Source organism: Marinomonas sp. A3A (genome assembly GCF_018336955.1).
Lineage (GTDB): Bacteria > Pseudomonadota > Gammaproteobacteria > Pseudomonadales > Marinomonadaceae > Marinomonas > Marinomonas lutimaris.
In genome coordinates this window covers 1164699-1222369 of sequence record NZ_CP025532.1, presented here as the reverse complement: position 1 = coordinate 1222369, position 57671 = coordinate 1164699, and the positions used below count along the sequence as shown (strand labels likewise).

Here is a 57671-nt window from a genome sequence, read left to right as displayed (position 1 = left end):
GTGTACACGAAGGCAAAAGAATTCCCGTTATTTTATTCACTAAAAATGGCGGTCAATGGCTAGAAAACATGGCCGCAACGGGACCTGACGCACTTGGTTTAGATTGGACAACAGATATTGCAGAAGCGCGTGCTCGCGTTGGGGATAAAGTAGCACTACAGGGAAATATTGACCCTTGCGTACTTTACGCTGGCAAAGATGTCATCGAACGTGAAGTCGAAAACGTATTGTCTGGCTTCGGCACAGGCAGCGGTCATGTATTTAACCTAGGTCACGGCATTCACCAGTTTGTAAATCCTGATCACCCTAAATACTTAATCGATGCGGTTCATGAGTTAGGACAAAAATACCACGAACCTAAGTATGACGACTTAGACGCATTAAATGGTCTTTAAGATCAGGTAACTGACAAGAAATAGTATTTTGTCGCAAAGACCTTTGCCTAAATCCCAAGCAAAGGTCTTTGTAAATTTACGCTACCAAGGTTTCAAAACCCTGTATACATAACACTTCAGCACTCTTCTTCTGTTTTTTCCAAATACCATCTGACGCCATCACTAAACTATCGAAAGCCTCGTTCACATAACAACATATATGATCGATACCACGCCAGTCGAGCCAAGACAACCTTCCTAATACCTCCCCACCAGTAAGTGGAATCAGCACTAACCTCAATTGCAGATTGCTACTCACACCTTTGACTTGATAGCAAGCCACGCTTTGAGGCGAAGACACACTGGATAATTGCACACCCGCTTGATGAGATAATAAAGCGTCTATGTGAGCAAAAAAAGACTCAGAGCCCGCTCTAAAATACTCGCTTGATGTTATTTTTTTCATTTCAAGCACTCCATTCCTGTGAAGATATGTTCACTAAATGTAGATCATAATCATCGAGCCTGTGGCGACTTTTACAATAGAGTGGTATTTTTAGACTAAATAATGCTTTGAAATCTTCACTCGATGTTACAAGCACAGTAGTCGTGCGAAGATTTCTCAATTTATATGGAGAAAAGAAATGAAATTAATTACGGCCATTGTTAAGCCTTTTAAACTTGATGAGGTGCGTGAAGCGCTTTCTGAAATTGGGATTAATGGCATTACCGTCACAGAAGTGAAAGGTTTTGGGCGTCAACGAGGACATACAGAACTTTATCGTGGCGCAGAATACGTTGTCGACTTCCTACCAAAAGTAAAACTAGAGCTTGCGGTCGAAACTGACCAAGTTGAGCGCGCTATTGAAGCTATCCAACACAGTGCAAACACTGGCAAAATTGGAGATGGAAAAATATTCGTTACAGCGCTAGAACAAATCATCCGTATTCGTACTGGTGAAACAGGTGCTGAAGCTATTTAAGCTATCATCAAGACAATAAAATAAAAAAAGAGGCTAATAAAAAGCCTCTTTTTTATTTAAGTACCAATGTCCCACAAAGCTAACCCTTGTCAGGAACCTTGATAGATAACGTGCCCAAATAGCGGTTTTGACGCTGCTCTATTTGGCGAAAAATAGCAATAATCACGATACTAATCACCAAATAAATAGCACCTGCCGCCAAGAAAATCTCCATCGGCGTATAGGTTCTTGCAATGATAGTTCGTGCCATGCCTGTTAAATCCAAAATGGTAATGGTACTGGCTAATGCACTGCCTTTTAGCATCAAGATAATCTCGTTGCCATAAGCTGGTAATACAATTCCAAACGCACGTGGTAACAAGACACGCCGGTACATCTGAAACTTCGTCATGCCAATTACTTTACATGCCTCAACTTCCCCTTGTGGAATTGCCTGAATCGCGCCACGGAAGATCTCAGCCGTATAAGCAGAGGTATTTAGCGTAAAGGCAATAATGGCACACCAAAACGGCTCTCTCAGTATTGGCCATAAGAAACTTTCTCGCACTGCATCAAATTGTGATGCGCCGTAATACACCAAAAAGATCTGCACTAGCAGGGGCGTTCCACGAAAGAAAAAGATATAAGCAAAAGGCACTGCCCTAATCCATGCAACCGGTGAAATCCTTGCTAACGCAATCGGCAAAGCAAAAACACCACCTAGTACAATAGAAATAAGCACTAACTGAAGACTGACCCAAGCCCCTTCAAGTAAACGGGGAAAATATTCAACAACAACTGAAAAATCCATACATTATCCCCTAGTCAAACCACGGCTCGCTCGTTTTTCCATATAGGAAACGAACACCATAGAGATAATGGTTAAAGCCAAATACATAAATGCTGCCACCAAATAAAACAGGAACGCTTGCTTGGTACTGCTTACAGCAATATTTGCCTTACGCATAATATCGTCTAGCCCGACAACAGATACCAAGGCGGTATCTTTTAGCAAAACCAGAAATAAATTCCCTAGCCCAGGCAGTGCAATTCGCCATACCTGCGGCAAAATAATACGGTAGAACTTTCGAATTGGCCCCATCCCTAAAGCGATTGCCGCTTCATGCTGCCCTTTCGGAATAGATTGTAAGGCGCCACGGAACACTTCTGTCGCATAGGCACCAAACGTCAAGCCAAGTGCGGTCACACCCGCTGCAAACGCGCCCACTTCAATATATTCGTCGTAACCAAATAAACCGGCTATCGCCATCAAAACACTGGTGGCACCAAAATAAATAATAAGCACGGTTAGGAGCTCAGGAATACCACGAATAATAGTGGTGTAACCATTAGCGATCCATCGGATAACTGCGATAGAGGATAATTTAGCAGAGGCGCCTAATAATCCCAGAATTAAACCAACAAACAGCGAAGCCAGCGCTAGCTCTAAGGTAACAACAGCACCTTGCAGCAGCTGATCACCGAATCCATGAAGATCAATCATAGTTTTTTCTCAGAGTAAGCTTAAAGTAGGTTTCTCAGCGCAATAGCGCCGAGAAACTCTAAGAAATATCTACACTTAGTAGATAGAGAACGGGAAGTATTTAGCATTGATTTTCTGGTAGGTACCGTCAGCCAAAATAGCATCAAGCGCTTTATTCAATTTCGCTTTTAGCTTGTCATCACCCTTACGAATAGCAATGGCAATGTTGTCAGTTTTCATGAAAGCATCACCTTTGAATTCAAATTTAGAACCGCTTTCTGATGTTTTCAACCAGTTATAAGTTGGCAACTCATCAGATAGAACGATGTCTAAGCGACCAGAAATAAGATCTAGATAAACGTTATCTTGGTTATCGTAGAATTTTAGGTTCGCTTTACCAGCAAAGTTATCTTCAAGATATTGAGCGCCTAGAGTCGCACGTTGCGCACCAATAGTTTTTCCGTCTAGTTTAGCAAGATCAAATGTTTCACCAACGCGACCCATGAAACGCAAACCGCCTGAGTAATATTTATTAGTGAAATCGACAACTTTCAAACGGTCTTCAGTAATAGACATAGACGCAATGATCGCATCAAATTTGCGAACTTTAAGCCCTGGAATCAAACCATCCCAATCCTGAGTTAAGATTTCGCAATCAGCTTCCATTTTTGCACACAATGCGCGAGCGATATCAACATCAAAACCTTGTGGCTTACCTGCTTCATCAATAAAGTTAAACGGTGCCCAAGCACCTTCCGTTACGAAACGAACTTTATCTGCCGCTTGTACAGAAACAGCTGACAATGCCGCTGTTAACAACAACGCTGATCCCAAAACCATTTTTTTCAATTTCATTGTAATCCCCTTAGTGTATTTGTTTATTTAATCATTTTGTCTTTTATAGTTTATTGCTTGAATAACGAAATAATACCTAAAAAACACTGGATAAAAACGCCTTACAGCGTTCTGACTTTGGTGCGCCAAACACTTGATCAGGCGTGCCTTTTTCTTCCACCACACCCTGATGCAGAAACACAACTTCACTAGATACTTCACGAGCAAAGTTCATTTCATGCGTCACAATAAGCATAGTACGCCCTTCTTCCGCTAAATTGCGCATAACAGTCAGCACTTCGCCAACCAACTCAGGATCTAACGCTGATGTTGGCTCATCAAACAGAATGACTTGTGGATCCATTGCTAATGTTCTGGCGATGGCAACACGTTGCTGTTGACCACCAGATAGTTGATTAGGATACATGTCCTTTTTCTCTGCAATACCGACTTTACGCAGCAAGTGTTCAGCGTATTCTGCAACTTCATGCTTAGGACGCTTTAAAACATGAAGAGGCCCCTCCATCACATTCTGTAAAATCGTCATGTGCGGCCATAAATTGAAGCTTTGAAAGACAAAACCAATTTGCTGGCGCATTTGAGTAAGTTGCTTCATATTATTGGCGACTAAGTCTGATTCACCTCGAATCAAATCAAGCTTATTACCATTAAAAAGAATATCGCCTCGAGTAGGATTTTCAAGCAGGTTAACACAGCGTAAAAAAGTACTTTTACCTGAGCCACTAGAACCAAGAATTGAAATGACGTCACCATCGTAAGCTTTTAGGGAAATTCCCTTTAACACCTCAATATCACCAAACGTTTTATGGATATCAATGAGCTCTAACGCCGGGACTTTCGACATGTTTTATACCTTCTTTTATTTTATGAGAAACCATTTCACGACTACTGTGCTTGCCAATACTTTGTTAAAAATAGACTCGAAATGCTCATTTATAACCCATAAACTCTGCTTTCTCGTCTATTTTTGTCTCGTCTTGGCTTCGCTCGTCACGTCGTGCAAAGGTCTCTATGAACTTATTATTTTTGCCGTAATAACAACGCAACTCTTAATTGGCGACTAACTAATCAAACAATCAGCTTACGCAATCAAGTAGAATACAAGAATCACGCCAAGAACAATGTAACCCGTATTTTAAGTTACTTTTTCCAAAGCCGCCTCTTTTTCTTGTCCATTTGGACAGGCGCAACGCTTTTATTATGGGTTTTATTACGTTCTTCTCTTGGCGTAATGCCAAAAAAACCTTTGTAGGTTGTACTAAAATGGGGCGCAGATCCAAATCCACACTCCACACCAACTTCTGTAATTGCTTTATCCGTTTGAGTGATCAATTGCTTAGCATGCTGTAAGCGTAATTCTAGATAATACCGCGAAGGCACGATATCTAAATTGCCTTTAAACAGCCGTTCCAAATGTCGCCGAGAAACACCAACATGATAAGCAATATCGTCAGATGATAATGGCTCCTGAATATTTGCTTCCATTAGCTGAACAGCTTCAACAAGCTTAGGTTGGCCTGAACCAATACGAGCCTGCAAAGGAATTCTTTGCGGATCTTCATGAGTGCGAATACGCTCACAAACAAATTGCTCAGAAATACTACTAGCGAGCGTCATACCATGCTGCTTGCCAATCAGAAAAAGCATCATATCCATCGCCGCTGTGCCACCACTGCAAGTATAACGGTCTCTGTCGACTTCAAAAAGGTGATTGGAAACAATCGTCTGTAAAAATTCATCACGCAAGTTGGCAAGACTACGCCAATGAATCGTAGCTCGGTAACCGTCTAACAACCCTGCTTTCGCTAATAAATAGCTTCCAGTGCAAACGCCACCAAGCCCAACCTGTTTTTTTGCCTGTTTTTTTATCCAATTTTCTAAAGTCTGACTTTCGTTTTTTATCACTGGCGATGCACCACACACAAAAATCGCATCTAAATCGCTTGGAGCATCACTTGTCAGATAGTCTGAAACCGTTGTAACCCCCGTGCTTGAAGGAATTTCTCTTTCTTCATGGCTAATAGTGCAAAAAGAATAAAGCTCTTTTCCTGTCACCCAGTTCGCCATATGCAATGTTTCAATAGCGGAAGAAAACCCCAGCATAGAATAATGAGGCAAAAGCAAAAAACCGTATTTTAATGGCTTTTTACTTGCCTGCATGATTTCTCTTGATGCGAATTCAGTCTTGTACAAAATATTATCCTGCGAACTATAGACAAAAAAGGAGTTTATTTCGTTTAAAATGGATAACAAAGGTTTTTTTCGTATTGAGCAAGGCTTTTTTAGTCCAATTAACCAGACATCGCAACAATATGTCGCAATTAGATAAGTTACCAACTATCAAAGGAGTGAAATTTTCATAATAATCATATCCAGAGTCCAAACCGAATACTTTCGTAAAATTGCATTAACAACTAGTTTTATTAAGAACACCACTCACGAGGGATGAGTTCTAATGACTGATTACAAAAAAAACGAATTAATCGAACGTGTTGAAGTAGAGATAAACGAAAACTTCAGCACTGCAGAAGCGAACAACTTGATTCAACTTACGCACCTCTACTTCCAGGACTCTTTAACGGAAGATTTGGTCAATGAATCTATCGAGAACCTATATGGCACAATTATCTGCCTATGGGATTTCTTACAACAACGCCCAGTCAACCAACCAAAAGTTCGTGTCTACAATCCGAACTACGAAGAACACAGCTGGCAATCTACCCATACCGTTATCGAAATTTTAACGGATGACATGCCGTTCCTTGTTTCGTCTTTCAATATGGCGTTGGTTCGTCTTGGCCACACCATTCACTTAACAGCACATCCAGTTGTTCCAGTTGACCGTAATAAAAAAGGCGAGCTACAAGGTATCAACCCGTCTTCAACATCACACGAAGCCATGATGCGTTTTGAAATCGATCGTTTGTCTGATATCAACTTGCTTGACGAAATTAAAGAAGAGTTACTTAAGAGCTTAGTCGATGTAAAGAAAACTGTCGCAGATTGGCCAACAATGAAAGCCAAACTAAGCGATATCATTAGTGAATCTGAACAACTTACGCATCTTAAAAAGAACGAAGAACATCAAGAAATCCTGGATTTCTTACGCTGGGTTGCTAATGATCATTTCACCTTTATTGGCTTCCGTGCTTACGACCTTTCAGTGGAAGGTGACGAAACACACCTTAAATTGGTAGAAGGCTCAGGTCTAGGGACCTTCCGCGACATCAACGATAAAAAAGTAAAACGCGATATCGTTTTACGAGATAATCTTGCCAAGCTAGCCATTGATAGCAGCAACATTCTAGTGCTAACCAAGTCCACTGCGGTTTCTACTGTTCATCGCCCAGTTCACCTTGATTACCTTGGCGTAAAACGCTTCGACAAAAAAGGCAATGTAATTGGCGAATGGCGCTTCTTTGGCTTGTACTCTTCTGCGGCTTATATTGCTCGCTTGCAAGACATTCCACTATTGCGCAAAAAGCTCAATATTATTGTCGAAAAAGCCAACGTGGACCCAAACAGCCACAAGGGCAAAAACCTTAAACACATTCTAAACAGCTACCCACGCGATGAAATGCTGCAAGCTCCTGTTGATGAGCTTTTTGGCACCATCGAAAGCATTCTTGCCATTCAAGAACGCCGTCAATTGCGTGTATTCCTTCGCAAAGACATTTACGGTCGTTTCCTGAACGCCTTAGTTTACGTGCCTCGCGATCGCTACAACACTGAATTGCGAATGAAGATGCAAGACATCTTGATGAGCGCGTGCAACGGCACCAGCTCTGAATTCAACGTACAATTCTCGCAGCTTGTTTTAGCTCGCGTTAACTTCACCATTCAAATTGCAGATCCTAAGCAAAGCCCAACCATCGATGCAGAAGACATTCAGCGTAAGATGCAAGATGCTATGAGCTCATGGGAAGATAAACTATTAATGGCACTACATAAGAGCCATGGCGAAGAAAACGGCAATATTCTTTTCAACGACTACGTGCCTTATTTACCAGCAGCTTACCGTGAAGATTTCTCGCCGAATGCAGCTGTTCTCGATATTGAACGACTAGGCCAATTGGCAGGTGAAGGTGACATTTCTACACACATTTACCGCCAAGTAGGCCAAACCAAAAACAATTACTTTTTCAAAGTATATGGCGCTGGTACAACGCTTATTCTATCTGACGTTTTGCCTATTTTGGAATGCATGGGCCTACGAGTACTAGAAGCTCGCCCATACGAATTAGACCAAAATGGTGACGGCACAGCGAACACTTGGGTGGTTGAATTTGCCATCAGTGTGGATGCGGATATCAACCTTGATAAAAACTCTCAGCGTGAAGCGTTCCAAGATGCATTCAACCAAGTCTTTAGCCGTCGTGTTGAAAACGACCGCTTTAACGCCTTAGTCCTAAGCGCCTCCTTAACATGGCGCCAAGTTACTATGCTTCGCGCGTTGACCAAGTACTTGATGCAACTTCAAGTGCCTTTCTCTTTGCAGTACATGCAGCAAACTCTAGAGAAAAACGCAGGCATCGCTCGCCTTTTGGTTCAACTATTCGAACAACGCTTCGACCCTAGCCAAGAAGCAAAGCGTGACGAAAAAGTACAAAAGCTACTTGAGAAGATCGAATTAGAATTGGATCAAGTTGCCAACTTGGATGAAGACCGCATTCTGAAACACTACCTCTCTGTGATTCAGGCAATGTTGCGCACTAACTTCTACCAAGCTGGTGCAGAAGGCGAAGTCAAAGATTACGTCTCTTTCAAACTAGACCCAACCTTGATTCCAGCGGTACCACTACCAAGACCGAAATTCGAAATTTTCGTTTATGCTCCATGGGTAGAAGGCATTCACATGCGCGGCGGCAAAGTCGCGCGTGGTGGTTTACGCTGGTCTGATCGTATGGAAGATTTCCGTACTGAAGTACTTGGCCTAGTAAAAGCGCAAATGGTCAAAAACGCCGTTATTGTTCCATCTGGAGCAAAGGGTGGTTTTGTTGCCAAACAATTGAAAAAGAATGCTTCTCGTGAAGAAGTTCAAGCAGAAGTCATTCACTGCTACACCACCTTCATTAGCGGTTTACTAGACATTACTGACAACCTAGTTCAAAACGAAGTAGTTCCTCCTCTGTCTGTACTTCGTTACGACGAAGACGACCCGTACTTGGTCGTAGCTGCAGACAAGGGCACAGCCACCTTCTCTGACTTGGCAAACAGTATTTCTGCGAAATATGGCTTCTGGTTAGGCGATGCTTTTGCTTCTGGTGGTTCCAATGGTTACGACCATAAGAAGATGGGTATCACAGCTCGTGGGGCTTGGGAATCTGTTAAACGTCAATTCAAAGAAATCGGTATTGATTGCCAAACAACTGATTTCACCACAGTTGGTATCGGCGACATGGCGGGCGACGTATTTGGTAACGGCATGTTGCTGTCTAAGCATACTTGTCTGATCGCTGCGTTTAACCACATGCATATCTTCATCGACCCAACACCTGATGCGGCGACGTCTTTTGTAGAGCGTGAGCGCATGTTTAAACTTCCTCGCTCTTCTTGGGAAGATTACAACAAAGAGCTTATTTCAAAAGGCGGCGGTATCTTTAATCGCTCTGCGAAATCCATTCCAATCAATGCGGATATTCGTAAAGCATTGGGTATCGAAGGCAACATCAAATCCATGGCACCAACGGATTTGATCAACGCTATTCTAAAAGCCCCCGTTGACCTACTTTGGAACGGCGGTATCGGAACGTACGTTAAATCGGAAGGCGAATCTCATGCAGATGCAGGCGACAGCGCTAACAACGGACTGCGCGTAAACGGTAAAGAACTACGTTGCAAAATTGTTGGCGAAGGCGGCAACCTAGGTTTAACACAGCTAGGTCGTATTGAATTCGCTCAAAAAGGCGGCTTAATCAGCACAGATGCGATTGATAACTCTGCAGGTGTAGATAGCTCGGATCACGAAGTAAATATCAAGATCCTACTAAACCGCGTGGTCGAGAACGGCGATTTGACAGAGAAGCAACGTAACAGCTTGCTTGCAGAAATGACCGACGAAGTGGGCAATTTAGTATTGCGCCATAACCGCGGCCAGAGTCATGTTTTGTCCTTGGCAAATGCGCAAGCTCCAGTACGTCTAGCAGATCATTGGCGTTTGATTCAATCTCTTGTCCGTGAAGGTCGTTTGAATCGTGAAATCGAGTACTTACCTAGTGATACGCAAATTAAAAAGCGCTTAAACAAAGGTCAAGGCTTAACACGCCCAGAGATTTCTGTACTACTGGCTTATTCAAAAATCAAATTGTCTGAGCAATTAGTAGAAGACGGTATTGGTGAAGACGTCGATTTGACAACTCAAATCAATGAGTACTTTCCAACTCAGCTAACCAAACACTTCGGCGGCCAAATGGCGTCACACCCGTTGATTCAAGAAATCATCGCTGGACATGTGACGAACAACCTAGGCAACCGTATGGGACCAACGTTCAGCACCTACATGCAAGAAGAGACTGGAGCGTCTTCTTTGAACGTGGTGCGTGCTTACATGGCGGCGGAAGACATCTTTGGTATCCCAGCACTTTGGGATGCGATTAACGGTCTAGACTTCACCGTTTCTAACCCTGTATTGAACAGCTTGCTGATCCGTATCCAAGGCCTTCTAGAGCGTGCGACACTTTGGCTATTGCGTAACACTCGCGAAAGCTTATCGATTCAGCGCTTGAAAGACACTTACAAACCAGGTGTTGAAGTAATTCGAGCCAACATGCAGGCGATTTTGACAGAATCTAGCCAAGCACATTTGGCCGATATTGCTGCAAGCCTTGTGGAACAAAACATCCCAGCTGAAGTAGCAGAAAGACTGTCGTCTCTTCACTACCTATTCTACGGATTAGATATCATTCGCGTCGCGGCAAATACCGAGACCGAAGTATTGGATGTCGCTCAAACCTACTTTGCTCTTGAAATGGACTTAGAGCTGCATTGGTTGCGTCATAAAGTTAGCGAGCTATCGGCTGACGATATGTGGCAACGTCGTGCAAAAGCAGGTCTAGGCGACGAAGTGGATAATAGTTTAAGAACCCTCACTCAAGAGGTCATTCAGTCCAGTGTCGATATCAAGAAACTGGAGCAACGTCTGACTCATTGGCGCGAATCAAATAATGACAGCATCAAGCATTACCGCGCGACTTTTAGTGAAATAAAAGCCGAAAGCGAATTAACACTTGCTATGGTAACTGTCGCTATTCGTGAGTTGAGAAATCTGATATAAACCAACTGGTGGCCGCCATTGCGGCCACCTATTTTTAAGAGGTATATAAAAGTGACACAACAAGTAACGAGAGCAACCTTTGATGAAGTAATGGTTCCTAACTACGCACCTTCTGCGATTATTCCAGTGCGTGGCGAAGGCTCTCGCGTATGGGACAAAGAAGGCAAAGAATACATCGATTTTGCAGGCGGCATTGCCGTTACTGCATTGGGTCATTCACACCCGACTCTAGTCAACGTCATGCGCGAGCAAGCTGGACAACTTTGGCATCTATCCAATGTTATGACCAATGAGCCAGCACTACGACTAGCTAAGAAGTTGACTGAAAAAACCTTTGCTGACCGAGTCTTCTTTGCAAACAGTGGCGCAGAAGCCAACGAAGCTGCTTTTAAACTAGCTCGTCGTTACGCGTTTGATAATTTTGGACCAGAAAAACACGAAATTATCGCCTTTTATAAATCTTTCCATGGTCGTACCTTGTTTACCGTTTCTGTAGGCGGACAAGCAAAATACAAAGAAGGTTTTGAGCCAACTCCAGGTGGCATAAAGCATTGCGACTACAACGACATAGAACAGCTTAAAGCTATCATTAGCGATAAAACTTGTGCCGTTGTCATGGAGCCAATTCAAGGCGAAGGCGGAATCATTCCTGCCGACATTGAATTTGCCAAGCAAGTTCGTGAATTGTGCGATCAATACAATGCGCTATTGGTTTATGACGAAGTTCAATCCGGTGTAGGCCGTACAGGTACGCTATACGCTTACGAGCAACTTGGCGTAAAACCTGATGTACTAACAACTGCAAAAGCATTAGGTAACGGCTTCCCTGTTGGTGCTATGCTAGCAACAGAAAAAGCGGCAAAAAGCCTAGCCTTTGGTACTCATGGTAGTACTTATGGTGGCAACCCAATGGCTTGCGCCATTGCCGAAGCAGTAATTGATATCGTCGATACTCCTGAAGTCTTAGGCGGTGTTGCAAAACGTCACGATTTATTTGTTGAAGGACTAAAAGCCTTAAATGAAAAATACCATATCTTTAAAGATATCCGTGGCATGGGTCTTTTAATCGGCGCTGAAGTGATTGACAGTCTTGCAGGCAAAGCGGGCGAAATTGTTAAAGCATCAGCTGCAGAAGGTTTATTTGTACTTGTTGCAGGTCCAAACGTTTTACGTTTAGCGCCATCTTTGATTATTCCTGAAAAAGACATCTCAGACGGCCTAGCTCGACTTGATAAAGCCATTGCGACAGTAATTGCTAACAATAAAGCTGCGTAAGCGAATTAGCACTAGGTAATATGTTTAAAAATCGGACTTCGGTCCGATTTTTTATTTAATCCACATCGATAGAAATAAGCTTACTGAACACCCCTTCCCCACCAACTTGAACCTGGGTTAACACGCCACTTTTTATTGTTAATTGAGTCACTAGACGCGATGGCATTTTCATTGCTCGACCTTGCTCAAAAACAGCCTGCTGATAACCAAAGTGTCGATTCAAATAACAGGCTAGCGCTCCGCTTGAGCTGCCTGTTGCAGACTCTTCTGGAATCCCTACAGCTGGTGCAAAATTTCGACAGCTTGCCGTATAAGGCGCCTCTGGCGGGTTCATTTCAAATACGTGAAATCCGACACATTGATACTGCTGACAAAAATGCGTTATCGCATCATTATCAATTTCAAGGCAATCCAATACACCGTAGGGAACAGGAATTAACACGTCAACCAACCCAGTAGATACGGCTTGAATAGGCAAACCTGATTGGGCGATAAGCTGAGGCTGAAGACCTAACATAGGGGCAATTTGTTCAGCATTAAATTCGGCCGACCAAATTGGTAAACTTTGACTCATCAAAACGTCGCCATTTAAGGCTACTTCAACTGGCAACACTCCAGCTTTGGTTTCCTGCTGATAACTCCCAGCAGAAATATGCTGCAAATAACGTAACAACCAAAATGCACTTAGGGTGGCATGACCGCAAAAATCAACCTCTACAGTTGGAGTAAAAAAAGATAACTGGAAATCCGCCTTATCACTTTGACTAACAAAAGCGGTTTCAGAGACCCCCACTTGCTTCGCAATAGATTGCTTCTGCAAATCCGTTAGTGCATCTGCATATAACACCACTCCTGCTAGATTCCCTCCTTGCCCAGAGATAGAAAAAGCTCGGACTAAATACACATCAACCTGTGCCATATAATTACCCTATACCCTGATTCCGTAACCTAACGCTCTATTATAGTTAAAATGACACTTTATTAATGGATTATCGTCTTTTTTGCTGATTCCTTAGGAGCTGTTTGATTGTGATTATCACTTGACTGGTTTAAGCTCCGATAAAGTGCCATTAAACAATTTAGCGTAAATCAATGGCTTATGAACCATTCAACCTATAGAGCAACCAAACTGTGTTTCAATCTTTCTTTCCTAAACCCAAGCTATTCTTTCTTAGTTTTGCCCTCTGGGCACTTATCTGTGTTATTGGCTGGTATGCAAAAGTCCAAGACTTAGGGAGCATCTTAAGCCTTGGCTCGCTATTTGGCGTTCATTTTCCAGCAGCGTTAGCCGAAGGCGCTGATGCCGCGGCACAAGCCGCCTTTAAGAGCGCACAAGATACAGCATTCGATATTTGGTTATATCAATATATGGCCGTTTGTTATGCCATATTTATTGGCAGCTGGGTCATTTATGGTGGTCAGAAATGGGCTAAATGGTCCGTGGTTGGCTCAGGGTTAATTGTGTTCATTACTTGGTTCCAAGTACAAGTTAGCGTCATGATTAACGAATGGTACGGTAGTTTTTACGACTTAATTCAAAAAGCACTAAGCGCGCCCAATAGCATCACCATAGATGAATATTTTGCTCAACTTTTCACTTTTGCGGGTATCGCATTTGTATTTATTACAGTCGCTGTATTAAATAGCTTTTTTGTTAGTCACTATGTCTTTAGATGGCGTACCGCCATGAATAATTACTACGCCTCTAAATGGCAGCAAGTACGCCACATAGAAGGTGCATCTCAGCGGATTCAAGAAGATACCATGCGCTTCGCTAGCATTGTTGAAACTCTAGGTGTTCGCTTTTTAGACTCTATGATGACACTACTGGCATTCCTACCTGTATTATGGGGACTGTCTTCATATGTGAAAGAATTACCATTCGTAGGCGAAGTGCCGCAAGCTTTGGTATTCATTGCGATTCTTTGGTCTATTGTTGGTACAACGCTTTTGGCTGTAGCTGGTATCAGACTTCCTGGACTAGAATTCAAAAACCAACGTGTCGAAGCGGCTTACAGGAAAGAATTAGTCTACGGTGAAGATCACGCAGACAGAGCTGAGCCAATTAAGCTAGCCGAACTATTCACCAACGTACGCAAAAACTACTTTAACCTTTATGCAAACTATTTGTATTTCAATATCGTTCGATATGGTTACTTACAAGCTGGTGTTTTGGTACCTCTAATCGCTCTCGGTCCATCTATTGTGGCTGGCGCACTTACTTTAGGTATCTTTCAACGTATCAGTAACGCCTTTAATCAAGTAGAAGGTTCTTTTCAATTTCTGGTCAATTCATGGACAACCATCGTAGAGTTATTATCTATCTACAAACGTCTAAAAGCCTTTGAAGCTGCAATCGATAATCAACCTTTACCAGATGAAGACCAGCATTTTATCGAAACAAATAATTAGAGTTTTATTTAAATAAAACTAAAAGGCCCCGCCAGATGCAATCTAACGGGGCCTTTGATTATGTAGCGTTTTTCAAATCAATTGGATAACTTATTAGCATCAAACATTAACGTTGATATTTTGCCCTAAGTTATCTGTCGTGGCATGTGATCCGCTGCTGGCTGCAGGCGTGACATTTTTTGCGGCTTCCGCCAGCAGATCAAGGTTTTGCTTGCCTTCTTGTACCTGAGCAGCCTTAGCTAAATTTGCGCTATAAACTTCGCTTGCATAGCTCATCGCAGGACTACTTACACCATTAATGCTTGGCATTCTTCCTCCTATCAATTGTGAATGGCGGATCGAAAAAACTGATCTATGGGTAAAGTATAGCGGGTGACTGGCTAATTTACGAACACCTTTTTGTAACAAGAAAGCAAAGACAAAGTTTAGATTTTGTCATCATTAACAAAACTTTCCCAATATTGGCTCACCAAATTCTGGTTATCAACCAGAGTATCCTTTTGAACCACTCGGCCTTGTTGCTGCAAGCTCAACCTGTGAGTTAGGGACCGATAAAGCGTATAGGTGTCGGTCATTTTTCCAGCCTGTTCAGCGCCAATCAAACCAACCAAAGCAGCGGCTTCTAGCTGACGAACATTATCTGAAAAACGCATCAGTTCTGGGTATTTACATGACCAAGCCAACACTAAATATTGCACCATAAATTCAATATCAATAATGCCACCAGCCCCTTGTTTCAGATCAAAACCTTTTTCTTTGCCACCAGTATCAAGATGAGCACGCATCTTCTCTCGCATCTTGATGACTTCAGCTTTTAGTAAATCTCGATCTCTAACTGTAGCAATAATCTCTTTACGACAATCTTCAAATTTAGCCAGCAATTTGGGCTCACCAGCCAAACCACGTGAACGAGTCAATGCTTGGTGCTCCCAAACCCAGGCTTCTTTTTGTTGATAATCTTTAAAAGCTTCTAAACTAGAAACCAACAAACCAGAGTTACCTGAAGGTCGTAAACGCATGTCGACTTCATACAAACGACCAGCAGCGGTAAAGCTGGTTATCATGTGAATTAAACGTTGGCCGAGACGCGTATAAAAAGTGAGATTGTCGATACTGCGATCGCCGTCTGTACTACCGTTTGCCTGTGCATCATGGATAAACACCAGATCTAGGTCTGAGTCGTAGCCAAGCTCCCAACCACCTGACTTACCATAACCAATAATCGCCAGTTGTGGAGTGAAAGCAACCTCGCCTTGGCTTACTGGGAAGCCGTGTTTCTTCGTCAAATATTGCCAAGATTGCTGCAACACCTGATCTAAAAGCACTTCTGCCAACCAAGTTAAGTGATCACTCACTTTCATCACAGGCAATATTTCGGTGATATCACAGGCAGCAATACGCAAGATAATAGAACGCCTAAACCGACGCATGGCGTCCATCTGAGCTTCTTCATCGTCTTCAGGTAAACGTAATAATATCTGCTGCAGCTCTTCTGCTAGCATGCTTTTATCTGGTGGTGAAAATAGTGTATTAGCGTCCAGCAGTTCGTCCAGCAATGCTGGCGTTGTCGAAATGGCTTCGGTAAACCACATACTTTCCCGACATAAACGAATAAGGTGTGTCAATGCGGTTTGGTTTTCACACAACAAGACAAGATAAGCAGTACGACGTAACACCGCTTCTAGAATAGGGAAAACGCGCTCTAACACCAAATCTGGATTGGCTTCGTCTGTTAACTTAGAAATCAGAGCTGCTAAAAATACAGCAAGTCGCTCATGACCAATCGGCTGCATAAACACCACAGTGCGCGAGCTAAGCAACTGCGAAATACGTGAAATACTCGCTTCTTGATCTTGCCAAGAGATCAGCTCAATTGCATCTTGTATGGCTTCTCGATCCTCTGGATGCTTAATCAGCAAGCGCCATGTTTCCTGACTTTTAACTTCCTCGCTGCTTTCATGGCCATCATCGATTAATGCAACAAAAGAACGATGTACATTTTTGCGCACCTCCCAAAGGCGTTTATCCAATGCTTCCCAAGAGGGAAAACCAACAATTAAAGCAATGCGAGTTCTCGCGCTTTCATTTTCAGGCAAGAGCTGTGTTTGCTCATCATTCACCGCTTGTAGCGCATGCTCGGTACGACGTAAAAGCAGATACGCCTCACGCAATTGATCCATTTCTTCGACGGGTAAATAATCCTGCTGAGCAAGGTAAGGTAAGACTTTTAACAAGGCTGGTGTTTGCAAGCCTTGATCACGGCCACCGTGTAAAATTTGTAAAGCTTGAGCAATAAACTCCACTTCACGAATACCACCTTCGCCTAATTTAATATTGTGCTCTATCCCTTTACGGCGCACTTCTTTGGCAATCATTTGCTTAAGATCGCGCAGCGCGCCTATCGCACCAAAATCAAGATATTTACGATAAACAAAGGGTTTTCGTAAGGCTTCAAATTCACGAACATCCAAAGCATCACCCGACATGACACGCGCCTTGATCATGGCGTAACGTTCCCAATCTCGGCCTTGGTCTTGGTAATAGTTCTCCAAGGAGTCCATATTGAGCACCAAAGCACCAGACTGACCAAACGGCCGCAAACGCATGTCGACTCGGAAAACAAAGCCATCAGCGTTGACCTGGTCTAGATGCTGAATCAGTTTTTGACCAAGCTTAGTAAAGTACTCTTGGTGAGATAGGCTTTTTTTGCCGCCTTGGGTGTCGCCATGTTCACGAAAGGCAAAAATTAGATCGATATCGGAAGACAGGTTTAGTTCGTTGCCACCCAATTTCCCCATACCAATGACAATCATCGATTGAGACTGACCGTTACTATCCAACGCCTGACCATACAGGGCAAGATAGTGCTGTGTTGTCCATTGCAGACTGGCATTAACACAAGCATCCGCTAAAGCGCTCAAGCGCGATGTTAGCTCGCTCAATGAAAGCCGCTGTTGAATATCAAAGGCAATCAGTCGCACCATCCACCACTGACGATACAAACGCAAACGTTTGATAAAACCGGCTTCATCTAATGGCTCTAGTGATTCTGTCTGGCAAGCACTCGCCTCGCATGAAAAAAATGCTTCGCCAGCCATCAAGGCTTCTTTGGACGGCTTTTCAGGTAGCTTTTTAAGCGCCAACAAATCATCTAACCAATGGGGAAAACGAGTAAATTGCTGATGTAAATAATCACTCAAGATCCACAAGGGTTCTAATATATCAATTTGCTCTTGGTTTAATGAATCAAGTCCGTGTCTTTCTCGAGCATCTTGGACATGCTCCAATAACAAGGCACGAGAAGAGGATTGTTCACAAAATATCGCGTAGTTAGGGTTCAAATGCGGAGGTGTCACTGGGCTTCCTTACAAAATCTTCTTTTTATTTTTTACACAGCTTGTTGGTTTAACCATTGCCCAACTGTCAGCATAGTTATACCAATTTGAGTCATGCCTGCTAGTTTTTTCAGCAACAAGTCTTCTTCCTCGACAAGTTGTTGTTCCAGTTCGCCATCTAGGCGCTCTAATCCTTGCGCTAATTCGTTGGGCAAACAGGCTTTTAATTGAGCCATAGAATGACGCAAAGGCTGCATGAGCGCTTCGTCTCTCATAAAATACATGGCTTCCCAATAAACCAACCACACCTCATACCAATATGCGGCTAATTCTAGAGAATTAGACGTATTTACAGGCTTGCTAGGAAATTCAATCTGTCCGTATTTTAAACGCACACCTTTTTGCGCCTTGGAAACAATACTGACTTGAACGGGTACTCGCTCTGCAAGTTGCAGTGCAAATTCATACAAACCCGCCTCGTTGCCCTCTTTCAGCTCCAGTTCTAACTCACAAATCGAGTCCTTACCATAAGGAGAGGTTACCAAACCTTGATCGCAAACCACTTCCATTTTTGTTTCTTGGGTTTTGATATTCCAAACCTGTCGCTCAAAGTCCGTACGATAAACTTCGATCAATTTGCTACACCAAGACATATCCTGCAGTGAATCGGGCAAAGGAACATCTTTTAATAAAGACAAATCCAATTGATCGCTGGGTACAAACCACTCCCATTCACCACGTGCATGCATGCCAATGCGGTTGCTGCCTCGCGTTTTTACGGTTTGAATAAACTTATTGTTAACAGCACGAATACGCAGCGCCATACCACCTTGCATCAGATCCGCGTCTTGCGTATCAAAATACGCATTCATCAAGGCCAATGTAGGCTGACGAGATTGTTCATCTGTTTTAGAAGATGCACAAAATTCATCAAGAAATTCACTCGCGGACTTGAGATACTCAGAGTGAAGCATTAACTTTAGCTCTAGCTCGGTAGCCATAATATACAAACCTCTAAAACCTTTGCTGTTGAGCAAACAACAAAGAAAAAATAATGTGCGAGCAAGTGTACCAGATGCCTAGCTTACCGTAGTAATATTCGAAAATAACTCGGATTCAAGGAATATCCTTTATGCCCGCACTTCCATCTCTTATTAGTATGATGTCTCAACTTATTGCTTCGCCCTCTATCAGTTGTAGTCAAGCCCATTGGGATCAGTCAAATAAAGGCGTGATTCAATTACTTGAAAGCTGGCTTAGCTCCCAAGGCTTTCAGTGCGAAGTCATGCCATTGCCAGACCAACCTAATAAGTTCAACTTAATTGCAACACTCGGAAGTGGCGATGGAGGCTTGGTGCTATCAGGCCACACAGATACGGTTCCTTACGATAAAGGACGCTGGAAATCAGACCCTTTTAAGTTGGAAGAAAGAGAGCAAAAACTTTACGGCCTTGGCAGCTGTGATATGAAAGGCTTCTTTGCCATTGTGCTCGATACCGTTCGTCAAATGCAGCTATCTAATTTAAAACAGCCGCTTATTATTTTGGCAACCGCTGACGAAGAAAGCTCAATGTCTGGAGCAAGAGCCTTGGTTGAGCGAGGTTCATTAAAGGCACGATACGCCTTAATCGGTGAACCCACCTCATTAACACCTATTTACGCACACAAAGGCATTATGATGGAGCGTATCCAAGTGACTGGGCAATCTGGACATTCTTCTAACCCTTCCTTGGGAAACAACGCGCTGGATGCCATGCATGATGTGATGTCCGAATTAATGATATTTCGTCAGCAACTTAAAACAAACTATCGCGATGCTAGCTTTGTCATTGACTATCCAACGATGAACTTCGGTTGCATTCATGGTGGCGACAACCCAAACCGTATTTGCGGACGCTGTGAACTAGAGTTTGACTTACGGGCGCTACCAGGTATGAGCAACCAAGCATTAATGGCGGAAATTGCTCAAATATTACCGCGTATCGAAGAAAAAACTGGCACAATAATACAACTAAATAGTTTATTTCCTGATGTTCCGTCTTTTTATACCTCAATCGAATCGGATATCATAAAAGCCTGTGAAGCCTTAACCAATCGTCAAGCAAGTACAGTGGCGTTTGCAACAGAAGGTTCCTTCCTGAATCAAATGGGAATGGAAACCTTAATTTTAGGCCCGGGCTCTATTGATCAAGCCCATCAGCCAAATGAATTTATGGCACTGGATCAGATCCAGCCTATGCAAAAGGTAATTCGCGGTCTAATCGAGCGTTTTTGCCTTCAATTAAACGAGCAGAAAAATGAGGAATAGCGTGCCTGAAGAATTCAATTATGTGGACTGGTTCCGCCATTCTTCCCCCTATATTAATGCCCATAGGGGAAAAACCTTTGTCATATTGATTCCAGGTGAGGCGGTAGAATGCGCTCACTTTTCAAGCATCATTCACGACCTTGCCTTGCTGGACTCACTGGGAATTCGCCTTGTCTTAGTACAAGGCGCTCGTCCACAGATAAGCCGAGCGCTATCTAATCGACATTTAGTCAGCCGTGTCGAAGATGACTATCGCGTCACGCCACAAGATCAGCTACTCGATATTATCCAAGCCTCTGCAGCGGTGCGCGTGCAACTCGAGGCTCAGCTTTCCATGGGGCTTTCAAACACCCCAATGGATGGCGCTAGACTAAAAGTGTGTAGTGGTAATTATGTTATCGCCAGACCGTTGGGCGTCGTGGATGGTATAGATTATGGACACACAGGTGAAGTTCGCCGAATCGATACCGAAGCCATTTTTCGCTTGCTTGAAGATGACAACATGGTGCTTTTGCCTCATCTTGGCTTTTCCCCAACAGGTGAAGTATTTAACCTAAAAAGCGAAGACGTTGCCATCCAAGCTGCGGTACAACTTAAAGCAGACAAGCTGGTTATTTTCTCTGAAGAAGAGGGCGTATTCAAAAGTGACGGCGAACTCTACTCAGAGCTATTAACCAAAGACGCCGAAGCGATTCTTAAGGAAAAAACGCTTTCTACCATCACCCACGCCGCATTGGACGCCTGCGTTCAAGCCGTGCGCCAAGGCGTACCAAGAGCACATTTAATTTCTTACAATGAAAATGGTGGCCTATTACAAGAACTCTTCACTCGTGAAGGCTCAGGCACCATGATTGATGAAGACAGCTATGAGCAATTGCGCCCTGCTCACATTGATGATGTTGGCGGCATGATGGCATTGTTAGCTCCGCTTGAAGAAAAAGGTGTCTTGGTAAGACGATCTCGCGAACTACTAGAAAACGAAATAGATCGCTTTATTGTTATAGAGCGCGATGGTGCAATTGTCGCCTGTGCAGCACTTTATCCGTTTGAGCAAGAGTATTCAGGTGAATTAGCTTGTTTGGCAGTATCGCCAGATTATCGTGGCTCTAACCGTGGTGAACGCTTACTAAAAGGCATAGAACAAGCCGCTAAGCGCCTTAACCTTTCAACCCTATTCTTGCTAACCACGCGAACTGCTCATTGGTTTATTGAGCGTGGCTTTAGTGAAACGACGTTGGCGAGTTTACCAACGCAAAAGCAAGCACTGTACAATTACCAACGAAATTCTAAAATCTTTTCAAAGGCACTTTAGATATTCGCTTGTGGTGTGAACCTGTCATTTTAAATACCCTATAAATTGAAATAAAAAGGCGACCGATTGGTCGCCTTTTTATTTTTTTACTACTTTAACTGATTATCTGTTAGTCCATTATTTTAAATGGAATAAACATTGGGTAACCCTGTCTGATAACTCGCATTGGCACAGAACGCCCACTTGGAATGTCTTTGGCTACTTCACCAAATTGCTCAACACTAGTAATACGCTCGCCGTTTAACATGGTGATCACATCACCTTGCTGCAAACCATTACGTGCCGCTGTACCACCAAGTACTTGCTCGATAACAACACCATTATCAATATCAAAGTTCTTCGCCATGTCTGCAGGCACTTCACCTACAATCATACCAAGACGGTTTTGATCTTGTTGAGATTGCGCCACCACTTTAGGGTCATTTGGTCGTGCCTCTAGCGTCACGGAAATAGTTTGCTCCTTACCATCTCGATAGACTCTGGCATCAACTTTTTCACCCGCTTTCATTTGCCCAACAATGTAAGGCAGCTCACCGGAATGCGCGATTGATTCACCATTGAATTTCAAGATGATATCACCAGATTTCAAACCAGCTTTTTCTGCTGGTGAGTCAGGCAATACTCGGCTTATCAGCGCTCCGTTTGATCTGTCTAAACCAAACGATTCTGCAAGCTCATTGTTTACATCCTGAATTAACACACCCAACCAAGCACGAGATACTTTACCGTCACTCTTCAGCTGATCCACAACAGACATGGCAACTTTAGAGGGAATCGCGAACGACACGCCCATAAAACCACCAGAACGAGTGTAAATTTGTGAGTTAATACCAACAACTTCACCGTCTAAATTAAACAAAGGACCACCAGAGTTACCTGGATTAATCGCTACATCCGTTTGAATAAATGGTACATAGTTATCAGATGGTAAGCTTCGCCCTGTTGCACTAACGATACCGGCGGTCACCGTGTAGTCAAAGCCGAATGGAGAACCAATCGCCAATACCCACTGACCAGCCTTAAGCTTATCTGAATCCCCCATTTTAACGATAGGTAAGTCATCAGCTTCGATTTTAAGTAGAGCCAAGTCGGTTCTAGGGTCTGTACCAACCAGTTTGGCGACATATTCACGTCGATCATTAAGACGCACATGAATTACATCCGCACCATCAATAACGTGATTATTGGTCAATACATAACCATCATGGGAAACGATAAAACCAGATCCCAATGAACTGCGCTGTCCCTGCTGTGGCGGTGCTTGTTGGCCAAAAGGCTGTTGACCAAAGAAGTGTTTGAAGAACTCATTAAGCTCTTCACTGTTAGGCCCTAATTGCTGACCTCCTTCGTTAGCCGTTTTTGTGGTTACAGTTTGTTCCGTACTGATATTCACAACAGCGGGAGAGGCTTTTTCCACTAACTCAGTAAAGTCAGGGAGTGAAGCCGCATGAGTCAACATCGACGCCATCATAAAACCACTGACGACAACCACGCTAACTTGTTTAAGCAATCTGTTCATTGATTGGTCTCCTTAAGACGTACCAAATTCATTACAGTGCCAGGTGAAGACATTTAGATACTTACGATGTCACGACCAAGGGAATATAACCATCGTTAAGCGATTCAATTCTTAAAATTTTGGGGTAATAATCAAGGTTATTCATTTCTTGTTTTGACTTATTTCTGGCTAATAACAAACCACCAGCAAAACCAATAATAGAGAAAATAACCGCGATGCCAGATTCACCGCCCCACAAGGACGGTATAACCGCTCCGCCAACCAAACCGAGCAATGGAATCAGATACATCCAAACAGAGGCCTGCAATAAAGTATCTTCTGGAATCCCAACGACAACACTCTGTCCGACCGCCACAGATAAAGGGTCAATTGCCCGCATACGCATCCGATTCGAAGAAGATACTTGAGCAATAGCGTGATGCCCACAACCATGACGAGCACGACAAGAAGTACAACTGCTAGTACGTATTGTTTCTACATCAGCAAAACCATCTTCTACAGATAATACTCTTCCCGTTTCTTCAATCATTACTCTTGCCTTGGCATAAATACGGTCATCAGTTTTTCAATGGTAGGTTCTGGAACTTCGCCAACCATAGTCAACAAATACAACTGATCTTTTACTTTAATACTACGTTCACCTGCGATGGTCGCGCCCATATTTAAAATGGACATTGCTTTGGGCTTCATCGTCGGCTCAACAAAAATAGATACTGTCGCCATTCCATCAGATAACAGCAACATACTGGTACCATGATTTAAAGATCTTGCTTCAGGCCAAACCAGAGAAAAACCTTCTGGTAACCAGTCAAATTGCCAAAGGTTTTTCACACGCCTTGGCTGAGTTTCTATAACGGGTTCAGTGTAACTACCCTCTTTTGGGACAAAGTCCTTATCTTTCAAGTCAGGGGCAAAATTAACAGAGGTAAATTGAATTCTTTCCAGCAATTTACCATCGGTTTTCATCATGTCATGCTTTAAAAGAAAGTGATTCTTTTCGTCTAACCAAAATTGGTGTCCATAACGATATTGATCCTTAGGAACAAGCTTTACAGCCACCACTTTACGGCCCGCAATTCGACTCGTATGGTCACCGACGATCATATCGTAGCCCTTAATAAGCCGATCACTTTCTACATCTTTAAAGCGTTTAAAAGGCGGCACTAAAGGAGCCCGCATATTCGCAACAAGTGCATTTGGATAGACAGAAATGATTTTGTCATTAATACGCAAGACTTCAATCTTGTCGCCGTCTAAATCCACCAAACTTTCATATTCCACTCCGCCCATCAAATCATGACGAACACGCATACTGTTCATATTCATTGCTTCAGAGTGCACAAACACGCCATCGTAACTCAGCGTAGAAAACGACTGCGTCATGCTTCTCAATAAATGCAATGCATCATCGGGCTTAGTATTACTTGCTAGGCTAACACCCGAAATAGTAAGGCATACTAGTGTGAAAAAAATATGTAATGGCGAAAATAATCTCATAACTTACTCTTTTACAGGGTAACTAACGACTCTAGCCATAGGGATCATCCCTTGACCTACCGTCATAGCGGCTTGTTCTGCATGTTGTCGAAGATAGTTCTGCAACCTCACATTATCTATCTGCAGAGTATCTTTATCCAACTCCTCTAATGGCGTTACCACCATATTGGCAGCGGGAGATCGTACTTCAGCCACTAAGTTAGAGGTTGTAGAGTCGGGTGTTAATAATTCGTTGCCACCCAGAATAATCATAAAAGCCACACTAGCAGCTACAGCAACACTAGAAAATGCAACACGCCAAGCCGATCGAACTGACTTTTTTTCGTTCGGCAACACAAATGGAAGTAGATTATTATCACTTCTCGGGTCTTGCATTTCAGGGAAGGATGCATCTACATTCATTCCTGCGCGAATGCGCAGCATCAAGCTATCTTCAAGACCAACCGCAACCGGTGAATCTTTATGTAGCGCCTGCTGTATTAAATGATAAGTTTCTAACTTACGACTTAACTCAGTACTATCGCTCTCTAATAGCTGCTCAATATCTTGCTCCGTCGCTTCACCATCAAACATAGCTGACAAGCTAGAAAGAACTTCTGGTGGGTTATCATTTTCTCGGGAGCAATCATTTTTTGGAAAACTGCCGTTTAAAGCTGTCATATTTACTCTCCTGCATCCATCAATGGACTTATGTGTTTTTCTACCGCCTCTCTAGCGCGAAAAATGCGTGATCGAACTGTTCCTACTGGGCAGTCCATGATCAATGAAATATCTTCATAACTCAGACCATCAAATTCACGTAATGTTAATGCACTACGCAATTCTTCAGGCAAATGTTGAATTGCATAATGAATCGCTTTTTCAAGGCGATCACTGTTTAACTTTGCTTCAGGCGTGTCTATATCCGCTAAGGACTCATACACGCTGAATACCTCTTCATTGTCCAACTCAACATCTGATTCTGGAGGGCGACGAGAACGGCTCACAAGATGATTTTTCGCTGTATTAACAGCAATACGATACAACCAAGTGTAAAAAGCACTTTCCCCACGAAAACTCCCTATCGCACGATACGCTTTAATAAAGCTATCTTGAGCTACATCCAGTACTTCACTTCTATCTTGTACATAACGTCCAATTAAACCGATGACCTTATATTGATATTTGATAACTAACAGATCAAACGCCCGCTTGTCACCCTGCTGTACTTTCTCAACTAACGCCTGATCAGAAGACGTTTCGTGCTGCATAGGCACCTCATATAAAAAACTACTCGTCTGCGCCCTTGCTTGTTACAAGAGAAGACAACGTTCAACCCAGCGAGTTCCCATTTCATATTATCAATATCATTATTTAAAGAAATACTAACCCACTCTAAATAATGAAGTATGATGAATATTCAAAATGTGATCTCAGAAAGTGTTCACTATTTGTTGGCAACAATAGTAACATTAATTTTTTAGCCATAATCAGATCAATAACATGAGCCGACATTATAAACACGACATCGTCATTATTGGTGCGGGAGCCGCGGGGCTAACGCTTGCTCTTGAGCTGGCCGATAGCTACCGCGTGGCCATTTTGACCAAAGCAGATATACGCGAAGGATCCACTTTATATGCTCAAGGTGGTGTCGCTGCTGTATTGTCGGATAAAGACACGATAGATTCACACATAAATGACACCATAGATGCGGGTGTTGAGCTTGGCGATCCGGAAGCCATTCGCTTTACCGTTGAACACTCTAAAGAAAGTATTGATTGGCTAATCGATCAAGGCGTTCCTTTCACCCGTTATGGGGAAAGCGAGGAATACCATCTAACAAAAGAAGGTGGTCATAGCCACAGACGCATTATTCATAGCGCCGATGCGACAGGGTTAGCGATTTCAAAAACGCTTATTAAAAATGCGAGCAATCACCCCAACATCGAATTTTTCCCTGATCGGGTGGCCATTGATGTGGTCACTACTAAAAAACTCGGCATCACCGGCCCAAATAGAGCGGTTGGTGTTTATGCTTTGAATCTAGACGATGATGTCATTGAAGTATTTCATGGCCGTTTCATCTCATTGGCATGCGGCGGTAGCAGCAAGGTTTACCTTTACACAAGTAACCCAGATACGGCTTCTGGCGATGGCATTGCCATGGCGTGGCGTGCAGGTTGTCGAGTCGCCAATATGGAATTCAATCAATTCCACCCTACTTGCCTTTACGATGCAAAAGCCAAAACTTTTTTGATCTCTGAAGCGGTTCGTGGCGAAGGCGGCAAACTCTTATTGCCGGATGGCACTCGCTTTATGGCGAAGTTTGATAAACGAGAGGAATTGGCACCGCGAGATATTGTTGCACGAGCAATTGACCACGAGATGAAACGTCTTGGGATTCACCATGTTTTATTGGATATTTCTCATAAAGATCCAGAGTTCATCAAAGAGCACTTCCCAACCATTTATAAACGCTGTTTAGAATATGGCCATGACATGACGAAAGGGCCAATCCCTGTCGTACCAGCTGCGCACTATACTTGTGGTGGCGTGGTTGTTAACCGTCACAGCGCAACCGATATAGACAACCTTTATGCTATTGGTGAAACCGCTTATACCGGTCTTCATGGAGCTAATCGTCTAGCAAGTAACTCTTTATTAGAATGTATTGTTTTTGCTCGCTCTGCCGCTCATCACATTTCTGAGAACCATTTACAAACCAATGATGTAACGATTCCAGATTGGGATGAAAGTAAGGTGACAAACTCTGATGAAGACGTAGTAATTACCCACAACTGGCAAGAATTACGACGTTTCATGTGGGATTATGTAGGGATAGTTAGAACGGATAAGCGCCTATTAAGAGCAAAGCACCGAGTTGATTTATTACTGTCAGAAATCCAAGAGTTTTACGCTAACTATAAGATTTCTAATGATTTACTCGAACTGCGAAATTTAGCAGTAGTAGCAGATTTAATCATACGCTCAGCCATGTCTCGAAAAGAAAGCCGAGGCTTGCACTTCACGTTAGATTATCCAAATAAGCTAACCACCAGTACACCGACGATACTGACACCAAAAAACACAGACTAAGCTGCGCTTTAATTTTTTAGAACACATAAATTTTTAGAGCTAAGCTTTTGAACTTAAACGTTTTTTAGCATCTTCACTGCGGCGCAGAAAAATTTGCTGTGCCGCATAAGAGCGCAGTATTTTGTACTGATCTCCCGACACACTATCTCGATATATCACTCGATATTTGGGAAAAATCAGCCCCCAGAATGTCTGCCCTTGATCCACTTTAGCAATCAGCTGAACGCCGTTGACACGGATAAAAAGCAGCCTTTCATAACACCCTCGATCTAATAGGAACGCGCCTTGTTCATCGATTCCTATCTGCTGGGAAGATTGAAAAAATATTCGAATGAGTAGTGCCAACCATCCTAAGCCAACACTCAGATAAAGCAATGCCCGCCAAAAGGCAGGCATCCAATAAACCTGTAACAGAGCAGCATAAGCCACGACTAACAATAGCCAAAGCCCTATACTGATCCATGAGCATTTAAGCTCGGTAGTTTTCAGGCTGAACACGAGACAAAATTATATTAACAATACGTGCGTGATCAGGATCTTCAGGCACAGAACTTTGCATAAACCAAGGGAAGAGATCCTGATCTTCGCAGGCAAGCAAATTAACAAAGCGCTGTTTATCTTCCTCTTCCAACGTCAAATACACATCCGCTAAAAAAGGCTCAAGCAGAACATCAAGTTCCAACATGCCACGACGACACTGCATTTTAAGACGTTTAAAACTAATCGAATCTGTGGTTTCACTCATGACATTACCCTTGAAATAGAATGTCGCCATTATAGCCATTTATACAAAAAAAACGAAAATGCCTTAGCATCATTCACTGATATTTATCACATAAAACCTTATTAGACATAGAGATAGAGTCAATTAAAGGACATCAAAAGAGTATTAAATTGACTCAATTTCTATCAATAACCCCAAAATGAAACAAAATAGTACAATTATTGGCTATTTATGTATTAACAGGTCAATTCTGACATAGCCTATATTAATGATCACTTGATGAGCAATTATCAAGAATTAGGTACGACTATAAAAACAAAGAGCTCCAAACTGGGGGAAACCTATGAAACGCCTTACCAAAAATACCCTAACTTATGCGGTATCTATCACGGCGGCTATGACAGCTGCTAGCGCCTTCTCAGCAACTCAAATCACAGTGGCTACTGTAAACAATGGCCACATGATCGAAATGCAGAAACTCACACCTGAATTTGAAAAAGCCAACCCAGACATCAAAGTTAAATGGGTAACTTTAGAAGAAGGTGTTTTACGTCAAAACGTTACACAAGACATCGCCAACAAAAGTGGTCTTTATGACGTCATGACTATTGGTATGTATGAAGCGCCTATCTGGGGTGAACGTGGCTGGCTACAAGCTGTCGACACCAGTGGAAGCTATGATGCAAAAGACATCCTGCCATCTATTCGTGGTGGCCTTTCTTATAAGGGCACAATGTATGCAGCGCCATTCTATGGCGAAAGCTCTATGGTCATGTACCGTAAGGACCTTGTGAAAGCCGCTGGCATGGAAATAAATGATCGTGACAGCTGGGAACATATTCGTGATGTAGCAGCAGCTGTAAATAATCCAGAAAAAGGCATTTATGGTATCTGCTTACGTGGCAAAGCTGGCTGGGGTGACAACATGGCATTCATGACCGCCATGGCGAACTCTTTCGGCGCTCGTTGGTTTGATGAAAACTGGAAACCTCAACTAGAAACAGCGGAATGGAAAAACGCCGTTAACTTCTATGTTGACCTGCTAAATAAATACGGACCTCCAGGCGCAAGCAGCAACAGTTTCAACGAAAACCTAGCGTTATTCAATGAAGGGAAATGCGGCATGTGGATTGACGCAACTATCGCGGCATCTTTCGTAACCGATCCTAAACAAAGTAAAGTCGCTGACAAAGTGGGCTTCGCTCAATCTCCTTATGCTGTGACAGAAAAAGGCGCGAACTGGCTTTGGTCATGGGCTCTTGGTATCCCAGCTGCGACTAAAAACGCCGACGCTGCGCAAAAATTCGTTCGTTGGGCGACGTCTAAAGAATACATCCAATTGGTTGGCGAAAAAAATGGCTGGGCTGCGGTACCAACAGGTACAAGAGCCAGCACTTATGCTAACCCTAAGTTCCAAAAAGCGGCAGTATTTGCTGATGCGGAATTAAAAGCCATCAATTCAGCTGATCCAACTGACAGTACGCTAAAACCGTCTCCTTATGTAGGTGTTCAGTTTGCTGCTATCCCTGAGTTCCAAGCAATTGGTACGACTACAGGGCAAATGATCTCAGGCGCATTGTCTGGCTCTATGACAGTCGATCAAGCTTTGAAATCTGCAAACACTTCTGCAGATCGTCAAATGCGTCAAGCGGGTTATTACTAACCATTCATTAAGCTCGACAAAGAAATAGGGCTAAGCCCTATTTCTTACTTTTGATTCGTTCTACTTAAGAACAGATTTCCCTGCTTATAATAAGAGAAACTCAACATGAAGCGCTCAATCACTCGCTTATTAATGGCACCATCAGTCATCATGCTTTTGGTTTGGATGATCATCCCGTTATCCATGACCATTTATTTTTCCACCATCCGCTACAACTTATTGTACCCAGGTCAGAATAACTTCGTCGGTTTGATGAATTTTGAATTCTTTATTACTGACCCTGGCTTTATTCCAGCGGTATCGAACACCTTAATTTTGCTACTGTCCGTCTTAATCATCACTGTGGTCTTAGGTGTGATGCTATCGGCTTTAATAGATAAACCTTTCTTTGGACAAGGCATTGTTCGTGTTTTGTTAATTTCCCCTTTCTTCATTATGCCAACAGTCAACGCATTGATTTGGAAAAACATGATGATGAACCCTGTTTACGGCATTTTTGCGTGGATATCAGAATCGCTAGGTTTTGAACCCATAGATTGGCTATCAAGTTACCCGTTAGTGTCAATCATTATCATGGTCAGTTGGCAATGGTTACCTTTCGCTATTTTGGTGTTTGTTACTGCTCTTCAATCGCAAGATACGGAACAAAAAGAAGCGGCACAAATGGACGGAGCAACGGGCTTACACATTTTCCGTTACCTAACCATTCCTCATCTTGCACGTCCAATAGCCGTGGTTGTGATGATAGAAACCATCTTCCTGCTAGCGGTGTTTGCTGAAATCTTCGTTTCCACTGGTGGTGGCCCAGGTTACGACAGTACTAACTTGGCGTATCTAATTTATAACCAAGCGCTTCTGCAATATGACGTTGGTGTGGCTTCTGCTGGTGGTTTGTTTGCCGTATTGCTTGCCAATATCGTGGCCTTTTTCTTAATTCGTGCCGTTGGCAAAAACTTAACGGTGTGAGGTGAATACGATGACTCTTAATCAACAACGCAAACTCAAAACCATTCTTACCGGACTATTCGCATGGTCGGTAGCATTGGTGTTATTTTTTCCAATTTTTTGGATGTTTATCACCTCGTTCAAAACCGAACTTCAGGCGATATCTGTGCCGCCATCGCTGTTTTTTGAACCGACACTAGATAACTTCAGAATCGTTCAAGAACGTAGTGACTACATCCATCACGCATGGAACTCTGTCGTCACGTCATTTGGCTCAACCATTATAGCTCTGGTGATTGCCATTCCTGCCGCCTACTCCATGGCGTTTTTCCCTGGAAAGCGTACGAAAGACATTTTGCTCTGGATGCTCTCTACAAAAATGCTGCCAGCGGTAGGTGTATTAGTTCCTATTTATATCCTGTGCAGAGACTATGGATTATTGGATTCAAAAACGGCTCTGGTGATCATTTTCACTCTGATGAATTTGCCTATTATCGTGTGGATGTTGTTTTCCTACTTCAAAGATTTACCAAAAGAAATCCTCGAGGCCGCGCGAATGGATGGTGCCACGCCTTGGGATGAAGTGGTGAAAGTTGTGCTACCTCTTTCTGTTGGTGCTATTTCGTCAACTGCTCTTTTATCTATCGTGCTTTGTTGGAATGAGGCTTTTTGGTCTCTCAACTTGACTGCATCCGATGCTGCTCCATTAACCGCGATGATTGCCTCTTACTCGAGCCCTGAGGGTCTGTTTTGGGCGAAATTATCAGCCGCATCCACACTTGCTTGCGCACCAATCGTTATTTTCGGTTGGTTCTGTCAAAAACAATTGGTCCAAGGCTTAACTTTCGGCGCCGTAAAATAATTATTAGGAAGTTTCTTTATGACTTACTTAGCGATCACAGATCTACAAAAACATTACGACAGCTACCACGCATTGCGCGGCATTAATCTAAGTATTACTGAAGGTGAATTCGTCGTATTCGTTGGGCCATCTGGCTGTGGTAAATCCACATTACTACGGACTATTGCAGGCTTAGAATCCAGCACTGGCGGAAGCATAGAACTAGACGGCAGAGACATTACCGAAGTGGCGTCGTCAAAACGCGACCTTGCTATGGTGTTCCAGTCTTATGCTTTATATCCACACATGACGGTGGCCGATAACCTTTCCTTCGCTCTTCGTCTTGCGAAAGTATCTGATGCTGAAATCAAAGAAAAAGTACGTTCAGTTTCGGCGTCTTTACAACTTGACGCCTTATTAGAACGTAAACCAAAAGAACTGTCTGGTGGTCAACGCCAGCGTGTTGCCATTGGTCGCGCCATTGTGCGTCAACCAAAAGTCTTCTTGTTCGATGAGCCGCTATCCAACCTAGACGCCGCGCTTCGTGTACAAATGCGTTTGGAATTAGCTCGTCTTCATAAAAAGCTTGGCACGACAATGATTTATGTAACCCATGACCAGGTTGAAGCCATGACCTTGGCTGACCGAGTGGTGATTTTAAATGCTGGACAAATTGAACAGGTTGGCACACCGCTCGAACTCTATCGCCAGCCAAATAGCCGCTTTGTGGCTGAGTTCATTGGCACACCAAAAATGAACTTAATCGCAGCAAACAAAATAGTTCGTCATGAAGATAATCTAGCGATTGAATTGCTTGGACAGCAAATTCTTTTTCCTGCTAAGCGCTTAAAAGGCCCACTGCCAGATTCGGTTGTTGTTGGTATTCGCCCAGAGCATATGTCGTTGGTAGAGGAAGGAGGCGATTTATCTGGTCGCATTGAATTGGTTGAACACCTCGGCTCCGAAGCCTACGCACACCTTCAATTATCTAGCGATCAAACCATTATTATCAAGGCACCAGCTCGAACTGAGCTAAAAGACGGACAAGAAGTCAGCCTCAAAATAGACATGTCAGAAATCATTTTGTTTAACGAAAATGATCGTGTCATCTCTGTTATTCCAGAGGAGGCTTAATATGGCTAATTATTTACAAGCTGCCTCAAATGTAGAACAGCTTTCTGTTCAGAATTATTCAAAAGAAGCAGTTCAAGCAGGCATAGTGCATTTGGGTGTTGGTGCGTTTCATCGTGCTCACCAAGCCGTGTACATCGACCGACTATTAGCTAATGACACACAACAAAACTGGGGCATTATTGGCGTTAATATTCGCCCACAAGACAGTCAAGCTTTTGCTCGCTTTATTAAGCAAGAAGGCGAGTATGTTTTAAAAACCATGGCGGCTGATGGCGAGACAAAGTACGAACATATCCGCTCTATTGTTCAGCAAATTGACGGTGCACAAGCGCCTGAAAAAGTTGACTCTGCACTTGCCGATGCTAAGACTCAGCTTGTCACATCAACGGTTACTGAAGGCGGTTACTACCTTGATGAAAATCGTCGTTTAATGCTGGAACATCCAGCGATTAAGGATGATATAGAAGGCGCTCGTAATACACTTTATGCTTTTCTGTATGCTGGACTTAAACTGCGTAGCGAAACATCCAAGGCAAAAATCACCCTATTATGCTGCGATAACCTTCGTCATAATGGTGAATTACTCGAAACTGGCCTAATGCAGTTTTTGGATGCTAAGCAAGATTCGGCGCTGTCGGAATGGGTAGAAGAAAATGTGTCTTTCCCTTGCTCTATGGTGGATAGAATTACACCTAAGCCAAGCCAGCAACATGTAGACGATGTCCGTTCGCGCTTCGGTGTTGATGACAACATGACAGTGATGGGCGAAGATTTCATTCAGTGGGTCGTTGAGGACAAGTTTGCTGGTAAAAAACCCGCTCTTGATCTCGTTGGCGTGCAATTTGTCAAAGACGTCGTGCCTTTTGAAGAAGCTAAAATTCGTATTTTAAACGCTGGCCATACTTGTGTGACTTATCAAGCCGCATTAAAAGGCCTCACCTACTTTGATGAAGCCATGCGTGACGATGAATTAAAGCAGTATTTTACGGACTTTATTCTGCAAGATTCAATTCCTGCAATTGGGAGTTCTGTGGTCGATCTACCAGCTTATTTCGGTATTATTGCGCAGCGTTTTAGCAACGCAAATATTGGCGATACTGTGGAACGTATCTGCACCGATGGCTATGCTAAATTTCCGATCTTTGTTTTCCCTACATTGGAAGGCGCTTATCGCAAAGGTCGAACTCCGGTTAAAACTATCCAGGGCATCGCCAGCTGGTTCACCTTTATTCAGCTATCTGCTCAAGGCAAGCTCAACACGCCTTATCATGAGCCAAATAAAGCTTCTCTAGCCGCTTTCAGCAATGACAAGGCTGGTATTCAGGCTTTTGTAACAGATCGCTTCTTATGGGGTAATATTCCAACACAGTTCCCAGACTTTGTTACGCAACTCACTGAAGCAATTCAGACAAGCATGGCAAAGTATGCTTAGATAGTTATCATCTAAATGAAAGTATCTAATTCAAGAGTCTAAGGCGAATAACGACAATCTTTTGCCTTAGTTTCTTGAGTGTATTTTTTATTAAAAATAAGAAAAAGCAGCGAGTAATTTAAGAGATAAAGAATTAAAGTCCTATATCAACTAGAAAGCTGCTGAGCGAGAAGATTATGTCTAATACCGCCAAACGCATAACGCCCGAATACGAAATTGTCGAAGATAACGAAACCATTCGCTATTTAGAACACGGTTATCCGTGTGACCTTATTCGATGGCACGCCCATGATGATTACGAGTTGCACTTTATCGTCGCGACATCGGGCAAAGTTTTTGTAGGTGATTACATTGGTAACTACTTGCCAGGACAACTCATTTTAACAGGCCCTCGGCTCCCTCATAACTGGATCTGCCAACACGATCAAGAAGACGTTCAACTTAGGGATATGGTAATTCGCTTTGACCATGAGTCTTTTTCAAATGGTATGAAAATCATCCCTGAGTTAGCCGAAATTTTGCCTATGTTAGCGAGAGCAAAATCAGGCATTGAATTTTTTGATCAAGACCACGAATACCTAAAAGATATTTTTCAAAAAGTACGTGACTCTAGTGGTTTGTCGAGATTAATCCTCGCGCTTCCTCTGCTTCAAAAATTGGCTCAAAGCCGAAGTTACCGCTTACTTTCCACAGTGCAGATTGACTTAAAATCTAATGAAACACTACAGCGTAAAATCAACACTGTGGTCGATTATGTCTCTCAAAACTATGGCCAAGACATTACACTTTCTAGCGTAGCCAATTTGATTGGTATGTCAGATAGCCATTTTTCGCGTTTCTTTAAAAAAGCCACTGGAAACCGCTTTATTGAATTCGTAAACCGCGTTCGAGTCAGTCGTGCTTGCAGTTTGCTAACCGAAACAGATCAGCAGATCGCAACGATTTGTTTTCAAGTTGGGTTTAATAATGTAGCTAACTTTAATCGCCGGTTTCATGAGTTAAAAGGCGTCACTCCTCGAGATTTCCGCACTCAAAGCAACATTCACATTGAAGGTATTGCACCCGTTTCATAGTTCAACAGAAGCCTTAATGCGATGAAAGAGACGCCGCTAATATATAATATTCGCGGCGCTTTTTATTAAAACAAAGATGACGACTAAGACGACAATAGCATCAGCTTTTCATTTAGGTCTTTTGTCGATTGATAAAGGGATTGGTACAAAGCATACTTCTCTTGATAGTAAGACCCCAAAGCCTCTTCAGGCTCATGCACTGCCAATACATCCGGCATGATGCAATATTCAGCAATCAGTGACTCAATATCTTTACCTTGGCTTTGCTTCTCGCCCAAAAGAGCCAAACGAGCTGCGCCCAAGCCCGGCCCTACGTCACCACCATCACGATAAATAAGACGCTTATTTAACACATTGGCGATAATTTGGCGCCACATTACAGAACGCGCACCGCCGCCGATTAAAGACAACTCATCAACAGCACTTCCTGCACTGCTCAAGGCGTTTTGGCAATCCAATAGAGAGAACGCCACACCTTCCAATATCGCCAAGGTCATAGCTTCGACATTGGTTGTATTGCTTAAACCAACGAATTGCCCATTCGCTAACGAATCATTATGCGGAGTTCGCTCACCGCTTAGATAAGGCAAAAACAACACATTAGTGCGCTCGATATGACTGTCTTCAAGGGCATCCAGTAATTCTGCAACGGACTTATCCACCAGCTTAGCGAACCAGGCTAAAGAATTTGCAGCGCTAAGGGTAACGCCCATTTGGTGCCAACGGTTAGGCAAGGCATGACAAAAAGCATGCACGGTATTTTGTGGGTTGGCTTTATGGGACTCACTCACGGTGAAATATACGCCAGACGTCCCTAATGAAATAAAGCCTTGACCAGGATTAGTCACGCCCATGCCAACGGCCCCTGCAGCATTATCACCAGCGCCAGCCACGACAAGTAATTGTGGAAGTCCTAGTTCATGAGCAACTGCTTCAGACAAGGTACCGACGACATCACAACCTTCATGCACGTTTGGCATATTGGCTTGAGTCAAGCCAGTTGCAGCCAATAGAGCATCATCCCATTTGCGTGTTTCAGGGTTTAACCAAAGCGTACCTGCAGCATCAGAACAGTCAGATGACATCCCCCCTGTCAATCGATAAGCCAAATAGTCTTTCGGCAGCAATACATGAGCCAACTTGGTAAATACCTCTGGTTCATTTTCTTGTACCCAACGTATTTTAGGTGCAGTAAAGCCCGGCATATAAAGGTTTCCAGAACGCTCGATCAAGTCAGGAAATTGCGTCATCAAGGCTTCACATTGCGCTTGGCTACGACCATCGTTCCATAAAATACAAGGTCGCAATACATTACCTTCTGCATCAAGCAAGGTAGCGCCATGCATTTGACCTGACAATCCTAACGCCTTCAATTTGCTCAAATCCAAACGCTGCTGCAATTGAGCAACAACATCTTTACAAGCTTGCCACCACGTCAATGGATCTTGCTCTGACCATGTGGCGTGCGGACTATCGACAGCTAAAGGCACGGACTCCTGTGCCAAAACATTACCTTTATCGTCGATAACGACGCCTTTCAAACCTGAAGTTCCAAGATCAAGACCTAAATACATTTCGTTACTCTTCTTCATCAAAAGTAGTATTTTGTTTTAATTTTTGTATGGCATGCTACACCACTATGACCATAGCGTTTCATACTCGAAATAATAGAGAAAAGAGTCAATAGAATTCTATAAATTGGCCTTTTAAGTACAACTAAATAATAAAAATCGTTAGTTTTCATATCTAATCAACAAAATAAATAACATTAAGTGAATTAACGATCCGTCATCTAATGCAGGAAAGAAGTAGAATTAATGCATTTACTAAATAGTTTCTTTGTCACTCAAGTAGATAACATTCATCTGGCTATGGGCGACTATAACTACCTACTTGTTGCCCTTTCTATTGTACTCGCTTCAGGCGCCTCTTTTTTTGCGCTGCATTTCGCTTCCATTGCCAAACACATTGTTATCGAAAGATATAAAAAAATTGCGCTAGTTTCTGGATCTTTCATCATGGCTGGCGGTATTTGGAGTATGCATTTTGTCGGTATGCTGGCGTTTAACATGGGACATGGAATCTCTTATGACCCACTGTTAACAGCTATCTCTCTAATACCCGCTATTTTGGCCTCCTATATAACATTGAAACGATTAACCAGAAGTGATCTTACCATCTGGCAGCTACTCGTTAATGGTGTATTTGTAGGTAGTGGTATTGGTGCTATGCATTATATCGGCATGGCAGCAATGAAAATGGACGTTAAACTGAAATATGATCCAGTGTGGTTTTTAGCATCACTGATTATTGCTGTGGTTCTTGCTTTTATTGCCTTATCAACCCATTACTATGTTAGAAAAGTTTGGACCAATTTAAGCTCCAAGTGGGTCAGCTGCATCAGTGCAATTATTATGGGAGCCGCTATTTCTGGTATGCATTATGCTGGCATGGCAGGAGCAAGGTTCATTTCATCCGGTGATGCTGGAATGCCTCACATGCAAGAAAGCTCTAATAATGAACTTTCGTTCGTTGTTGCTATCATTACATTATTGCTCTCTATTCTGGCAGCAAACATCGCATCACAATTACGTTACCGTCAACTATTATTGGAAAAAACGGCCAGTGAAGTTCGGCTAAAAACAACTTTAGACACCGCTGTAGATGGCATTATATCCATAGACAGCTACGGCACTATTAAAGAATTTAATAAAGCTGCCTCAGTCATTTTTGGTTGGCAAGAAGATGAAATAATCAATCAGCACTTTGGCATTCTATTCCCTCAAAAATACACCGATGAATTCAATCATTTTCTAGCCTCATTTCGTGATACTGGCGAAATAAACATAGCAGGCACTGAACGAGAAATTTATGCAACCAACAGAAATGGGCATGTTTTTCCTATTAGACTGGGTGTTGGAAAAGTTGATATCCCTGACGGTGATACATTATTTGTTGGCTTTATTACCGATATTTCGACTCGAAAATCGTTGGAAGAAACCATCAAAAAAAGTGAGAAGCGATACAGCTCCTTAATAAAAAATATACCTGGCGCCTCTTTTCGCTGCTTAATGGATGAACATTGGAGCACTCTTTTTGTAAGTGATGCTATCTATGATATTACTGGATGGAAAACATCTGATTTCTACGATAAAACAACCTCCTTCGCCAAGCTCGTTCACCCTGATGATGAAAAAAATATCTCTCTTGTTATGGACGAGGCTATTAGAGAACGTAAAACACATAAATTAGAATACCGATTAAGGCACAAAAAAGGTCACTATGTTTGGGTGCTCGAAAATGGCTCAATCATCTATAACGAAGATAGCAAACCCGAATGGATTGATGGTGTCATTTTAGACATATCACAACGTGTTGTGATGGAAGATGAACTTCGTCAAGCAAAAGCAAAAGCCGAAGCATCAGCAGAAAGCAAAGCGTCTTTCTTAGCAAACATGAGCCACGAAATCCGCACGCCAATGAATGCTATTATTGGCTTTTCTGACATTTTATTGGAATCAGAAATATCGGGAGAAAATAAAAAACACCTTTCAATTATCAGTAAATCTGCTCGATCTCTACTACACCTTCTCAACGATATACTCGACAGTGCTAAATTAGAAAAAAACAAACTTGAATTAGACATACAACCTTTTGTACTTGCCAATTCAGTAGACACTGTAATTTCAACTCTATGGCTACAAGCCAGAAATAAAGGTCTAGAACTAAATTTTCATATAGAAACAGATGTTGCCGATGCCTATTGGGGGGCTGAAGATCGCATCCGCCAAGTACTCATGAATATCCTGGGCAATGCGATCAAGTTCACTGAAAAAGGGTATGTGACCTTAACAATATCGAAACTACAAGATGATAAAATACGCTTTTCAGTTGCAGACTCTGGTATAGGAATACCAGCAGAACGCTTAACGCACATTTTTGACCCATTTACACAAGCTGATGCGTCTATGAGCCGTCGTTTTGGTGGCACAGGCTTAGGTACTAGCATATCTAAGCAATTAGTAACCCTCATGGGTGGTCAAATTCATGTAACAAGTGAAGTCGGAATAGGGAGTTGCTTCTCTTTTGATTTACCACTTACAGAAACGGATATGCCAGCGAGTTCAGAAACAACTCCACAGTCTGTTATCACACCTAAAAGAATACTATTGGCTGATGACGTAGAACAAAACCTAACGCTGCTGACTATTTTACTTAAACGACATGGCCATGCCATATTTTTTGCAAAAGACGGTATTGATGCTGTTGACCAATTTAAAATGATCAAACCTGACATCATTCTAATGGATATTCAGATGCCGAAAATGGATGGCTTAACCGCCACTCAAATTATCCGCAGCTATGAAAAAGAAAATCAGCTTATTCACACTCCGATCATTGCCTTAACAGCCAATGTCCTAATAGAAGATAAATTAGATGCTCAACAAGCGGGAATGGATGGCTTTGCCAATAAACCCATTGATATTCAGGCTTTAATAATTGAAATGGCGAGAGTCTTAAATGAAACGCCCACATTGATTCATCAGCAGGATAGTAATCACGAAAAAGTTAATCATAAAAATCCGCAAATCCATATGGACAAAGGTCTATCGCTGTGGAGCGACCTTCCAGTATACATCACAGAGCTATCTAGGTTTGCAGAAACTAACGCAAATTTGGTCAATAGACTAACAACTCATGTAGACAATCAAGAATACCAAGAGGCTTACGCTTTAGCGCATGCGATAAAAGGCTCTTCAGGTAATCTTGCATTGTTAAATATTTCTAATTGTATGGCAAATATAGAGCGAGCAGCACAGACAGAAGACTATGATCAATTTCTCAAAAGCGTCCAATATTTAACGGCTTTATTGGCTCACTTCTTTGAAGAGCTACAGCTATTAATTAATAAACATTGTATCCATTCTGAGATACCAGAGATAGACATTCAGAATGAACTTTCTACCACACAATTAATAGCACTTATCGATGCACTTATTTTCTCCGCAGACTCAGGCGAAGTAGATGACGACAACATAGCTTTGCTTATTAACAGCGTCTCAAAAAACATGAAAATACAAGCCATCGAAGCAAGTAAAGCTCTCTCTAACTTTGAATTTGATAGTGCTATTAACAGCCTTACCAGCTTAAAAGAATTAATTGCACAGGAGACAGCCACCAAATGAGAATCGGAAGTAAACCCGCACCTCGCATCCTATTAGTTGATGATGAGCCATCAAACTTACGAGTTTTAAAGCAAGTATTGCAAGCGGCTCGATACCGTTTATCTTTTGCTCGATCAGGGCAAGACGCATTAAAACTGGTAGAAAAAGAGCCGGCAGACCTCATACTACTCGATATCATGATGCCAGATATGACAGGCTTAGAAGTCTGCGAACGCTTAAAACAAAATCCCACAACAGCTAATATTCCAGTGATTTTTGTCACAGCATTGAAAGACAGTATAGATGAAGCAAAAGGCTTTGAAATTGGTGCCGTTGATTACATCGTCAAACCCATCGTACCTGCTATTGTCTTAGCTCGTGTCAAAACACACCTGTCTTTAATTAGAGCGGATGAGCTGCTAAATACCCATATTGATTTAATCCAAAGACTTGGACGAGCTGCCGAATACAAAGACAACGAAACAGGCATGCATGTACAACGCATGAGCCGATATGCAAAAATTATTGCTTTAGCATACGGTTTTTACGAAGAATCAGCGGATGATTTAATGATGGCGGCACCTATGCATGACATAGGAAAAATAGGCATAGCGGACAATATACTACTAAAACCGGGCAAGCTTACAGAAGAAGAGTATGAAGTCATGAAGACACATGCTCAAATAGGTGGTGAAATTCTTTCTAACCCAAGTTCTTATCTTATCGAACTTGCCCACTCTGTTGCCATGACACATCATGAAAAATGGGACGGCTCTGGTTATCCGAATGGCTTATCCGGCGAAGAAATTCCTATTGAAGGTCGTATCATTGCATTAGTTGATGTATTTGATGCACTTACCAGTGCGCGCCCTTATAAAAAAGCTTGGTCTACTGAAGAAGCAATTCATTACATCACTGAGCAAAGTGGAAAACACTTTGATCCAACGCTAATTCCATTACTCCAACAAGAGTTACCCAAACTACTTGAAATACAAAAACAATTTGCCGAATAGTCTTAGGTGTATAAAAAATCATTATCGATCTGCCCATTGAAAAGTAAAATTTAGGCATTACTGATAGGCTATTCACGCAGAGCAACTGCAACCTATTTTATGCCCGATCTATTTTATGGAACGTTTTATGACTTCTCTTCACGATATTATTGACTCAACACTGCAAAACAAAGACGTCATCATGAAACAGCAGGATATCGGCGTTTTGCGAGTATCTGGTTTAGATTCAAAGAAATTCCTGCAAGGTCAGACAACCTGCGACATGAACAAACTGTCCCAAGATAATGGTCTATACGGTGCTATATGTAGCATTAAAGGACGTATTATCAGCAGCTTTTATATCGTTCAACGCAATGACGATGTGTTGATGATCATGGCAAAAGATTTAGTCGAGAAAACCTTATTACATCTAAAAAAGTACGCAGTGTTTTTCAAAACAACATTGACGGATGAACAAGATCATTTTGCGGTTTATACAAGGCTAGTGAACCAAAAAATAGAAGATGATTCCAATGTAGCATCGAGTATTTTTACAACAACTCAAGATAACGACATCATTACATTGACGATTAGCCAGGAGCCATTAGAAATTCAGTTTCTGATTACCTCAGCCAAAGCAGAAATTGAGGAGAAGAATTCAGAATTGGCTGCATTAGCAATACTTGCAGCCCGTCCACTTATTAATCTAGAGCAAAGTGAAACTATTTTGCCTCAATGGCTTAACATGCAAAGTACGGGCGGCATCAGCTTCACAAAAGGCTGCTACACAGGACAAGAAATCGTTGCTCGCATGCAATATAAAGGCAAGTCGAAAAAACAGCTAGCATTAGTAACTTGGCAAGGAAATCTCGATACGACAAAAGACATTGTAGATGAACAAGGCAAAAACATAGGGCAAATCTTTGATTTCACTTATATTCAAGACACACACTACGCACAAGTTATTTTGAATATTGATCCAAGTGACGCAGAAAAAATCCTTTTGGATAACCAAGAAATCATCTTACTTCCACTTCCCTACTCGCTAGATAGCAAGAAATAGAGGCTATATTCGAGGTATTTTATAGCGCCAGATAGGCGCTATAAAATTAATTTAGAATGGCAAACCAATCTGCGTATTACAATCTACTTTGTTCGTACTTTCTATTGGTTCTAATGCCCATTTTATCGGCTCTTTTCCAAGACCAACTAAGTAATTATTCGCTTTAGAAAAATGCTGACAACCTAAAAAACCACGATAAGCCGATAAAGGCGATGGATGAACACTTTCCAACACACAGTGTTTATCACGATCAATATGACGGCCTTTTTTCTGTGCATAGGATCCCCACAGCATAAAAACAACACCTTGATGCTTATTGTTAATAAGCTCGATGATTTTATCAGTAAATATCTCCCAACCTTTATTCTGATGAGAACCTGCCTTGCTCGCTTCGACGGTCAACACACTATTTAGCAATAAGACGCCTTGCTCTGCCCATTGTAGTAAAAAACCATGCTGGGCTGGTGTGATACCCAAATCCATCTCAAGCTCTTTGTAGATATTCACCAATGAAGGAGGAACTTTTATACCAGGCTTTACCGAAAAGGATAAACCATGAGCTTGGCCTTCTCCGTGATAGGGATCTTGGCCAAGAATCACCACTTTTAGCTTACTGAAAGGCGTCACATTTAACGCTGTAAAATATTCTGTTTCTGCAGGATAAAGTGTTTTATTTTGTTTCTCTGTTTGTAAGAATTTTAGCAAAGCCAACATGTAGTCTTTCTCAAACTCATCAGCTAAATATTCTTGCCAATCACCCGTTAAATTCATCATTAGCTCACTTTATTCTCTGCACTGCTTTTGGTTTCATAAAAAGGGTTTAATGCTGGCGTCGCTTTAAATTCATAATAATATTGCAGCGACAGCTTATCCTCAGGTGTGACTAAGTGCTTCAATAACAACCAAGCCATTTCCCTTAATCCGTAGGCTTTCACATACTCTTGGATCGTATTTAAAGCCTTTTCTTTCGGAAGATCTGATCGGTAAGAACGTAGTAATAATGCAGTTTGTCTTGCGTCTAAATTGTGAGACTTAACCACTACAGCAAGGTCAAATAATGGATCTCCAACTCCACAATATTCCCAATCAATAAGCCAGAGCTTATCGCTGTCCATTAAAACGTTCTTAGGGTTTAAATCGTTATGGCAGAGTGCTGGCGATAAAATCATCTCTGGTGGCGTTAACTGCTTCAAAAGAGAAGTAAGGTAATCATATTCCACCATCAAACTAGGTGTTTCACAGCCATAACGTTGAATGCCATTCAAATAGTGTTTAATCACCTCAAACACATCATAGTGATGATAGCCCATTGGCAAACTATGCGCTGCCATCAAGGCTTGAGCAATTCTCGGTATATCTTTATCTTGATGGCACACAGTCCATTCAAGAGATGGCTGAGAGACAAATTGACAAGCAAAGCTACCGTCATCGTCGTGCCAAGCAACAGCAGGAGAAAGCCCTATAGATGCAGCATGTTTTAAGGTATTAATTTCTTCCGTACGATTAATATAAAAAGCTTTAGTATCAATATAGGGAATTCGCAATACAAAACGAGAAACTTGCTCCCAATGAATCAAATACACCTTGTTTGAAAAGCCTTCCTCAAATAAAGTAGTTTCAACCTCCATGGTGGCTGGTAATATGTCAGCCATTTTTACGAAATACTCAGATAGTACGGTCATTTTTAATCATTTTATTGCCAGAATTGTAAGTGGCTGTCAGAATGAACAACTGAACCATCCGAGTCAATAGTCAACTTTGAAGCAGATCAATGATTAAACACGAAGACATTATTCGTAAGATACAAGAACGACTGAGCACGTTAAGCAAATCCGAGCGAAAAGTAGCGGAAGCGATTCTTGCCGATCCCAAAACAACCATTCACTCCAGTATTGCGAAACTTGCCGCGAGAGCGGAAGTGAGTGAGCCTACGGTCAACCGTTTCTGTCGTAGTCTAATAGGTAGTGGCTTTCCTGATTTTAAAGTATCACTTGCCCAAAGCCTTGCGACAGGTACTCCTTACGTTAACTTAAACGTAGAGCCTGACGACGCACCAGGAGCGGTTACGGCGAAAATTTTTGAAGCCGCCAAAAACAACCTAACGAGGGCTCAGGATATTTTACCCGAGTCATTGATAAGCAGAGCGGTTGATGTGTTAGCACAAGCTCGCCGAATCGAGTTTTATGGTTTAGGTGCATCTGGCCCCGTTGCCAAAGACGCTCACCATAAATTTTTCCGTTTAAATATGCCGGTTGTTGCTTACACGGATATTTTAGTACAACGCATGGCTGCTGCTGGCGCCCATTCTGGCGATGCTATCGTCATCATTTCCTATACAGGCCGCACCTTGCCGTTAATAGAAACAGCTCGTGTCGCTCGTGAAGCTGGGGCTACCGTTATTGGTATCACTAATCCAGATTCTCCTCTCACAGAGCACTGCTCTATCGTCTTACCGATTGAAGAAACTGAAGATACCGATATCTATACGCCAATGAGCTCACGTATTGTTTATCTTACGTTAATCGATGCATTGGCTACTGGCGTGTTGTTAAAACGCGGCCCAGAATTCAACGCCCATCTAAAAAAACTGAAACAAAGCGTACAAGACACTCGATTACCAAAAGTTGAAAAGAAATAACTACACAATATAAGGCACATTTCATGTGCCTTTATTTTTTTACGTTAGCTTTGCGAAATCACCTCAGATCACAAGATATTTACCCAAACCAATCAGTTTGCCAAGCGCATCAGATTTTTTCGTAATTTTGTCAGAGAAATTTGAAAGATTATCCGATCTCAGCCACTTAGAATCGGCGCAGGTCTTGAAATATGTCAAAAATGCGATCCATTCTCTTTACGATCAGGTGATTATTTTTACATTTGATATCAACGGCTATCACAATAACGATTTAACAATTATAACTCTTTCGGGTGTGATCTAGACGAAGCTTTTTTAAGCGCAATCTTTCAATCAGTAGATATTGCTGAACAGCGCAATATAAGGATAAAGACTATCCATACTGATAAATAACCTTATCCATCAAAGGTTATTTCACCCGTAATAATTTCATTAGGGGACAACAATAATGATAGAAAGCAGCTATGCGATCAGCTTTACATTCCTAGCCTATCTAGTAGTTATGCTAGGAATTGGGTTGTACGCTTACAAACGCACTTCCAGCTCTGAAGATTACTTTCTTGGCGGACGCTCTTTAGGACCTTGGCCTACCGCACTATCAGCAGGCGCCTCGGACATGAGCGGCTGGTTATTACTTGGCTTACCAGGCTACGCTTTTGCAGCAGGCTTAGAATCGTTCTGGATTGCAGGTGGCCTTTTTGTTGGTACCTGGCTTAACTGGCTAATCTGTGCAAAACGCCTAAGAACGTACAGCATCAAAGCAAACAACGCACTAACACTTCCAGACTTTTTGTCTACACGCTTCAATGATAAATCGAAGCTTATTCAAACCATTTCAGCTCTGTTCATTTTGCTGTTCTTCTTGTTCTATACAAGTTCCGGTTTGGTTGCAGGCGGCAAATTGTTTGAAACAGTATTTGGCTTAGATTACACCTATGCAGTAATTATCGGCACAGTATGTGTGGTTTCCTACACACTATTTGGTGGCTTTCTTGCGGTAGCATGGACAGACCTTGTACAAGGCCTAATGATGAGCGCGGCACTAGTCATCGTCCCTCTTGTTGCCATCGATGGCGGCTGGTCTGATCTTTCTAACACGTTAATGACAAAAAATCCTGAATTACTAGATATCTGGACTAATGTCAGTGGCGAACCTTTGACAGCAATAGGGATTATCTCTCTCGTCGCTTGGGGTCTAGGTTACTTTGGTCAACCGCATATCCTAGCGCGTTTTAAAGCCTCTCGCTCTAACAAAGACATTAAAACAGCTCGTCGTATCGCAGTTATCTGGACATTGATTTCCATGGCTGGCGCACTACTTATCGGCCTAGTCGGCATAACCTTTGTCGATAGTAATCTAGCCGGTGACTTAGCTGACCCAGAAAAAATCTTCATGATTCTAGTGAATGCGGTCTTCCACCCTGTGGTTGCCGGTATCCTTCTTGCTGCAATCTTAGCGGCTATCATGAGTACAGCAGATTCTCAACTTCTGGTATCTTCTTCTGCGCTAGCCGAAGATTTTTACAAGCAACTATTCAATAAAGAAGCAACACAAAAACAAATCGTCAACGTTGGACGTTTTGCGGTTGTGGCTATTTCTATTATTGCACTAGTGCTTGCATTGAACCCAGAAAGCTCAGTACTTGGCCTAGTGTCTTATGCTTGGGCTGGTTTTGGCGCTGCATTTGGCCCAGCTATCCTTCTAAGCTTGTTCTGGCGTAACATGAACCGTAACGGAGCTCTAGCGGGTATTGTTATTGGTGGCATTACCGTTGTGGTATGGAAACAATTAACTGGTGGCATTTTCGATCTTTATGAAATCGTTCCAGGCTTCTTGTTCTCGACTATTGCTATTTTTGTAGTAAGCCTAGCAACAGGCGCTCCAGAAGAGTCTGTAACAGATTCTTTTGATGAATACGAAAAAGCACTAGATACAATGGACTAAATAGCCTGCTCTTTTGAGCTAGTTACTTAAGAAGGCCCGAATCCACACTCAGATTCGGGCCTTTTTTTATCTTTAAAATATAGAGACTTGATTTGAATTAAGATGATATTCGGTTAATGATTCATCGATATACTATGGGTGAAATAAAGAACAAAGGATTTGAAACGATAAACAAGAATGGCAAATTACAGGCAAAAAAATGGGGCTTGAAACAAGCCCCTAAACACCATTTACTAACAAATGTTAGTAGTCAGAGGAAAGGTTTAATCATTAAACAAGCTGCAAGCACCTTGCTCTGCGCCACTCACCAAAATACGTTGCGCACTAAATAATTCACGCCCCATGCCCTGATGAGAGTCAGTTAAATCTTGGTGAGCCGCTTCACGCTTACTCAGCTCTTCTTCAGAAATCAGTACAGACAAAGTACCTTCGACTGCGTCTAAGCGAATCATGTCACCATCATGAATCTTAGCGATCAAACCGCCAGCTAACGCTTCTGGCGTCAAATGAATCGCAGCAGGTACTTTACCGGATGCACCCGACATGCGGCCGTCTGTCACTAAGGCCACTCGGTAACCTTGATCCTGTAAATTACCAAGGTATGGCGTTAATTTATGCAATTCAGGCATACCCAATGCTTTCGGTCCTTGAAAACGTACAACCGCCACACAATCGCGTTTCAATGCACCACTTGCAATCGCATCAGCCAAAGCATTTTGACTATGAAACACTGCTGCAGGCGCTTCGATAATTCGATTTTCATCTTTTACTGCTGATACCTTAATCACAGAGCGACCAAGGTTGCCTTTCAATAAAGCCAATCCGCCTTCTTTGCTAAACGGATTATCAATAGGCCGGACAACATTCAGATCCAAGCTTTCATCCGTACCATCACGCCAAACAAGATTATCGCCTTCCAAGAAAGGCTCTTTGGTGTAGTGAGTTAAGCCTTTACCTACGATGGTGTTTACATCTTCATGCACTAGGCCACCTTTCAGTAATTGCTTAACCAAAAACGCCATACCGCCAGCCGCGTGAAAATGGTTAATATCAGCTTGGCCATTCGGGTAAATTTTAGTCAATGATGGCACAACTTTAGAAAGAGCTGAAAAATCATCCCATGTAACAATAATGCCTGCAGCACGAGCATAAGCGACAATATGCATGGTGTGGTTAGTGGAACCACCCGTCGCTAACAAGCCAACAATCGAGTTAACAATGCTGCGCTCGTCAACTATTTCATATAAAGGTCGGTAATCTCGGCCAAGTGCAGTGATCTTCGTGGACAACTGAGAGGCATAATTAGTTAAAGCGCCTCGCAATGGATCATCTGGGTTAACAAAAGAAGAACCTGGAAGCTGAAGCCCCATAATTTCGACTAATAACTGATTCGAGTTAGCAGTACCATAAAAGGTACAAGTACCCGCACTGTGATAAGAAGCCGATTCCGCCTCAAGCAATTCTTCACGAGTTGCTTGGCCTTGAGCATAGCGCTGGCGAACAGCCGCTTTAGCCGCGTTAGTAATGCCTGAACGCATTGGGCCCGCAGGAATAAACAAGGCAGGCAAATGACCAAAACGTAGCGCAGCAATCAACAGGCCAGGAACTATCTTGTCACAAATACCTAAGTAGATAGCGGCATCAAACATATTATGAGAAAGCGCTATTGCCGCACCTTGTGCTATGTTGTCACGGCTAAATAGACTCAACTCCATGCCGTCTTGCCCTTGAGTGACACCATCACACATAGCAGGAACACCGCCAGCGAACTGAGCAACAGAACCCATTTCTTTAATCGCTGCACGAATTTGATCTGGGTAATTTTCGTAAGGCTGATGAGCCGACAACATATCGTTGTAAGAAGATATGATGCCTATGTTCGCTTCCTCCATGAGAGTCAGCTTTTGTTTATCTTGAGGTTGGCATGCCGCGAAGCCATGAGCCAAATTACCACAGGACAATGTTCCTCTGTGCGGCCCTTGCTCTTGCGCTTTCTTCATATCTTTAAGGTATTGCTCACGTAGCGCTTTGCTTCGTTCAATGATGTCGTTCGTTACCTTAGCAACAATCGGATTCATGCTTCTCTCCGTTTTTAGTTCAGTTATCTCAGCACACGGCCTGACACTATAATATTATGTAATATTACTACATTTTTAATTTATTTCACGCCTAAAACAGATAAAAAACTAATAAAACCGCATTATTATGTAATTTTTTTACAAAAAGAATTCGAAAAAGGCGCTTCTTCAGCTAATATACCCGAACTTCTGTAACATAATTCTGTACAATGTTAGTCTTAGATCAATAGATGATCAAAAAACATCCATATTGACAGGAATTTGTTACTAATCCTTGCTTAAAAAATTACTTATGTAGTATTTTTACGTAAAGAACAAAATTGAACGCATGTTGTTCGAATTCGAACATCAAGCAACTTTTGCACTATGTTAGAGGTGAGTATGACGATTAAGGTAGCTATCAACGGTTATGGACGCATTGGACGCAATACGCTTAGAGCTTTGTATGAATCAGGCAAGCGTGATCAAATCCAAATCGTAGCGATTAATGATCTTGGTGATTCAAAAACCAACGCTCATTTGACGAAATACGATACTGTCCACGGTCGCTTCAACGAAGAAGTCACCTTTGATGAAGAAGCGCTTTATATCAACAAAGATAAAATTCGCACTTTCTCTGAACGCAATCCAGCAGACCTTCCTTGGGCTGAGCTAGATATTGATGTCGTTTATGAATGCACAGGCTTCTTCACAACAAAAGAAAAGGCAAGTGCTCACATCACTGCTGGCGCGAAGAAAGTTATTATTTCAGCACCTGGTAAAGAAGTGGATGCCACTGTTGTATACGGTGTTAACCAAGATGTACTGACATCTAAAATGACGGTCATTTCAAATGCTTCTTGTACTACTAACTGCCTAGCACCATTTGCCAAACCACTAAGCGAAAAGCTTGGCATTGAAAGTGGTTTGATGACGACAATTCATGCTTATACAAATGATCAGCGTCTTTCAGACGTTTATCATGAAGATCTTTACCGTGCACGTGCAGCTGCAATGAACATGATTCCAAGTAAAACTGGTGCAGCAGCTGCGGTTGGCCTTGTCATCCCAGCACTTGTTGGTAAATTTGATGGTCTTTCCGTTCGCGTACCTACTATCAACGTTTCGCTAGTAGATTTAACTTTCTTAGCACCTAGAGAAACGACAGTGGAAGAAATTAACAAAATCATTGAAGACGCTATCAAAGCGGATCCAATTCTTGCGCAAGTATTGCATGTCAATTATGAACCACTTGTCTCTTCTGACTTCAATCACAATGCCTACACTTCTAATTTCGATGCGACACAAACTCGTGTACAAGGCAAATTAGTCAAAGTCATGGCTTGGTATGACAACGAATGGGGCTTCTCAAACCGAATGCTTGATAATACTATCGCATTAATGGCTGCGAAATAGTCAAAATACACGAAGGCTGCTGACGCAGCCTTCGTCGTCTCTTATACTTCTCTTCACGCTTTCTAATCTTTGGTATTTAAAATGACTCGTAGAACTAAAATTGTTGCCACTTTAGGCCCTGCTTCCAGCTCCCCAGAAATGATTGAGAAATTGATCCTTGCTGGTGCCAACGTTTTCCGTCTAAATTTTTCTCATGGCCAACCTGAAGATCACATCGAACGAGCTAAAGTAGTTCGTGAAATGGCTCAAAAAAATGGTCGTCACGTGGCGATTCTGGGTGATTTACAAGGCCCTAAAATCCGTATCGCTCGCTTTAAAAACACCAAGGTCGAGCTAAAAGACGGTGCAACGTTTGTTCTTGATGTTGGTTTTGACAAAAACAATGGCGACGAAACTCGCGTTGGTATCGACTACCCACAACTAGCAAAAGACTCACAGCCCGGTAACGTTTTGCTACTTGATGATGGACGAGTCGTTCTTGAAGTACTAGAAGTAAAAGGCCAAGAAGTTATTACTAAAGTCATCGTTGGTGGAGCTTTGTCTAATAACAAAGGCATCAACCGTCAAGGGGGTGGACTTTCAGCAGCGGCACTTACCGATAAAGATCGCGAAGATATTATAACTGCTGCTGCATTAAAAGCCGATTACTTAGCTGTTTCTTTCCCTCGCTGCGCAGACGACCTTCACGAAGCTCGCGCACTAGCTGAAGCTGCTGGCCTTAAAGCAGGTATTGTTTCTAAAGTAGAACGTGCGGAAGCTGTAGCTGACAACGAAACATTGGATGCTATTATTCTAGCCTCTGATGCCGTCATGGTTGCTCGCGGTGACCTAGGTGTTGAAATTGGTGATGCAGAATTGATCGGTGTACAAAAACACATGATCAAACGCTGCCGTCAGTTGAACCGCCCTGTCATTACAGCAACTCAAATGATGGAAACCATGATCACCAGTGCAATGCCAACTCGCGCTGAAGTATTTGATGTAGCTAACGCTGTTCTAGATGGCACAGATGCTGTCATGCTTTCAGCCGAAACAGCCGCTGGCGCATACCCTGAAGAAGTTATTAAAACCATGAACCGCGTTTGCTTGGGTGCTGAAAAGCAACCTGCAATCAATCGCTCTAAACACCGTATCGATGTGACCTTTACCAGCATTGATGAAACGATCGCGATGTCAGCAATGTACGCTGCCAATCACTTGGAAGGCGTAAAAGCGATCATCAGCTTGACTGATTCAGGTACAACACCACTACTGATGTCTCGCATTAGCTCTGGTTTGCCAATCTACGCATTGTCTCCAAACCAAGCAACACTGAATAAAGTAAATCTTTATCGTGGTGTAACGCCGGTGGCTTTCTCTTCACAAGAGTTCAACGTAGAGACTATCGTTGCGGGCTTAGTTAATCATGTTAAATCTCTTGGCCTAATCAAAGATGGAGATCTGGTTATTGTAACAAAAGGCGATCACTTGGTGAGCTACGGCACAACCAATATGATGAAAGTCGTAAAAGTCGGCGCTGTTGAGGAATAATCCACAGTGAAGAGCAAAACGTTGCAACAAAAAACGATCACGACACCAGAGCGTAAAAACGTCGCTCTGGTTGCTCATGACAATATGAAACCCGCTCTTATTGAGTGGGCAGAAAAGCATAAAGAAAAATTGATAAAACACAATTTGATGGCTACAGGTACGACTGGGAACTTAATGCAAAAGCAACTAAACGTTCCAGTTCACTCTCTGATTAGCGGCCCTCTCGGTGGAGACCAACAACTTGGGGGACTCATTGCCGAAGGTAAGATTGATGTGCTGATTTTTTTCTGGGATCCTTTTGAGCCAATGCCCCATGATCCTGACATTAAGGCCCTGCTTCGAGTCGCTGCTGTTTGGAATATCCCAATTGCTTGTAGCGTTTCTTCTGCTAATTTTCTGGTTACGTCTCCCTTATTCGAAAACGAATTTGAGCGGCAAATTCCAGATTATGAAAAATACCTTCAAGAGCGACTCTAGTCGCTCTTTTCTTTTGCCTCTATCTATCTCCAACTTACGTATTTCAACGACCTTCAAAGCTCGCGGTTTTCTTCAAAATCGGCTATATTAGCCGCCATTATTGTCATGCAAAAATGTGTTAGGCCACGTTTAGACAAGACAAACTTACTAATTAGGTTCAACGTACAACCCCCTCAGCACCCCGTTGAACACCACTTATAGGAGAAGAGTTTTGCAAGCAGATGTAGCCCTAATAATGGGATCAAAAAGTGACTGGGCGACAATGGAAGGTGCCGCAGAAATAATGGACGCTCTTGGCGTAAGTTACCACGTCGAAGTTGTCTCCGCTCACCGGACACCAGTCAAACTTGCAGAATTTTCAGAAAGCGCTGCAGATAAAGGCTTTAAGGTAATTATTGGTGGCGCTGGCGGCGCAGCTCATTTGCCTGGCATGGTTGCTGCTCATACACGCTTACCTGTTCTAGGCGTACCAGTGCAAAGCAAAGCATTAAACGGCATGGACAGTTTATTGTCTATCGCTCAAATGCCAAAAGGCGTTGCGGTTGGAACACTTGCCATTGGTAGTGCTGGGGCTTTTAATGCCGGCCTATTGGCTTGTCAAATTCTAGCCATTTCCAATCCAGAACTTGCTAAAAAAATTGAAGCGTTCAGAACCAATCAGACTGAAACTGTATTGGCTAATCCAGACCCAAGAGAGGCTTAATCTATGTCAGTTCTATGGGTATTAGGAGCCGGTCAATTAGGAGCCATGCTAAAACAAGCCGGAACACCACTTGGTATTGATGTCCGTCCAGTTGATATAGAGTCAACTGAAACCTTAGCATTAGCACCAACCGACATTGTTACAGCAGAAAGAGAAGAATGGCCTGATACTGTCGCCACCAAACAACTTGCTACACACAGTAACTTTGTCAACTTAGCTACTTTTCCACAACTTGCAGATCGTCTAACACAGAAACAATGGTTAGATCGCCTTGAGCTAGCAACAGCACCATGGTTTTCTGTTGAAGCAGACTCCACAGCCGCAAAAGCCCACGAGACATTAGGTGAGCGTGTTTTGATGAAACGCCGTCGGGGTGGTTACGATGGCAAAGGTCAATATTGGCTGAAACAGTCTGAGAGCATTGAGATACCTGAAGATTGGAAAGGCCAAGCGATTGCAGAGCAGGCTATTAATTTTGATGAAGAGGTTTCATTAGTCGGTGTTCGAGGCAAAAATGGTGAAACACATTTTTACCCTTTAACGCTCAACCTCCATATTAATGGAATTTTATACGCATCCATCTCTCCCTTAGAACGCCTAAAACCTTTGCAAAGTAAAGCAGAAGCAATGCTTAGCAAGCTTATGGACGCTTTAGACTACGTTGGTGTGATGGCAATGGAGTGTTTTCGCATAGGTGATGAGCTACTCATTAATGAGCTAGCTCCAAGGGTCCACAATAGCGGCCATTGGACGCAAGCTGGCGCTAGCATATGTCAGTTTGAAAACCACGTACGCGCAGTCACAGGACTTCCATTAGCGCCAGCTGAAGTGAAGAACCAAAATATGATGGTCAACTTAATTGGTGTTGATCTAGACTATGATTGGCTTAATATCAAAGGCTTAGAGCTTTATTGGTACAAAAAGGAAGTTCGTCCAGGTAGAAAAGTGGGCCACCTAAACTTCTGCTCAGGTAGTCACGCTGTATTACAAACAGCACTAGCGCAACTAGATCTTCCACAACCTTATCCAGAAGCATTACAGTGGTTATCTAAAAACATACCTAAATAAAAAAGTATCTACTTCAAAGACTAGATACCTTGCAGACTAAATTAACCAAGTGTCGCGACCCATCATGGTGAGCGGCATTTTTTTTGTCATTCAGACTTCAATTTGAGTTATTTTCACAACGGTCAATAAAAAACAAAAAACATGCAAAAAAATTTCTAAAAAACATGAAATTTAATGTTTTTGAACTTGTTTACTTTACAAAACTCCTTATTCTAATTGATCTAGCTGAAATAGCTTGTCCAATATAAAAATAACAGCACACTTTAGTAGATGCTGATAAGGAACCTTGAATGAATCACCTTGAACTAGACAGTTATGACTGGCGCTTGCTTCGAGCACTACAAACTAACGCAAGACTCACCAATGTAGCGCTATCAGAACAAGTTAATCTATCTCCTTCACAATGCTCAAGACGACTTCAAAGGCTTGAACAAAATAATTTAATTGAAGCTTACTTTACCCAGCTTAATGCAAGTGAATTAGGGTACCAAGTAACCGCTTTTGTTAACATCACTCTGGATAAAAGCGTAAAAAACTCAGATAAAGAATTCAAAAAAGCAATTGAAGCTATTCCTCAAATATTGGAATGCTACTCGGTCAGCGGAGAAGCCGATTATTGGCTACGGGTAATTAGCGTAAATCTTCCCACCCTATCAACTTTTCTAAGCGAGTCACTTGCTGGCCTACCTTGTGTAAGAGATTTAACCTCTACAGTTGTTCTAAATCGTGTAAAACATGCACCTTCAATTCCACTCCCGAATTAACTGAGAAAATTGAGAAGCGACAGAGCCCAAATGTCATAAGGGTGTCGCTTTTTAGATTTCAGGTAAACGTATGACCACAAAAACTCCCGCCAAAGTAATTACCGAAAAAACTAAAACGAGAGATGCTAAAGAGATAGAATAAGTCAGTAGACTAACACTACTCATCGCTAATAAAATAAAACCAATAATAGTATTACTCACCGATACATAACTAGTTCGCTTATTTCCCTCACCTAAATTCACTAAATACGTTTTACGACCAATTCTGACACCTTGATGTGCAATACTTAAAACAAAGTAAAGAATAACAACGATCCAAGTAACGAACATTTCCTCTGAAAACAACTTAACAGTAAAAAATAGAACTACACCCGTGAACGCACTCAAGAAAGAAGAAACCACCATCACTTTTCGACTAGAATAATCTGAAAATAAGCCCCAAAAAGGAGATGATAGCAGAGAAGCCAAACCACTAGCTAAGATAAATAAACCTAAGATCAACACCCCATTTTCAGACCTTTGCTGAGCAATCAATACGTAATAGGGAGCACTCAACGCCGCACACAGAAAAAACGAACGGGCAATAACGAATTCACGAAATACTGAATCCGTTCTTAATAGACTAAGCTCGCCAAATACATCGGTAAAATTCCTGCCCTTATCCTCAACGTCACTTAAAGGCTCTTGCACAAATGAATAAATTAGAGCAGCAACTACCCAAACTAGCGTAGCAGCAACAATTCCCCAAATATAAAAACTCACATTATCTTGAAAACTTTCGAAGAAAAATAATGTACAAACCGCAATACCTATTGTTATAAAACCTGAAGCACTAGAAGACCATCCAGAGACTCTTCCACGTTTATTTTTTGCAACAGTCTTACCAAGTACATCTTTCGACGCTACAGAATTAAGCCCCCTTGCTACACTAAATACGATTAATGCAGCAATAATGACCCAACCTGCACTTGCTCCATCTAACAATAAAGCAGCACACCCTATCACTACTACACATAGAGATTGAATAAGACTTCCCAATACCCAAACCCACTTTCGAACTTTCACTTTATAAATAAAGTGAGCTATAACTAACTGCGGCAATAAAGATCCAGATTCACGTATTGGTACCAGCCAGCCCAATAGGTATAAAGGAGCACCTAAGCTTTGTAACAGCCACGGCAAGGTAACTTTTGGGTTAATCAAGACATCACCAAAGTTAATTAAAAACTGAGAAAAAATCTGCTTAAAAATATTCGCCCTATCGACCTTCTTTTCCTCTTCTTTATCTAACATCACAACACTCTATTAATAGTTTTAGTCACGGTACACACTCTAAAAATTGTCTCTAAAAAAATAGAAAAATAAATATCTCATTCTAAAAAATTGATAGCCTTTACAAAAGGCTTTAGTAAAACAAGACTTACTCACATTCTTGTAAATAACGTAAAAAACTTGTCACATGATTAGCCAATCATACTGCGGTTAGATAGACTAATTGAGACATTTAAAAAAACACATAATTGATAAGGATAGATAACATGGATTTAATTAGAATTTTATTTGCTATTCTTCTACCACCGCTTGGTGTCTTTTTACAAGTCGGTATAGGTGGTGCATTCTGGCTAAACATATTACTCACACTACTAGGTTATATTCCTGGCATTGTTCACGCTGTATGGGTCATCGCTAGGCGCTAATCTCAGCGCTCTCTAGATGAAAAAGCACTGACAACTGACACTCAAACGCTGGACGATCATTAAGGCGGCAACCTCAATGATATACACATTATCCTGCTTCGTCCCTCACTGTGTGCTGACTCATACCATCTTTTGCATTGAAGTCGCGCTGGCGCGTTGAGCTTGCGAAACAGGCGCAAGCGAAGGCAATGACAAGATGGCATTCCTACAGGCAAAAGAATTTTCTGCAGACGAAAAAAAGCCCTGACAGCGTTAGCTATCAGGGCCTTCTTAATATAAAGCTTGACGACGATATATTATCACATGCGTGTCTTTGATAAAGAGCCCCACACGTGGGAGAGGTTCTTGGATAGACGCATTTCCTTGAGACGAAAAAAAGCCCTGACAGCGTTAGCTATCAGGGCCTTCTTAATATAAAGCTTGACGACGACCTACTCTCACATGGGATCTCCCACACTACCATCGGCGATGGCGCTTTTCACTTCTGAGTTCGGGATGGGATCAGGTGGTTCAACGCCTCTATGATCGTCAAGCAATTCGTTTTGCGTTTGTTTTGAGATGCACTATGTTGTGCGCTGACTTTTTATCGTTAGCTTGTCTCAAAACACGCGAATACGTGCTTGGATCTTTAACAATTCTTTTTTGAAATAGCGATAATCAA

The 57671-nt window shown here is 42.3% G+C and carries 48 protein-coding genes and 1 rRNA gene (1 of these 49 only partly in view); 26 read left to right on the top strand and 23 right to left on the bottom strand.

The window, feature by feature from the left end:
- On the top strand, positions 1-395 hold the end of the coding sequence (hemE, locus tag CYL31_RS05650; protein ID WP_212917974.1) for a uroporphyrinogen decarboxylase. It extends 706 nt beyond the left edge of the window; only the last 395 of its 1101 coding nucleotides appear in the window; its start codon lies beyond the left edge, outside the window; the stop codon is at positions 393-395.
- 76 nt (positions 396-471) lie between these two features.
- On the opposite strand, the gene CYL31_RS05645 is transcribed toward hemE, so the two are convergent.
- On the bottom strand, positions 472-840 hold the full coding sequence (locus tag CYL31_RS05645) for a hypothetical protein (RefSeq protein WP_212917973.1): 369 nt from the start codon (positions 838-840) through the stop codon (positions 472-474).
- Between the two features lie 178 nt (positions 841-1018).
- Between CYL31_RS05645 and CYL31_RS05640 the strand changes: the two genes are divergently transcribed.
- The gene (locus CYL31_RS05640) at positions 1019-1357 is read left to right on the top strand and encodes a P-II family nitrogen regulator (protein WP_110577288.1); all 339 of its coding nucleotides are present in this window, start codon (positions 1019-1021) and stop codon (positions 1355-1357) included.
- Between the two features lie 79 nt (positions 1358-1436).
- On the opposite strand, the gene CYL31_RS05635 is transcribed toward CYL31_RS05640, so the two are convergent.
- The 5 genes from CYL31_RS05635 to CYL31_RS05615 form a co-directional block, all read right to left on the bottom strand.
- Positions 1437-2147 carry an ABC transporter permease gene (locus CYL31_RS05635; RefSeq protein WP_212917972.1) on the bottom strand — a complete coding sequence of 237 codons (711 nt, stop codon included), beginning with the start codon at positions 2145-2147 and terminating at the stop codon, positions 1437-1439.
- Positions 2148-2150: 3 nt separating this feature from the next.
- On the bottom strand, positions 2151-2840 hold the full coding sequence (locus tag CYL31_RS05630) for an ABC transporter permease (RefSeq protein ID WP_212917971.1): 690 nt from the start codon (positions 2838-2840) through the stop codon (positions 2151-2153).
- A gap of 75 nt (positions 2841-2915) precedes the next feature.
- Positions 2916-3674 (bottom strand): transporter substrate-binding domain-containing protein, encoded by a 759-nt coding sequence (locus tag CYL31_RS05625; RefSeq protein WP_212917970.1) that lies wholly within the window; start codon positions 3672-3674, stop codon positions 2916-2918.
- Between the two features lie 76 nt (positions 3675-3750).
- Complete coding sequence (locus CYL31_RS05620; RefSeq protein WP_212917969.1) at positions 3751-4518, bottom strand: ABC transporter ATP-binding protein; 768 nt, start codon at positions 4516-4518, stop codon at positions 3751-3753.
- Positions 4519-4814: 296 nt separating this feature from the next.
- Positions 4815-5834, bottom strand: coding sequence for a GlxA family transcriptional regulator (locus CYL31_RS05615; RefSeq protein WP_212917968.1), 1020 nt, complete (start codon positions 5832-5834; stop codon positions 4815-4817).
- A gap of 295 nt (positions 5835-6129) precedes the next feature.
- Between CYL31_RS05615 and CYL31_RS05610 the strand changes: the two genes are divergently transcribed.
- A complete protein-coding gene (locus CYL31_RS05610) occupies positions 6130-10947 on the top strand; it encodes an NAD-glutamate dehydrogenase (protein ID WP_212917967.1) in 4818 nt (1605 codons plus the stop codon).
- 51 nt (positions 10948-10998) lie between these two features.
- Positions 10999-12222 carry an aspartate aminotransferase family protein gene (locus tag CYL31_RS05605; protein WP_212917966.1) on the top strand — a complete coding sequence of 408 codons (1224 nt, stop codon included), beginning with the start codon at positions 10999-11001 and terminating at the stop codon, positions 12220-12222.
- Between the two features lie 55 nt (positions 12223-12277).
- On the opposite strand, the gene CYL31_RS05600 is transcribed toward CYL31_RS05605, so the two are convergent.
- Positions 12278-13141 (bottom strand): PhzF family phenazine biosynthesis protein, encoded by an 864-nt coding sequence (locus CYL31_RS05600; protein WP_212917965.1) that lies wholly within the window; start codon positions 13139-13141, stop codon positions 12278-12280.
- A 212-nt stretch (positions 13142-13353) separates the two neighbouring features.
- Between CYL31_RS05600 and sbmA the strand changes: the two genes are divergently transcribed.
- Positions 13354-14634 carry a peptide antibiotic transporter SbmA gene (gene sbmA / locus CYL31_RS05595; RefSeq protein ID WP_212917964.1) on the top strand — a complete coding sequence of 427 codons (1281 nt, stop codon included), beginning with the start codon at positions 13354-13356 and terminating at the stop codon, positions 14632-14634.
- 99 nt (positions 14635-14733) lie between these two features.
- On the opposite strand, the gene CYL31_RS05590 is transcribed toward sbmA, so the two are convergent.
- The 3 genes from CYL31_RS05590 to CYL31_RS05580 all read right to left on the bottom strand — a co-directional run bounded on the left by CYL31_RS05590 (position 14734) and on the right by CYL31_RS05580 (position 18970).
- Positions 14734-14943, bottom strand: a complete 210-nt coding sequence (locus tag CYL31_RS05590) for a hypothetical protein (protein WP_249411705.1) — start codon at positions 14941-14943, stop codon at positions 14734-14736.
- A 116-nt stretch (positions 14944-15059) separates the two neighbouring features.
- Positions 15060-17990 (bottom strand): bifunctional [glutamate--ammonia ligase]-adenylyl-L-tyrosine phosphorylase/[glutamate--ammonia-ligase] adenylyltransferase, encoded by a 2931-nt coding sequence (glnE, locus tag CYL31_RS05585; protein WP_212917963.1) that lies wholly within the window; start codon positions 17988-17990, stop codon positions 15060-15062.
- A gap of 32 nt (positions 17991-18022) precedes the next feature.
- Positions 18023-18970, bottom strand: a complete 948-nt coding sequence (locus CYL31_RS05580; protein ID WP_212917962.1) for a CYTH domain-containing protein — start codon at positions 18968-18970, stop codon at positions 18023-18025.
- A gap of 131 nt (positions 18971-19101) precedes the next feature.
- Here CYL31_RS05580 and argE point away from each other — a divergent pair, with 131 nt between their 5' ends.
- On the top strand, positions 19102-20277 hold the full coding sequence (gene argE / locus CYL31_RS05575) for an acetylornithine deacetylase (protein ID WP_212917961.1): 1176 nt from the start codon (positions 19102-19104) through the stop codon (positions 20275-20277).
- The gene (gene argA / locus CYL31_RS05570) at positions 20267-21589 is read left to right on the top strand and encodes an amino-acid N-acetyltransferase (RefSeq protein WP_212917960.1); all 1323 of its coding nucleotides are present in this window, start codon (positions 20267-20269) and stop codon (positions 21587-21589) included. The genes argE and argA overlap by 11 nt, the downstream gene beginning before the upstream one ends.
- A 109-nt stretch (positions 21590-21698) precedes the next feature.
- Here argA and CYL31_RS05565 read toward each other — a convergent pair whose 3' ends face one another.
- The 5 genes from CYL31_RS05565 to rpoE form a co-directional block, all read right to left on the bottom strand.
- Entirely contained in the window at positions 21699-23108 is a 1410-nt protein-coding gene (locus CYL31_RS05565) for a DegQ family serine endoprotease (protein ID WP_212917959.1), read from the bottom strand.
- A 61-nt stretch (positions 23109-23169) separates the two neighbouring features.
- A complete protein-coding gene (locus CYL31_RS05560) occupies positions 23170-23637 on the bottom strand; it encodes a SoxR reducing system RseC family protein (protein WP_212917958.1) in 468 nt (155 codons plus the stop codon).
- Positions 23637-24605, bottom strand: coding sequence for a MucB/RseB C-terminal domain-containing protein (locus tag CYL31_RS05555; protein ID WP_212917957.1), 969 nt, complete (start codon positions 24603-24605; stop codon positions 23637-23639). The genes CYL31_RS05560 and CYL31_RS05555 overlap by 1 nt, the downstream gene beginning before the upstream one ends.
- 3 nt (positions 24606-24608) lie before the next feature.
- Entirely contained in the window at positions 24609-25265 is a 657-nt protein-coding gene (locus tag CYL31_RS05550) for a sigma-E factor negative regulatory protein (protein ID WP_212917956.1), read from the bottom strand.
- A gap of 2 nt (positions 25266-25267) precedes the next feature.
- Complete coding sequence (gene rpoE, locus CYL31_RS05545; protein WP_212917955.1) at positions 25268-25855, bottom strand: RNA polymerase sigma factor RpoE; 588 nt, start codon at positions 25853-25855, stop codon at positions 25268-25270.
- A 232-nt stretch (positions 25856-26087) separates the two neighbouring features.
- On the opposite strand from rpoE, the gene nadB reads away from it, so the two are divergent.
- Positions 26088-27683, top strand: a complete 1596-nt coding sequence (nadB, locus tag CYL31_RS05540; RefSeq protein WP_212917954.1) for an L-aspartate oxidase — start codon at positions 26088-26090, stop codon at positions 27681-27683.
- Between the two features lie 39 nt (positions 27684-27722).
- Here the strand turns inward: nadB and CYL31_RS05535 are convergent, their stop codons facing one another.
- Entirely contained in the window at positions 27723-28079 is a 357-nt protein-coding gene (locus CYL31_RS05535; protein ID WP_212917953.1) for a hypothetical protein, read from the bottom strand.
- A gap of 73 nt (positions 28080-28152) precedes the next feature.
- On the bottom strand, positions 28153-28428 hold the full coding sequence (locus CYL31_RS05530; RefSeq protein WP_212917952.1) for an FAD assembly factor SdhE: 276 nt from the start codon (positions 28426-28428) through the stop codon (positions 28153-28155).
- Positions 28429-28750: 322 nt separating this feature from the next.
- Here CYL31_RS05530 and CYL31_RS05525 point away from each other — a divergent pair, with 322 nt between their 5' ends.
- The 6 genes from CYL31_RS05525 (at position 28751) to CYL31_RS05500 (ending at position 35495) form a co-directional block, all read left to right on the top strand.
- Positions 28751-30070, top strand: coding sequence for an ABC transporter substrate-binding protein (locus tag CYL31_RS05525; RefSeq protein ID WP_212917951.1), 1320 nt, complete (start codon positions 28751-28753; stop codon positions 30068-30070).
- Between the two features lie 105 nt (positions 30071-30175).
- Positions 30176-31036 (top strand): carbohydrate ABC transporter permease, encoded by an 861-nt coding sequence (locus CYL31_RS05520; protein ID WP_072839505.1) that lies wholly within the window; start codon positions 30176-30178, stop codon positions 31034-31036.
- Between the two features lie 10 nt (positions 31037-31046).
- Positions 31047-31877, top strand: a complete 831-nt coding sequence (locus tag CYL31_RS05515) for a carbohydrate ABC transporter permease (protein ID WP_212917950.1) — start codon at positions 31047-31049, stop codon at positions 31875-31877.
- Positions 31878-31895: 18 nt separating this feature from the next.
- Entirely contained in the window at positions 31896-32990 is a 1095-nt protein-coding gene (locus CYL31_RS05510) for an ABC transporter ATP-binding protein (protein WP_212917949.1), read from the top strand.
- Position 32991: 1 nt separating this feature from the next.
- Complete coding sequence (locus CYL31_RS05505; RefSeq protein ID WP_212917948.1) at positions 32992-34422, top strand: mannitol dehydrogenase family protein; 1431 nt, start codon at positions 32992-32994, stop codon at positions 34420-34422.
- A gap of 176 nt (positions 34423-34598) precedes the next feature.
- A complete protein-coding gene (locus tag CYL31_RS05500) occupies positions 34599-35495 on the top strand; it encodes a helix-turn-helix domain-containing protein (protein WP_212917947.1) in 897 nt (298 codons plus the stop codon).
- An 83-nt stretch (positions 35496-35578) separates the two neighbouring features.
- On the opposite strand, the gene xylB is transcribed toward CYL31_RS05500, so the two are convergent.
- Positions 35579-37069, bottom strand: a complete 1491-nt coding sequence (gene xylB, locus CYL31_RS05495) for a xylulokinase (RefSeq protein WP_212917946.1) — start codon at positions 37067-37069, stop codon at positions 35579-35581.
- 444 nt (positions 37070-37513) lie between these two features.
- Between xylB and CYL31_RS05490 the strand changes: the two genes are divergently transcribed.
- From CYL31_RS05490 to ygfZ, 3 genes are all read left to right on the top strand, one after another.
- Entirely contained in the window at positions 37514-40681 is a 3168-nt protein-coding gene (locus CYL31_RS05490; protein WP_249411704.1) for an MHYT domain-containing protein, read from the top strand.
- Positions 40678-41673 carry a response regulator gene (locus CYL31_RS05485; protein ID WP_212917944.1) on the top strand — a complete coding sequence of 332 codons (996 nt, stop codon included), beginning with the start codon at positions 40678-40680 and terminating at the stop codon, positions 41671-41673. Before CYL31_RS05490 ends, CYL31_RS05485 begins: the two co-directional genes overlap by 4 nt.
- A 127-nt stretch (positions 41674-41800) precedes the next feature.
- The gene (gene ygfZ, locus CYL31_RS05480) at positions 41801-42715 is read left to right on the top strand and encodes a CAF17-like 4Fe-4S cluster assembly/insertion protein YgfZ (RefSeq protein WP_212917943.1); all 915 of its coding nucleotides are present in this window, start codon (positions 41801-41803) and stop codon (positions 42713-42715) included.
- Positions 42716-42766: 51 nt separating this feature from the next.
- On the opposite strand, the gene ung is transcribed toward ygfZ, so the two are convergent.
- Together ung and CYL31_RS05470 are read right to left on the bottom strand one after the other, a co-directional pair.
- Entirely contained in the window at positions 42767-43489 is a 723-nt protein-coding gene (gene ung / locus CYL31_RS05475; RefSeq protein ID WP_212917942.1) for a uracil-DNA glycosylase, read from the bottom strand.
- Entirely contained in the window at positions 43489-44397 is a 909-nt protein-coding gene (locus CYL31_RS05470; protein WP_212917941.1) for a phosphotransferase, read from the bottom strand. The genes ung and CYL31_RS05470 overlap by 1 nt, the downstream gene beginning before the upstream one ends.
- A gap of 89 nt (positions 44398-44486) precedes the next feature.
- On the opposite strand from CYL31_RS05470, the gene CYL31_RS05465 reads away from it, so the two are divergent.
- Both CYL31_RS05465 and putP read left to right on the top strand, forming a co-directional pair.
- Entirely contained in the window at positions 44487-45353 is an 867-nt protein-coding gene (locus CYL31_RS05465) for a MurR/RpiR family transcriptional regulator (RefSeq protein ID WP_012068799.1), read from the top strand.
- A 448-nt stretch (positions 45354-45801) separates the two neighbouring features.
- On the top strand, positions 45802-47298 hold the full coding sequence (putP, locus tag CYL31_RS05460; protein ID WP_212917940.1) for a sodium/proline symporter PutP: 1497 nt from the start codon (positions 45802-45804) through the stop codon (positions 47296-47298).
- A 263-nt stretch (positions 47299-47561) separates the two neighbouring features.
- On the opposite strand, the gene edd is transcribed toward putP, so the two are convergent.
- Positions 47562-49376: a phosphogluconate dehydratase gene (gene edd, locus CYL31_RS05455; RefSeq protein WP_212917939.1), complete on the bottom strand. Its 1815-nt coding sequence runs from the start codon at positions 49374-49376 to the stop codon at positions 47562-47564.
- A 381-nt stretch (positions 49377-49757) separates the two neighbouring features.
- On the opposite strand from edd, the gene gap reads away from it, so the two are divergent.
- The 6 genes from gap (at position 49758) to CYL31_RS05425 (ending at position 55313) form a co-directional block, all read left to right on the top strand.
- Entirely contained in the window at positions 49758-50771 is a 1014-nt protein-coding gene (gap, locus tag CYL31_RS05450; RefSeq protein ID WP_072839492.1) for a type I glyceraldehyde-3-phosphate dehydrogenase, read from the top strand.
- Between the two features lie 81 nt (positions 50772-50852).
- Positions 50853-52301, top strand: coding sequence for a pyruvate kinase (pyk, locus tag CYL31_RS05445; RefSeq protein WP_212917938.1), 1449 nt, complete (start codon positions 50853-50855; stop codon positions 52299-52301).
- 6 nt (positions 52302-52307) lie between these two features.
- On the top strand, positions 52308-52778 hold the full coding sequence (locus CYL31_RS05440) for a methylglyoxal synthase (protein WP_212917937.1): 471 nt from the start codon (positions 52308-52310) through the stop codon (positions 52776-52778).
- 211 nt (positions 52779-52989) lie between these two features.
- The gene (gene purE / locus CYL31_RS05435; RefSeq protein WP_048813927.1) at positions 52990-53481 is read left to right on the top strand and encodes a 5-(carboxyamino)imidazole ribonucleotide mutase; all 492 of its coding nucleotides are present in this window, start codon (positions 52990-52992) and stop codon (positions 53479-53481) included.
- Between the two features lie 3 nt (positions 53482-53484).
- On the top strand, positions 53485-54549 hold the full coding sequence (purK, locus tag CYL31_RS05430) for a 5-(carboxyamino)imidazole ribonucleotide synthase (RefSeq protein ID WP_212917936.1): 1065 nt from the start codon (positions 53485-53487) through the stop codon (positions 54547-54549).
- 290 nt (positions 54550-54839) lie between these two features.
- Positions 54840-55313: an Lrp/AsnC family transcriptional regulator gene (locus CYL31_RS05425; RefSeq protein ID WP_212917935.1), complete on the top strand. Its 474-nt coding sequence runs from the start codon at positions 54840-54842 to the stop codon at positions 55311-55313.
- A gap of 51 nt (positions 55314-55364) precedes the next feature.
- Here CYL31_RS05425 and CYL31_RS05420 read toward each other — a convergent pair whose 3' ends face one another.
- Entirely contained in the window at positions 55365-56606 is a 1242-nt protein-coding gene (locus tag CYL31_RS05420; RefSeq protein WP_212917934.1) for an MFS transporter, read from the bottom strand.
- A 245-nt stretch (positions 56607-56851) separates the two neighbouring features.
- Here CYL31_RS05420 and CYL31_RS05415 point away from each other — a divergent pair, with 245 nt between their 5' ends.
- Positions 56852-57010: a YqaE/Pmp3 family membrane protein gene (locus CYL31_RS05415; RefSeq protein ID WP_072242132.1), complete on the top strand. Its 159-nt coding sequence runs from the start codon at positions 56852-56854 to the stop codon at positions 57008-57010.
- Between the two features lie 418 nt (positions 57011-57428).
- Here CYL31_RS05415 and rrf read toward each other — a convergent pair.
- Positions 57429-57543 (bottom strand): 5S ribosomal RNA (rrf, locus tag CYL31_RS05410).
- Positions 57544-57671 lie beyond the last annotated feature (128 nt).

Bases quoted from the DNA above. Each gene is read 5' to 3' on its own strand.
- CYL31_RS05645 (WP_212917973.1), bottom strand. From the start codon at position 840: ATGAAAAAAATAACATCAAGCGAGTATTTTAGAGCGGGCTCTGAGTCT.
- CYL31_RS05640 (WP_110577288.1), top strand. From the start codon at position 1,019: ATGAAATTAATTACGGCCATTGTTAAGCCTTTTAAACTTGATGAGGTG.
- CYL31_RS05635 (WP_212917972.1), bottom strand. From the start codon at position 2,147: ATGGATTTTTCAGTTGTTGTTGAATATTTTCCCCGTTTACTTGAAGGG.
- CYL31_RS05630 (WP_212917971.1), bottom strand. From the start codon at position 2,840: ATGATTGATCTTCATGGATTCGGTGATCAGCTGCTGCAAGGTGCTGTT.
- CYL31_RS05625 (WP_212917970.1), bottom strand. From the start codon at position 3,674: ATGAAATTGAAAAAAATGGTTTTGGGATCAGCGTTGTTGTTAACAGCG.
- CYL31_RS05620 (WP_212917969.1), bottom strand. From the start codon at position 4,518: ATGTCGAAAGTCCCGGCGTTAGAGCTCATTGATATCCATAAAACGTTT.
- CYL31_RS05615 (WP_212917968.1), bottom strand. From the start codon at position 5,834: ATGCAGGCAAGTAAAAAGCCATTAAAATACGGTTTTTTGCTTTTGCCT.
- CYL31_RS05610 (WP_212917967.1), top strand. From the start codon at position 6,130: ATGACTGATTACAAAAAAAACGAATTAATCGAACGTGTTGAAGTAGAG.
- CYL31_RS05600 (WP_212917965.1), bottom strand. From the start codon at position 13,141: ATGGCACAGGTTGATGTGTATTTAGTCCGAGCTTTTTCTATCTCTGGG.
- CYL31_RS05590 (WP_249411705.1), bottom strand. From the start codon at position 14,943: ATGCCAAGCATTAATGGTGTAAGTAGTCCTGCGATGAGCTATGCAAGC.
- CYL31_RS05580 (WP_212917962.1), bottom strand. From the start codon at position 18,970: ATGGCTACCGAGCTAGAGCTAAAGTTAATGCTTCACTCTGAGTATCTC.
- argE (WP_212917961.1), top strand. From the start codon at position 19,102: ATGCCCGCACTTCCATCTCTTATTAGTATGATGTCTCAACTTATTGCT.
- argA (WP_212917960.1), top strand. From the start codon at position 20,267: ATGAGGAATAGCGTGCCTGAAGAATTCAATTATGTGGACTGGTTCCGC.
- CYL31_RS05565 (WP_212917959.1), bottom strand. From the start codon at position 23,108: ATGAACAGATTGCTTAAACAAGTTAGCGTGGTTGTCGTCAGTGGTTTT.
- CYL31_RS05560 (WP_212917958.1), bottom strand. From the start codon at position 23,637: ATGATTGAAGAAACGGGAAGAGTATTATCTGTAGAAGATGGTTTTGCT.
- CYL31_RS05555 (WP_212917957.1), bottom strand. From the start codon at position 24,605: ATGAGATTATTTTCGCCATTACATATTTTTTTCACACTAGTATGCCTT.
- CYL31_RS05550 (WP_212917956.1), bottom strand. From the start codon at position 25,265: ATGACAGCTTTAAACGGCAGTTTTCCAAAAAATGATTGCTCCCGAGAA.
- rpoE (WP_212917955.1), bottom strand. From the start codon at position 25,855: ATGCAGCACGAAACGTCTTCTGATCAGGCGTTAGTTGAGAAAGTACAG.
- nadB (WP_212917954.1), top strand. From the start codon at position 26,088: ATGAGCCGACATTATAAACACGACATCGTCATTATTGGTGCGGGAGCC.
- CYL31_RS05535 (WP_212917953.1), bottom strand. From the start codon at position 28,079: ATGCCTGCCTTTTGGCGGGCATTGCTTTATCTGAGTGTTGGCTTAGGA.
- CYL31_RS05530 (WP_212917952.1), bottom strand. From the start codon at position 28,428: ATGAGTGAAACCACAGATTCGATTAGTTTTAAACGTCTTAAAATGCAG.
- CYL31_RS05525 (WP_212917951.1), top strand. From the start codon at position 28,751: ATGAAACGCCTTACCAAAAATACCCTAACTTATGCGGTATCTATCACG.
- CYL31_RS05520 (WP_072839505.1), top strand. From the start codon at position 30,176: ATGAAGCGCTCAATCACTCGCTTATTAATGGCACCATCAGTCATCATG.
- CYL31_RS05515 (WP_212917950.1), top strand. From the start codon at position 31,047: ATGACTCTTAATCAACAACGCAAACTCAAAACCATTCTTACCGGACTA.
- CYL31_RS05510 (WP_212917949.1), top strand. From the start codon at position 31,896: ATGACTTACTTAGCGATCACAGATCTACAAAAACATTACGACAGCTAC.
- CYL31_RS05505 (WP_212917948.1), top strand. From the start codon at position 32,992: ATGGCTAATTATTTACAAGCTGCCTCAAATGTAGAACAGCTTTCTGTT.
- CYL31_RS05500 (WP_212917947.1), top strand. From the start codon at position 34,599: ATGTCTAATACCGCCAAACGCATAACGCCCGAATACGAAATTGTCGAA.
- xylB (WP_212917946.1), bottom strand. From the start codon at position 37,069: ATGTATTTAGGTCTTGATCTTGGAACTTCAGGTTTGAAAGGCGTCGTT.
- CYL31_RS05490 (WP_249411704.1), top strand. From the start codon at position 37,514: ATGGCTGGCGGTATTTGGAGTATGCATTTTGTCGGTATGCTGGCGTTT.
- CYL31_RS05485 (WP_212917944.1), top strand. From the start codon at position 40,678: ATGAGAATCGGAAGTAAACCCGCACCTCGCATCCTATTAGTTGATGAT.
- ygfZ (WP_212917943.1), top strand. From the start codon at position 41,801: ATGACTTCTCTTCACGATATTATTGACTCAACACTGCAAAACAAAGAC.
- ung (WP_212917942.1), bottom strand. From the start codon at position 43,489: ATGATGAATTTAACGGGTGATTGGCAAGAATATTTAGCTGATGAGTTT.
- CYL31_RS05470 (WP_212917941.1), bottom strand. From the start codon at position 44,397: ATGACCGTACTATCTGAGTATTTCGTAAAAATGGCTGACATATTACCA.
- CYL31_RS05465 (WP_012068799.1), top strand. From the start codon at position 44,487: ATGATTAAACACGAAGACATTATTCGTAAGATACAAGAACGACTGAGC.
- putP (WP_212917940.1), top strand. From the start codon at position 45,802: ATGATAGAAAGCAGCTATGCGATCAGCTTTACATTCCTAGCCTATCTA.
- edd (WP_212917939.1), bottom strand. From the start codon at position 49,376: ATGAATCCGATTGTTGCTAAGGTAACGAACGACATCATTGAACGAAGC.
- gap (WP_072839492.1), top strand. From the start codon at position 49,758: ATGACGATTAAGGTAGCTATCAACGGTTATGGACGCATTGGACGCAAT.
- pyk (WP_212917938.1), top strand. From the start codon at position 50,853: ATGACTCGTAGAACTAAAATTGTTGCCACTTTAGGCCCTGCTTCCAGC.
- purK (WP_212917936.1), top strand. From the start codon at position 53,485: ATGTCAGTTCTATGGGTATTAGGAGCCGGTCAATTAGGAGCCATGCTA.
- CYL31_RS05425 (WP_212917935.1), top strand. From the start codon at position 54,840: ATGAATCACCTTGAACTAGACAGTTATGACTGGCGCTTGCTTCGAGCA.
- CYL31_RS05420 (WP_212917934.1), bottom strand. From the start codon at position 56,606: ATGTTAGATAAAGAAGAGGAAAAGAAGGTCGATAGGGCGAATATTTTT.
- CYL31_RS05415 (WP_072242132.1), top strand. From the start codon at position 56,852: ATGGATTTAATTAGAATTTTATTTGCTATTCTTCTACCACCGCTTGGT.